Source organism: Stenotrophomonas sp. NPDC077420 (assembly GCF_044543385.1).
GTDB lineage: Bacteria > Pseudomonadota > Gammaproteobacteria > Xanthomonadales > Xanthomonadaceae > Stenotrophomonas.
The window spans coordinates 1-57,671 of the sequence record NZ_JBITVZ010000017.1 but is presented as its reverse complement, the minus strand read 5'-3'; the positions used below and the strand labels follow the sequence as shown (position 1 = coordinate 57,671).

General features: G+C 66.7%; 41 protein-coding genes and 1 pseudogene (1 of these 42 running past the window's edge). 18 read left to right on the top strand and 24 right to left on the bottom strand.

Features of this window, described 5'->3' with window-relative positions; genetic code table 11:
- Both ACIGII_RS15610 and ACIGII_RS15605 read right to left on the bottom strand, forming a co-directional pair.
- Window positions 1–358: the 5' portion of a glutaredoxin family protein gene (locus ACIGII_RS15610; RefSeq protein ID WP_399639579.1), read on the bottom strand. It extends 53 nt beyond the left edge of the window; 358 of the gene's 411 nt are visible here — the first part of the coding sequence; the start codon lies at window positions 356–358; its stop codon lies off the left edge, out of view.
- A 56-nt stretch (window positions 359–414) separates the two neighbouring features.
- The gene (locus tag ACIGII_RS15605) at window positions 415–1,305 is read right to left on the bottom strand and encodes a LysR family transcriptional regulator (protein ID WP_399639576.1); all 891 of its coding nucleotides are present in this window, start codon (window positions 1,303–1,305) and stop codon (window positions 415–417) included.
- Window positions 1,306–1,409: 104 nt separating this feature from the next.
- On the opposite strand from ACIGII_RS15605, the gene ACIGII_RS15600 reads away from it, so the two are divergent.
- Window positions 1,410–2,462, top strand: coding sequence for an NAD(P)-dependent alcohol dehydrogenase (locus tag ACIGII_RS15600; RefSeq protein WP_399639574.1), 1,053 nt, complete (start codon window positions 1,410–1,412; stop codon window positions 2,460–2,462).
- 45 nt (window positions 2,463–2,507) lie between these two features.
- Here ACIGII_RS15600 and ACIGII_RS15595 read toward each other — a convergent pair whose 3' ends face one another.
- The gene (locus ACIGII_RS15595; protein ID WP_399639571.1) at window positions 2,508–3,872 is read right to left on the bottom strand and encodes a glutamate--cysteine ligase; all 1,365 of its coding nucleotides are present in this window, start codon (window positions 3,870–3,872) and stop codon (window positions 2,508–2,510) included.
- On the opposite strand from ACIGII_RS15595, the gene ACIGII_RS15590 reads away from it, so the two are divergent.
- Window positions 3,855–3,917: a hypothetical protein gene (locus ACIGII_RS15590; RefSeq protein WP_399639686.1), complete on the top strand. Its 63-nt coding sequence runs from the start codon at window positions 3,855–3,857 to the stop codon at window positions 3,915–3,917. The two genes, ACIGII_RS15595 and ACIGII_RS15590, sit on opposite strands and share 18 nt — an antisense overlap.
- Before the next feature lie 178 nt (window positions 3,918–4,095).
- On the opposite strand, the gene yihA is transcribed toward ACIGII_RS15590, so the two are convergent.
- Window positions 4,096–4,719 (bottom strand): ribosome biogenesis GTP-binding protein YihA/YsxC, encoded by a 624-nt coding sequence (gene yihA, locus ACIGII_RS15585; RefSeq protein ID WP_399639569.1) that lies wholly within the window; start codon window positions 4,717–4,719, stop codon window positions 4,096–4,098.
- A 131-nt stretch (window positions 4,720–4,850) separates the two neighbouring features.
- Between yihA and ACIGII_RS15580 the strand changes: the two genes are divergently transcribed.
- From ACIGII_RS15580 to betA, 7 genes are all read left to right on the top strand, one after another.
- A complete protein-coding gene (locus ACIGII_RS15580; RefSeq protein WP_399639566.1) occupies window positions 4,851–5,651 on the top strand; it encodes a c-type cytochrome in 801 nt (266 codons plus the stop codon).
- Window positions 5,652–5,764: 113 nt separating this feature from the next.
- Window positions 5,765–6,409, top strand: a complete 645-nt coding sequence (locus ACIGII_RS15575; protein ID WP_399639563.1) for a thiol:disulfide interchange protein DsbA/DsbL — start codon at window positions 5,765–5,767, stop codon at window positions 6,407–6,409.
- A gap of 106 nt (window positions 6,410–6,515) precedes the next feature.
- Window positions 6,516–7,346: a thiol:disulfide interchange protein DsbA/DsbL gene (locus tag ACIGII_RS15570; protein ID WP_399639561.1), complete on the top strand. Its 831-nt coding sequence runs from the start codon at window positions 6,516–6,518 to the stop codon at window positions 7,344–7,346.
- Between the two features lie 53 nt (window positions 7,347–7,399).
- A complete protein-coding gene (locus tag ACIGII_RS15565) occupies window positions 7,400–8,137 on the top strand; it encodes an endonuclease/exonuclease/phosphatase family protein (RefSeq protein WP_399639683.1) in 738 nt (245 codons plus the stop codon).
- Window positions 8,138–8,218: 81 nt separating this feature from the next.
- Window positions 8,219–10,198, top strand: a complete 1,980-nt coding sequence (gene betT, locus ACIGII_RS15560) for a choline BCCT transporter BetT (RefSeq protein WP_399639558.1) — start codon at window positions 8,219–8,221, stop codon at window positions 10,196–10,198.
- A gap of 34 nt (window positions 10,199–10,232) precedes the next feature.
- A complete protein-coding gene (gene betB / locus ACIGII_RS15555) occupies window positions 10,233–11,705 on the top strand; it encodes a betaine-aldehyde dehydrogenase (RefSeq protein WP_399639556.1) in 1,473 nt (490 codons plus the stop codon).
- 2 nt (window positions 11,706–11,707) lie between these two features.
- Entirely contained in the window at window positions 11,708–13,378 is a 1,671-nt protein-coding gene (gene betA / locus ACIGII_RS15550) for a choline dehydrogenase (RefSeq protein ID WP_399639554.1), read from the top strand.
- Window positions 13,379–13,524: 146 nt separating this feature from the next.
- Here the strand turns inward: betA and ACIGII_RS15545 are convergent, their stop codons facing one another.
- Together ACIGII_RS15545 and ACIGII_RS15540 are read right to left on the bottom strand one after the other, a co-directional pair.
- Entirely contained in the window at window positions 13,525–14,403 is an 879-nt protein-coding gene (locus ACIGII_RS15545; protein ID WP_399639551.1) for an EamA family transporter, read from the bottom strand.
- A 48-nt stretch (window positions 14,404–14,451) separates the two neighbouring features.
- Complete coding sequence (locus ACIGII_RS15540; protein ID WP_399639681.1) at window positions 14,452–14,913, bottom strand: VOC family protein; 462 nt, start codon at window positions 14,911–14,913, stop codon at window positions 14,452–14,454.
- Between ACIGII_RS15540 and ACIGII_RS15535 the strand changes: the two are divergent.
- Window positions 14,913–16,298 (top strand): annotated as a pseudogene (locus tag ACIGII_RS15535) (TonB-dependent receptor domain-containing protein); the annotation flags it as partial. The gene ACIGII_RS15540 and the pseudogene ACIGII_RS15535 sit on opposite strands and share 1 nt — an antisense overlap.
- Before the next feature lie 97 nt (window positions 16,299–16,395).
- Here the strand turns inward: ACIGII_RS15535 and ACIGII_RS15530 are convergent.
- Together ACIGII_RS15530 and ACIGII_RS15525 are read right to left on the bottom strand one after the other, a co-directional pair.
- Window positions 16,396–19,266, bottom strand: a complete 2,871-nt coding sequence (locus ACIGII_RS15530; protein WP_399639548.1) for a TonB-dependent receptor — start codon at window positions 19,264–19,266, stop codon at window positions 16,396–16,398.
- A 1,005-nt stretch (window positions 19,267–20,271) separates the two neighbouring features.
- The gene (locus ACIGII_RS15525) at window positions 20,272–24,897 is read right to left on the bottom strand and encodes an RHS repeat-associated core domain-containing protein (RefSeq protein WP_399639546.1); all 4,626 of its coding nucleotides are present in this window, start codon (window positions 24,895–24,897) and stop codon (window positions 20,272–20,274) included.
- Window positions 24,898–25,371: 474 nt separating this feature from the next.
- On the opposite strand from ACIGII_RS15525, the gene ACIGII_RS15520 reads away from it, so the two are divergent.
- Together ACIGII_RS15520 and ACIGII_RS15515 are read left to right on the top strand one after the other, a co-directional pair.
- Complete coding sequence (locus ACIGII_RS15520; RefSeq protein ID WP_399639544.1) at window positions 25,372–27,351, top strand: transglycosylase SLT domain-containing protein; 1,980 nt, start codon at window positions 25,372–25,374, stop codon at window positions 27,349–27,351.
- A gap of 52 nt (window positions 27,352–27,403) precedes the next feature.
- Entirely contained in the window at window positions 27,404–28,624 is a 1,221-nt protein-coding gene (locus ACIGII_RS15515; protein WP_399639541.1) for a multifunctional CCA addition/repair protein, read from the top strand.
- A gap of 177 nt (window positions 28,625–28,801) precedes the next feature.
- Here ACIGII_RS15515 and ACIGII_RS15510 read toward each other — a convergent pair whose 3' ends face one another.
- The 7 genes from ACIGII_RS15510 to ACIGII_RS15480 form a co-directional block, all read right to left on the bottom strand.
- Window positions 28,802–31,207 (bottom strand): autotransporter domain-containing protein, encoded by a 2,406-nt coding sequence (locus ACIGII_RS15510; protein WP_399639538.1) that lies wholly within the window; start codon window positions 31,205–31,207, stop codon window positions 28,802–28,804.
- Window positions 31,162–31,788 (bottom strand): hypothetical protein, encoded by a 627-nt coding sequence (locus ACIGII_RS15505; protein WP_399639535.1) that lies wholly within the window; start codon window positions 31,786–31,788, stop codon window positions 31,162–31,164. Before ACIGII_RS15505 ends, ACIGII_RS15510 begins: the two co-directional genes overlap by 46 nt.
- Window positions 31,789–31,941: 153 nt before the next feature.
- On the bottom strand, window positions 31,942–33,009 hold the full coding sequence (locus tag ACIGII_RS15500; RefSeq protein ID WP_399639532.1) for an acyltransferase family protein: 1,068 nt from the start codon (window positions 33,007–33,009) through the stop codon (window positions 31,942–31,944).
- Window positions 33,006–34,154, bottom strand: a complete 1,149-nt coding sequence (gene nagA / locus ACIGII_RS15495) for an N-acetylglucosamine-6-phosphate deacetylase (RefSeq protein WP_399639529.1) — start codon at window positions 34,152–34,154, stop codon at window positions 33,006–33,008. Before nagA ends, ACIGII_RS15500 begins: the two co-directional genes overlap by 4 nt.
- Complete coding sequence (locus tag ACIGII_RS15490) at window positions 34,154–35,182, bottom strand: SIS domain-containing protein (protein WP_399639527.1); 1,029 nt, start codon at window positions 35,180–35,182, stop codon at window positions 34,154–34,156. The genes nagA and ACIGII_RS15490 overlap by 1 nt, the downstream gene beginning before the upstream one ends.
- A gap of 7 nt (window positions 35,183–35,189) precedes the next feature.
- A complete protein-coding gene (locus ACIGII_RS15485; protein WP_399639525.1) occupies window positions 35,190–36,257 on the bottom strand; it encodes a LacI family DNA-binding transcriptional regulator in 1,068 nt (355 codons plus the stop codon).
- Between the two features lie 42 nt (window positions 36,258–36,299).
- On the bottom strand, window positions 36,300–37,592 hold the full coding sequence (locus tag ACIGII_RS15480; RefSeq protein WP_399639524.1) for a sugar MFS transporter: 1,293 nt from the start codon (window positions 37,590–37,592) through the stop codon (window positions 36,300–36,302).
- A gap of 368 nt (window positions 37,593–37,960) precedes the next feature.
- Here ACIGII_RS15480 and ACIGII_RS15475 point away from each other — a divergent pair, with 368 nt between their 5' ends.
- From ACIGII_RS15475 to ACIGII_RS15465, 3 genes are all read left to right on the top strand, one after another.
- On the top strand, window positions 37,961–38,968 hold the full coding sequence (locus ACIGII_RS15475; protein WP_399639521.1) for a glucokinase family protein: 1,008 nt from the start codon (window positions 37,961–37,963) through the stop codon (window positions 38,966–38,968).
- A gap of 101 nt (window positions 38,969–39,069) precedes the next feature.
- Entirely contained in the window at window positions 39,070–41,706 is a 2,637-nt protein-coding gene (locus tag ACIGII_RS15470; RefSeq protein WP_399639519.1) for a TonB-dependent receptor, read from the top strand.
- A 111-nt stretch (window positions 41,707–41,817) separates the two neighbouring features.
- Window positions 41,818–44,154, top strand: coding sequence for a family 20 glycosylhydrolase (locus tag ACIGII_RS15465; RefSeq protein ID WP_399639516.1), 2,337 nt, complete (start codon window positions 41,818–41,820; stop codon window positions 44,152–44,154).
- 284 nt (window positions 44,155–44,438) lie between these two features.
- Here ACIGII_RS15465 and ACIGII_RS15460 read toward each other — a convergent pair whose 3' ends face one another.
- Together ACIGII_RS15460 and ACIGII_RS15455 are read right to left on the bottom strand one after the other, a co-directional pair.
- Window positions 44,439–44,828: a VanZ family protein gene (locus ACIGII_RS15460; protein WP_399639514.1), complete on the bottom strand. Its 390-nt coding sequence runs from the start codon at window positions 44,826–44,828 to the stop codon at window positions 44,439–44,441.
- A gap of 1 nt (window position 44,829) precedes the next feature.
- A complete protein-coding gene (locus ACIGII_RS15455) occupies window positions 44,830–46,014 on the bottom strand; it encodes a class I SAM-dependent methyltransferase (protein WP_399639511.1) in 1,185 nt (394 codons plus the stop codon).
- A 55-nt stretch (window positions 46,015–46,069) separates the two neighbouring features.
- Here ACIGII_RS15455 and ACIGII_RS15450 point away from each other — a divergent pair, with 55 nt between their 5' ends.
- Window positions 46,070–46,807 carry a pteridine reductase gene (locus tag ACIGII_RS15450; protein WP_399639509.1) on the top strand — a complete coding sequence of 246 codons (738 nt, stop codon included), beginning with the start codon at window positions 46,070–46,072 and terminating at the stop codon, window positions 46,805–46,807.
- A gap of 75 nt (window positions 46,808–46,882) precedes the next feature.
- Here ACIGII_RS15450 and folK read toward each other — a convergent pair whose 3' ends face one another.
- Entirely contained in the window at window positions 46,883–47,365 is a 483-nt protein-coding gene (folK, locus tag ACIGII_RS15445) for a 2-amino-4-hydroxy-6-hydroxymethyldihydropteridine diphosphokinase (RefSeq protein WP_399639506.1), read from the bottom strand.
- Between the two features lie 84 nt (window positions 47,366–47,449).
- Between folK and ACIGII_RS15440 the strand changes: the two genes are divergently transcribed.
- A complete protein-coding gene (locus tag ACIGII_RS15440; RefSeq protein ID WP_399639503.1) occupies window positions 47,450–48,187 on the top strand; it encodes a 20S proteasome subunit A/B in 738 nt (245 codons plus the stop codon).
- Between the two features lie 82 nt (window positions 48,188–48,269).
- Here the strand turns inward: ACIGII_RS15440 and ACIGII_RS15435 are convergent, their stop codons facing one another.
- Together ACIGII_RS15435 and ACIGII_RS15430 are read right to left on the bottom strand one after the other, a co-directional pair.
- Complete coding sequence (locus ACIGII_RS15435; RefSeq protein ID WP_399639501.1) at window positions 48,270–49,781, bottom strand: ATP-binding protein; 1,512 nt, start codon at window positions 49,779–49,781, stop codon at window positions 48,270–48,272.
- A 146-nt stretch (window positions 49,782–49,927) separates the two neighbouring features.
- Window positions 49,928–50,305, bottom strand: coding sequence for a BON domain-containing protein (locus tag ACIGII_RS15430; RefSeq protein ID WP_399639498.1), 378 nt, complete (start codon window positions 50,303–50,305; stop codon window positions 49,928–49,930).
- Window positions 50,306–50,473: 168 nt separating this feature from the next.
- Between ACIGII_RS15430 and ACIGII_RS15425 the strand changes: the two genes are divergently transcribed.
- A complete protein-coding gene (locus ACIGII_RS15425) occupies window positions 50,474–51,517 on the top strand; it encodes an oxidoreductase (RefSeq protein WP_399639495.1) in 1,044 nt (347 codons plus the stop codon).
- 33 nt (window positions 51,518–51,550) lie between these two features.
- Here the strand turns inward: ACIGII_RS15425 and gnd are convergent, their stop codons facing one another.
- The 4 genes from gnd to ACIGII_RS15405 all read right to left on the bottom strand — a co-directional run bounded on the left by gnd (window position 51,551) and on the right by ACIGII_RS15405 (window position 57,180).
- A complete protein-coding gene (gene gnd, locus ACIGII_RS15420) occupies window positions 51,551–52,456 on the bottom strand; it encodes a phosphogluconate dehydrogenase (NAD(+)-dependent, decarboxylating) (RefSeq protein ID WP_399639492.1) in 906 nt (301 codons plus the stop codon).
- Window positions 52,457–52,459: 3 nt separating this feature from the next.
- Window positions 52,460–53,698 (bottom strand): hypothetical protein, encoded by a 1,239-nt coding sequence (locus ACIGII_RS15415; RefSeq protein ID WP_399639489.1) that lies wholly within the window; start codon window positions 53,696–53,698, stop codon window positions 52,460–52,462.
- Between the two features lie 59 nt (window positions 53,699–53,757).
- Window positions 53,758–54,507: a DUF2242 domain-containing protein gene (locus tag ACIGII_RS15410; protein ID WP_399639486.1), complete on the bottom strand. Its 750-nt coding sequence runs from the start codon at window positions 54,505–54,507 to the stop codon at window positions 53,758–53,760.
- Between the two features lie 495 nt (window positions 54,508–55,002).
- Window positions 55,003–57,180 (bottom strand): carboxy terminal-processing peptidase, encoded by a 2,178-nt coding sequence (locus ACIGII_RS15405; RefSeq protein ID WP_399639483.1) that lies wholly within the window; start codon window positions 57,178–57,180, stop codon window positions 55,003–55,005.
- Window positions 57,181–57,671 lie beyond the last annotated feature (491 nt).

Below are 57,671 nucleotides of genomic sequence, written 5' to 3'. Positions count from 1 at the left end.
ACTGGCCGGCCACCGCCACGATCGGCAGCTCATAGGCGCCATTGCGCATCACCCCCTCATGCTGGAAACGCGCATGGAACTGCGCTTCCACGGACGGGACGTCGATGTCGTGGTAGCGCACCGGCACGCCGGCCGCCTGCAGGTCGGCTAGCATCCCCCGCGTGTAGCCGCAGCCATCGCGACCGTAGACATCCACCGCGGGGCCACGCACGGTGTGGGCCGGCGGCACCAGCGCCGACACCGGCAGTGTCGCCGCCTCGCGTGCCAGTTGCGCGCGCGAGGGGAAAAACGTGCGCTTGGCGTGCAGCAACCCGCCCGCCAGTCCCAGAATGATCAGCAGTACGATCGTGCGGTTCATCGACATCCGTGTCCCCGTGCAGTGGCGGCGACGCTACCACGCCACGCGCGCTGCGCTCAATCGTCGTCGCGCAGCATGTCCACGAACGCGCGCAAGGCCGAAGACATCTGCCGCTGGCGCGGGTAGTACAGCACCCAGCCAGCGAAGGGCTCGCTCCAGTCCTCCAGCACCGCCACCAGGCGGCCATCGTCCAGGTAGGGGCGCGCGGCGTCTTCAAGCACGTAGGCAAAGCCCAGGCCGTCCAGCACCGCCTGCAGGATGGTGTGCTGGTCGCCCAGCGTGAGCCGTCCCGGCACGTCGATGTCCAGGGTCTGCCCATCGCGTTCGAACTGCCATTTGTAAAGATGCCCGCTGGCGAAGCGGAAGCGCACGCACTCGTGCTCGACCAGCTCGCGCGGATGCCGCGGAACGCCGCGCCCGCGCAGATAGGCCGGTGACGCCACGATCAGGCCCCGCAACGACGGGCCCAGCGGCACCGCCACCATGTCTTCGGGCACGAACTCGTGCAGGCGGACCCCCGCGTCGTAGCCGTTGGCCACGATGTCCACCAGCCCATCGTCCTGCGCCACCTCCAGCCGCACGTCCGGGTGCGCGCGCAGGAAGTGGGCCAGGCGTGGGCCCAGCTGGGTATGCACCGCCGCGCGGGTGGCATTGATCCGCAGCAGCCCGGCCGGCGCCGCGCGGAAATGATTCATTTCTTCCAGCGCGTCATGCACCTGGCCCAGCGCCGGCTGCAGGCGATCCAGCAGGCGCTGCCCGGCTTCAGTGAGGGCCACGCTGCGGGTGGTGCGGTGGAACAGCCCCACCCCCAGCCGCTCTTCCAGCGCGCGGATCGCATAGCTCACCGCCGAGGTGGACAAGGCCAGCTCCGCCCCGGCGCGGCGGAAGCTGCGGTGGCGCGCGACCGCCGCGAACGCAGCCAGATGGGTAAGGTTGTCAGTGGCCATGATTGTGCAGTCTGCCTTGATGAATCATGCCGATATATTGACTGTATACGGCCGGGTCACGGGCGTATTGTAAAGCGCCTTTCCATAAAACCCAGGATATCCCCATGTCCCTCGCCCATGGCTATGCCGTGCACGACCAGACCGCGCCGCTGGTGCCGTTCTCGTTTGAACGCCGCGCGGTCGGTGCCGACGACGTCCGCATCCAGATCCTCTACAGCGGCATCTGCCACTCCGACCTGCATCAGGCCCGCGACGACTGGGGCGGCGCCCAGTTCCCGATGGTGCCGGGCCACGAAATCATCGGCCGGGTCACCGAAGTCGGCGCCAACGTCACCCGCTTCAAGGTCGGCGACTTCGCCGGCGTCGGCTGCATGGTCGACTCCTGCCGCCATTGCGACGCCTGCGACCACGACCTGGAGCAGTACTGCGAAAAGGGCCCGACCTACACCTACAACAGCACCGAGCGCGGCAGCGACCAGCTCACCTTCGGCGGCTACTCCGACCACATCGTGGTCGAACAGCGCTTCGTGGTGAAGGTGTCTGAAACGCTGGACCTCAAGGCCGCCGCGCCGCTGCTGTGCGCCGGCATCACCACCTACTCTCCCCTGCGCCACTGGAAGGTCGGCCCCGGCCAGAAGGTCGGCGTGATCGGCCTGGGTGGCCTCGGCCACATGGGCGTGAAGTTCGCCAAGGCGATGGGCGCCACCGTGGTGATGATCACCACCACCCCGGAAAAGGGTGCCGATGCCAAGCGCCTGGGCGCCGACGAAGTGCTGGTCTCGCGTGACCCGGCGCAGATGAAGGCCCACGCCAACAGCTTCGACTTCCTGCTCAACACCATTCCGGTCAGCCACGACACCAACCCGTACATGTCGCTGCTCAAGCGTGACGCCACCATGTGCCTGGTCGGCGTGATCACCGAACTGGACCCGCCGTTGAACGGCTCCAGCGTCATCTTCGGCCGCAAGCACGTCACCGGCTCGGCGATCGGCGGCATGGCCGAAACCCAGGAAATGATGGACTTCTGCGCCGAGCACAACATCGTCAGCGACGTCGAAGTGATCGACATCAAGACGGTCAACGACGCGTGGGCGCGCATGGCGAAGAACGACGTGCGGTACCGGTTCGTGATCGACATGGCCACATTGGCGGCCTGATGCAACAGAAAAACCCCGGCCTGGCCGGGGTTTTTTTTGGCGGTTTCAGTACGCGAACTGCTTGAACACCGGGTCCACGCTCTGGTTCCACTCGCCATGGAACAGCGCCAGCTTGCGCTCGGCGGGGGTGATGCCCGAATCAACGATCTCCTGCAGCACATCCAGGAAGTGGCTCTCGTCCTGGCCGTCGGCGTTGCGCGCGGCGCGGCGCTGCAGGCCGGCCACCGCGATCTTCAATGCCTCGCGCGCCAAGTCACGCACCGTGCCACCGCGGAACGGCAGGTTCAGCGCATGCTTGGGCACCCCGTCGCGCAGCGCATGGCGCTCGACCAGGCTGAAGTCGCGGACCAGGTCCCACGCCGCATCCAGCGCCGCATCGTCATACAACAGGCCCACCCAGAACGCCGGCAACGCACACAGCCGCGCCCACGGGCCACCATCGGCCCCGCGCATTTCCAGGTACTTCTTCAACCGCACTTCCGGGAACGCCGTGGTCATGTGGTCCGACCAGTCACGCAGCGTCGGCAGCTGGCCCGGCAGCACCGGCAGCTTGCCCACCATGAAATCGCGGAAGCTCTGCCCGCTGGCGTCGTGGTACACGCCATCGCGGTAGGAGAAGTACATCGGCACATCGAGCAGGTAATCCACGTAACGCTCGTAACCGAAGCCATCCTCGAACACGAAATCGAGCATGCCGGTCCGGTCGGCATCGGTGTCGGTCCAGATGTGCGAGCGGTAGCTCAGGTAGCCGTTCGGCTTGCCTTCGGTAAACGGTGAGTCGGCAAACAGCGCCGTGGCGATCGGCTGCAGCGCCAGCGACACCCGGAACTTCTTCACCATGTCCGCTTCGGTGGCGTAATCCAGGTTGACCTGCACCGTGCAGGTGCGGGTCATCATGTCCAGGCCCAGCGAGCCGACCTTGGGCATGTAATCGCGCATGATGCGGTAGCGGCCCTTGGGCATCCACGGCATTTCATCACGCCGCCACTTGGGCTGGAATCCCATGCCCAGGAAGCCCAGCTTCAGCTCCGCTGCCACCTGCGCCACCTCATTGAGGTGGGTACCGGTCTCCACGCAGGTCTGGTGGATGCTTTCCAGTGCGGCACCGGACAGCTCCAGCTGGCCGGCCGGCTCCAGCGTCACCGACGCGTTGTCGCGCAGCAGCGCGATGGTGCGGCCTTTCTCCTGCACCGGCGTCCAGCCGAAGCGGGTCAGCCCGGTCAGCAGCGCCTCGATGCCGCGCTCGCCATCGAAGGTGGGCGGGCGCAGGTCGTCCAGCTGGAAGCCGAATTTCTCGTGTTCGGTGCCGATGCGCCACTGCGCCTTGGGCTTTTCGCCGGAGGCCAATGTGGCGACCAGTTCGTTGCGGTCGGTGATCGGCGTCTCGGCGACGTGGCTGGGGCTCGACAAGGGGGGCTCGCAGGGATTCTGGTCTGGACGGGGATGTGGGGCTGATCGACCCGCATCGCAAGGGCGCAGTATAGGGTGGCGGTTCCGGCCGTCATGCCACCGTGACGGTTTTCTGCATCCTATTGGATGGGACTTGACCGCGGGCCTGTCCACGGGCCGCGCGTGTACCGACCAACGGTCGGTACCTGCCGGTAGCACCCGACCGTTGGTCGGGTGTCAGCAATCAGGGCGCGTCGGGTGCCGGCGGATTCAGGCCCAGCCAGCCGCCGATGATGCCGCGCGCCTCGTCCACGCCCTGGCGGGCCGGGCCGGAGAAGGTCTGCACGCTGACGGTGTCGCCGAAGGACGACTGCAGTTCCTTGCGCACTTTCTGCAGGGCAATGCCCTGCTGGCCCCGGCCCAGCTTGTCGGCCTTGGTCAGCAGCGCGTGCGCCGGCAGGCCACGCTGCACGGCGTAGGCCAGCATCTGCCGGTCGTAGTCCTTGAGCGGGTGGCGGATGTCCATCACCACCACCAGGCCGCGCAGGGCCTCGCGGGTGCGGAAGTACTGGTCGATGAAGGCCTGCCAGTGGGCCTGCAGGTCCAGCGGCACCTTGGCGTAGCCATACCCGGGCAGGTCGACCAGCTTGGCCTCCGGGGTGACTTCGAAGAACACCAGCTGCTGGGTGCGGCCGGGGGTCTTGGACACCCGGGCCAGGCTGTTCTGGCGGGTCAGGGCGTTGAGGGCACTGGATTTGCCGGCGTTGGAGCGGCCGGCAAAGGCCACCTCGGCCCCCACGTCGTCCGGCAGTTGCCGGGTATTGTGGGCCGAGAGCAGGTAATGGGCGCGTTCGAGGAGCAATGACATGCCCATAGGATCGCACGCCACCGGTTTTGCCGCACTGCCGCGTTGACCCTGGCGTGAAACCGCATGGATAATCGGGCGATCCCCGCGTGTGCATCCTGCACATGCCAGGCCGGTCCACACGGAGCTTCCGCATGCGCCATGCTCGCGTTCTTGCCGTTTCCGCTGTTGCTGTATCGCTGTTGGCCGCCGTCGCGGTCGCCCAGACCGCGGTGACCCCGCTGCCGGACAACGCGCCGGTCAGGACGGCGTCGCTTGAAGTCGATTTCAGCAAGACCACCTGGGGCGACCCGAAAGCCGGCCAGACCAAGGCGGCCGCCTGCGCGGCCTGCCATTCGGCCGATGGCAATTCCACGGTGGAGATGTACCCCAGCATCGCCGGCCAGAGCGAGCGCTACAGCGCCCTGCAGATGGCGCTCATCGCCAACGGCCAGCGCACCTCCGGGGCCGCGGCGGCGATGGTGCCGTTCGTGCAGGACCTCACGCCGCAGGACATGCGCGACATCGGCGCCTACTTCGCGACGCAGAAGGCCAATGCGGGGCTGGCCGACGACAGCGTGGTCACCGAAGGTCCCTACAAGGACAGGAAGTTCTTCGAGATCGGCCAGCAGCTCTATCGCGGCGGCGATGCCCAGCGCGGCATTCCGGCGTGCATGGCCTGCCACGGCCCCACCGGCGCCGGCAATCCGGGCCCGGCCTATCCGCACATCGGCGGCCAGCATGCGTCCTACGTGGCGCGCCGGCTGCAGGAGTACCAGGCCGGGGTGACCCAGGAAGCCGACAAGGCCCACTTCCAGATCATGGCAAGTATCGCCAAGTCACTGACCGAGCAGGAAATCCAGGCGCTGGGCAGCTACCTGCAGGGCCTGCACAACCGCGCCGATGACGTGGCGGCCGCCGCAGCCGCACCGCGACCCGGCGCTGCACGACAGTAAGGCCGGGGGCGCACCGCGACCGATGACAGATGCACCCTGCCCTCGCGGCGGGGTATGTTCACCCCACGCCGGCACTGGGCCGGCGTTGTTTTTTCCGATGGAGAGCGATGTAGATGATGCGGATGCCCCGTTTGTTGTTGCTGCTGCTGGCCCTGAGCCCCCTGACGGCGCTGGCCGCGCCGGCCGCCCCGCTGGTGGAAGGCGAAGATTACGAGGTGATCGCGTCACCAGGCCCGTTCGCGCCGCTGGCCGGCAAGATCGAAGTGGTGGAAATGTTCGGCTACACCTGCCCGCATTGCGCGCATTTCGAACCCACCCTGGAGGCCTGGGCGAGCAAGCTCCCCAAGGACGTCCGCTTCACCCCGGTGCCGGCCGCGTTCGGCGGTTATTGGGATTCCTACGCCCGTGCCTACTACGCGGCCGAGCAGCTGGGGGTGGCCAAGCGCAGCCATGCCGCCATGTTCAAGGCGTTGCATGAAGAAAAAGCGCTTCCCATGCAGAACGTGTCGCCCGAGGAACTGGCAGGCTTCTACACGGCATACGGGGTGAGCACGGACGCCTACACCACCGCGCTGAAGAGCCTGGCAGTGGACCACAAGGTCAAGGCTGCGCGGGAATTCGCACAGCGCACCCGGGTGCCCGGCACCCCGGCGTTGATCGTCAACGGCAAGTACCTGGTCAAGGGCGACTCCTTCGACGACATGCTGCGCAATACCGATGCCCTGATCGCGCGCGAGCGCGCTGACAAGGCTCGCTGAACCATCACGCACCCTGCACGCGGCGCCCCGGCGGCCGCGTGTCATCATTCCCCCCTGGCCGGCGCCCGATGCGCCGGCCCCAACATGCTCTGCTGGAGACGCTTCGATGAAGACCCGTTTCGCCCTCATGCTCATGGCCCTGCTGCCTCTCCTGGCTGCCTGCAAGGCCCAGGACGGCACCGCCAACACCACCACGCCGACCGAACCGGCTGCGCCGACCAGCACCCCGGCCACTGACACCGCCCCGGCACCGACCGAAGCCGCCCCGGCTGCCAGTGGCGAAACCGCCGCTGCCGAGACCGCCGCCGCCGAAGCCACCACCCCGGCCCCGGCCCCCGCCTCCTCGCAGCCGGTGGGTCCGGCCCCGGTCGAAGGCACCGACTACGTCGTTATCGCCAATGGCAAGCCGTTCCAGCCAGCCACCGGCAAGATCGAAGTGGCGGAAGTATTCGGCTTCGTCTGCCCGGCCTGCGCCGCGTTCCAGCCGCTGATCGGGCCGTGGAAGGCAGGCCTGCCGAGCGATGTGAACTTCGTCTACGTGCCGGCCATGTTCGGCGGTACCTGGGACAACTACGGCAAGGCCTTCTACGCCGCGCAGTCGCTGGGCCTGGAAGACAAGACCCATGAAGCGCTGTACAAGGCCATCCACGTCGACCAGAGCCTGAAGGGCGAGCGCGGCCGGGATTCGGTCGAAGACATCGCCGCCTTCTACGCCAAGCACGGCGCCGACCAGAAGCAGTTCCTCGCGGCCATGTCCAGCTTCAGCGTGACCGGCCAGACCAACAAGGCCAAGAAGTTCGCGCAGGACTCGGAGATCCAGGGCACCCCGTCGGTGATCGTCAACGGCAAGTACCTGGTCAAGGGCAAGAGCTTCCCGGACATGCTGCGCATCGCCGATCACCTGATCGCCCGCGAACGCGCCGCCAAGGGCAACTGAGCCTCCAAGAGCCCGCAACTGTCGTGACTTCCCCCCACACGCGGACCCTGCGCCTGCTGACGGCCAACATCCAGGCCGGCTCGAGCACCCGCCGGTACAGCGACTATGTGACCCGCAGCTGGTCGCATGCGTTGCCGGCGGGCCGCAAGCGGACCAGCCTGGATGCCATCGCCCAGCTGGCCCGGGGCCATGACATCGTCGGCCTGCAGGAGGCCGACCCCGGCAGCCTGCGCTCGGGCTTCACCAACCAGACCCATTACCTGGCCCAGCGCGCCGGGTTCAACTATTGGAGCCACCAGCCCAACCGCCGCATGGGCGGGGTGGCCTCCAGCGCCAACGGCCTGTTGAGCCGGCTGGAGCCGGTGGAAGTCCAGGACCACGCCCTGCCCGGCCGGATCGGCGGGCGCGGCGTGCTGCTGGCCAGATTCGGCGACGGCGCCGAAGGGCTGACCGTGGCCGTGGCCCATCTGTCGCTGGGCACCAACTCGCGCATGTCGCAGCTGGCCTTCATTGCCGACCTGCTGTCCGGTCATTCCAACGCGGTGCTGATGGGCGATTTCAACTGCCTGGCCGAGCGCCCCGAAATGCAGGTGCTGTACCAGAAGACCACGCTGCAGCCGCCCGGCTGTGCGGTGCCTACCTTCCCGAGCTGGCGCCCGGACCGGGCCATCGACCACATCCTGCTCAGCAGCGGCCTGCAGCAGCGCAGCGCCGAAGCCGTACCGGCCGCGTTCTCCGATCACCTGGCGTTGGCGATGGAGATCGACGTCCCCGCCGATGCGTTGCGCTGATCGCGTAAACGGGATGTCCACAGCGCGTATGCGCTAATCGGCGGGGTCTGCCGGCAACGGCACTGTGTGAGCCCCTCATCCATGAGCACCGTGGAGACGCCTCCCAGCGAGGTGCGCACGCTTCGACCGGTCTTCCTGCTTGCCGCCACCCTCGTGGCGGCATTCGCCATTCTGGTCACCGCGTTTCCCAGCTCGTCCGGCGTGCTGCTGCTGGAAGCGCAGACCTGGGCGTCCCGCAATGTCGGCTGGTACTACCTGCTGGCCATGACCGTGTACCTGGTCTTCGTGGTCGGGGTGGCCTTGTCCGGCTACGGCCAGGTGAAGCTCGGCGCGGACCACGACGAACCGGAGTTCAGCTATCTGTCGTGGGCCGGCATGCTGTTCGCCGCCGGCATCAGCATCACCCTGTTCTTCTTCTGCGTGTCCGAACCGCTCACCCATTACCTGCAACCGCCGCAGGGCGGCGTGGGCGGCGGCGAAGCCGGCGCGCGCCAGGCCATGCAGCTGCTGTTCCTGCACTGGGGCCTGCACGGCTGGGGGGTGTTCGCGCTGGCGGCCATGGCCCTGGCCTACTTCGCCTACCGCCACAACCTGCCGCTTGCATTGCGCTCGGCGCTGTACCCGCTGATCGGCAAACGCATCAACGGCCCGATCGGCTACACCGTGGATGCGCTGGGCATCGTCGCCACCGTGTTCGGCATCGGCGCGGACATGGGCTTTGGCGTGCTGCACCTCAACGCCGGCCTCAATGTGCTGCTGCCGATCCCGCATGCGCCGTGGGTACAGGTGGCGCTGATCGCGCTGATGATGGGCGCGGCGATCACCGTGGCCGTGTCCGGAGTGGAAAAGGGCGTGCGCTGGATGTCGGACATCAACATGCTGCTGGCCATCGCGCTGTTGCTGTTCATGCTGTTCGCCGGCCCCACCCAGTACCTGCTCAGCACCCTCATGCAGAACCTGGGCGATTACCTCGGGAATGTGGTGGGCAAGAGCTTCGACGTGTATGCCTACGGCGGCCGCGCCGACTGGCTGGGCAACTGGACGGTGTTCTACTGGGCCTGGTGGATCGGCTGGGCGCCGTTCGTGGGGCTGTTCATCGCGCGGATCTCGCGCGGGCGCACCATCCGCGAATTCGTGCTGGGCGTCCTGCTGATCCCGCTGGGCTTCACCCTGGCGTGGCTGTCGATCTTCGGCAACAGCGCGCTCGACCAGGTCCTGCACCACGGCCAGGAACACCTGGCGCAGATGGCTGTGGACAATCCGCCCACCGTGCTCTACGCGCTGCTGGAAAGCTACCCGTGGAGCCGTGCGGTCATCACCGTGACGGTGATCGTCAGCTTCGTCTTCTTCGTCACCTCGGCCGATTCCGGCACCGTGGTGCTGTCCACCCTGTCCTCGCACGGTGGCGTCCCTGAAGACGATGGCCCGCGCTGGCTGCGCGTCTTCTGGGGCGTCATGACCGCCCTGGTCACCGCCGGGCTGCTGCTGGCCGGCAGCATGGACGCGCTCAAATCGGCGGTGGTGCTGGCGTCGCTGCCATTCTCTGTAGTACTGCTGTTGATGCTGTGGGGCCTGACCCGTGCATTGGGCGAGGAGTCGCAGCGGAAGAAGGCCTCGCAATACTCGCCCATTCCCGTGGTGGGGCAATCGCGGCATCAGCGTGGCTGGCGCCAGCGCATCACCCAGGCCGTGCACTTCCCGGCACGCGATGAGGTGTACCGCTTCATGGATGAAGAAGTGCGCCCGGCACTCGAGGCGGTGGCCGCGCAGCTGCGCGAGAAGGGCCTGGACGTGGAAACCCGCTTCGAGCCGGGTGACATGCAGCTCACCGTGGACCATGGCGAGCAGCAGGTGTTCACCTACCAGGTGGTGATGAAGGGCTACCTCACCCCCTCCTTCGCCGCGCAGCGCTTCCGCAACCAGCGCTACTACCGTGCCGAGGTGCACCTCTATGAAGGTGGACAGGATTACGAGCTGGTCGGCTACAGCCGCCAGCAGATCATCAACGACATCATCGACCAGTACGAGCGCCACCTGCAGTTCCTGCATCTGACCCGTTGACCCGCTGGTCTCCCGACGCAAAGGAGTCATCGCCATGCCCACCCTTCCCGACCAGCTGCTGTACATCGGCGGCCGACCTGTGCCCTCGCAGGGCAAACGCACCTTCGAGGTGGTCAACCCCGCCAATGGCGAGGTGCTGGCCAATGTGCACAGCGCCAACAGCGATGACCTGGACGCCGCCGTGGAAAGCGCGCAGGCCGGCCAGAAGGCCTGGGCCGCGCTGACCACCGTGGAGCGCTCACGCATCCTGCTGCGCGCGGTAGCACTGCTGCGCGAACGCAACGATGACCTGGCCGAACTGGAAAGCCTCAACACCGGCAAGCCGCTGAGCGAGACGCGCAGCGTGGACATCGTGACCGGTGCGGACGTGCTGGAGTACTACGCCGGGGTGATGCATGGGCTGGAAGGCAGCCAGGTGCCGCTGCGCGAAGGCAGCTTCTTCTATACGCGACAGGAACCGCTGGGCGTGGTCGGCGCGATCGGGGCCTGGAACTACCCGATCCAGATCGCGCTGTGGAAAGCCGCGCCAGCGCTGGCGGCCGGCAATGCGATGATCTTCAAACCCAGCGAAGTCACCCCGCTGACGGCGCTGAAGCTGGCGGAACTGTTCACCGAAGCCGGGCTGCCGGACGGCGTGTTCAACGTGCTGCCCGGCGACGGCGCCGGCGTGGGCACGGCCCTGACCGAGCACCCGGGCATCGAGAAAATTTCGTTCACCGGTGGCACGTCGACCGGGCGCAAGGTGATGGCCAGCGCCTCCAGCTCCACGCTGAAGGAGGTGACCATGGAACTGGGCGGCAAGTCGCCATTGATCATCTGCGCCGACGCCGACCTCGACCTGGCCGCCGACGTGGCGATGATGGCCAACTTCTACAGCGCCGGCCAGGTCTGCACCAACGGCACCCGCGTGTTCGTGCCCCAGGCCCTGCTGGCCGATATGGAGCAGGCGCTGCGCGAGCGCGTGGCGCGCATCCGGATCGGCGATCCGTTGGCACCGGACACCAACTTCGGGCCGCTGGTCAGTGCCGCGCACATGCGGCGGGTGCTGGCGCATATCGAGAGCGGCAAGGCCGAGGGTGCGCGCCTGGTCTGCGGCGGCGGGCGTCTCACCGACGGCGCGCTCGGCAAGGGCTGCTACGTCGCCCCGACCATTTTCAGCGACTGCCGCGACGGGATGACCATCGTGCGCGAAGAGATCTTCGGGCCGGTGCTGAGCCTGCTTGCCTACGACGATGAAGCCGAGGCCGTGCGCCGCGCCAACGCCACCGAGTACGGCCTGGCGGCGGGCGTGGTGACCGCTGACCTGAGCCGCGCGCACCGCCTGATCCACCAGCTGGAGGCCGGCATCTGCTGGGTCAACTGCTGGGGTGAATCGCCCGCGCCGATGCCGGTGGGCGGGTACAAACAATCCGGGGTGGGCCGCGAAAACGGCCTGGCCACGCTGCGTGCCTACACCCGCACCAAATCCGTCCAGATTGAACTGGACCGCTACGCATCGGTGTTCTGACCATGAAACGCGAATACGACTACATCATCATCGGCGCCGGTTCGGCCGGCAACACGCTGGCCGCACGCCTCACCGAAGACGCCGGCATCAGCGTGCTCCTGCTTGAAGCCGGCGGCCCGGACTATCGCCTGGATTTCCGCACGCAGATGCCGGCCGCACTGGCCTACCCGCTGCAGGGCCGGCGCTACAACTGGGCCTATGAAACCGAGCCGGAACCGCACATGGACAACCGGCGCATGGAGTGCGGGCGCGGCAAGGGCCTGGGCGGTTCGTCGCTGATCAACGGCATGTGCTACATCCGCGGCAACGCGTTGGACTTCGACCAGTGGGCCACGTTCGATGGGCTGGAAGACTGGAGCTACCTCGATGTGCTGCCTTACTTCCGCAAGGCCGAAACCCGCGACATCGGGCCCAACGATTACCACGGCGGCGATGGCCCGGTCAGCGTGGCCACGCCGAAGAACGACAACAACGTGCTGTTCCACGCCATGGTGGAGGCCGGCGTGCAGGCCGGCTACCCGCACACCGACGACCTCAACGGCTACCAGCAGGAAGGCTTCGGCCCGATGGATCGCACCGTGACCCCGCGCGGGCGCCGCTCCAGCACCGCGCGCGGCTACCTGGACATGGCCCGGGGCCGGCCCGGGCTGGAGATCGTCACCCACGCCACCACCGACCGCATCCTGTTCGACGGCAAGCGCGCGGTGGGCGTGCGCTACCTGGCCGGCGGCAGCGCGGAGCCCACCGACGTTTTCGCCGCCCGCGAAGTCCTGCTGTGCGCCGGCGCGATCGCTTCGCCGCAGATCCTGCAGCGCTCCGGGGTCGGCGCGCCGGCGCTGTTGGCCGCGCTGGGCGTGCCGTTGGTGCATGACCTGCCCGGCGTCGGCGAAAACCTGCAGGACCACCTGGAGGTGTACATGCAGTACGCCTGCACCAAGCCGGTGTCGCTGTACCCGGCGCTGCAGTGGTGGAACCAGCCGGCGATCGGCGCCGAATGGCTGTTCGCCGGCACCGGGATCGGGGCCAGCAACCAGTTCGAGGCCGGCGGCTTCATCCGCACGCGCGAGGAATTCGAGTGGCCCAATATCCAGTACCACTTCCTGCCGGTAGCGATCAATTACAACGGCACCAATGCGGTGAAGGAACACGGCTTCCAGGCGCATGTCGGGTCGATGCGCACCCCCAGCCGCGGCCGCGTGCACGCACGCTCGGCCGACCCGCACCAGCATCCGTCGATCCTGTTCAACTACCAGTCCACCGACCAGGACTGGCAGGAGTTCCGCGATGCGATCCGGATCACCCGCGAGATCATTGCCCAGCCGGCGCTCGATGCGTACCGCGGGCGCGAGATCAGCCCCAGCGCCGACTGCCGCACCGACGCCGAGCTGGATGCCTTCGTGCGTGCCCGTGCCGAAACCGCCTACCACCCGTCCTGCTCGTGCGCGATGGGCACCGATGCGATGAGCGTGGTGGACGGCCAGGGCCGCGTGCATGGCATGCAGGGCCTGCGCGTGGTGGACGCATCGATCATGCCGCGCATCATCACCGGCAACCTCAATGCGACCACCATCATGATCGCCGAGAAGATCGCCGACCGCATCCGCGGGCGGGCGCCGTTGCCGCGCAGCACCGCGACGTATTACGTGGCAGGCGACGCGCCGGTGCGCGGCTGATGCCCGAACGCGTGTCCCACGGGGTAGAGCCGACTGGGTAGAGCCGACTGGGTAGAGCCGACTGTTAGTCGGCTGCTCTCCATGGCGATATCAATACCATCGCGCTTCGCGCGATAGCCGACTAACAGTCGGCTCTACCCCCTCGGCTACCCCGCCGGGTCCGGCAGCGCCGGCGCCCGCCGGTTCGCCGTCAACGTGCTCCCCACCGACGCCAGCACCGTGCAGCCAATCGCCGCCCACTGCAGCAGCGTAAGGTGCTCGGCCAGCAACCCCATCGCCAACAACGCGGCCACCGCCGGCTCCATGCTGATCAGGATGCCGAAGGTTTCCTTCGGCAAGCGCTTCAACGCCGCCATCTCCAGCGACATCGGGATCGCGCTGGACACCACCGCTACGCCCAGCCCGAACAGCAGGATCGTCGGATCCAGCAACGCCATGCCGGCGTGCACCACGCCCACCGGCACCACCACCAGCGCCGCCGCGCACAGGCCCAGCGATACCGTGTGTCCCGCATGCAGGTGGCCGGCGCGCTTGCCGAAGATGATGTACAGCGCCCAGCACACCGCCGCGCCCAGCGCGTACAGCACACCAGTCAGGTCCAGCGGCTCGCCGTGGCCCAGCGGCAGCAACAGCAGCAGGCCGGCGGCCGCACACCCCACCCAGACGAAATCGATCGGGCGCCGCGAGGACCACATCGCCACCGCCAGCGGCCCGCAGAATTCGATGGCCACCGCGATGCCGAACGGAATAGTGCGCAGCGCCATGTAGAACAGCAGGTTCATCACCCCCAGGGTGATGCCGTAGCGGAAGATCGCGCCCGCATCGGCGCGCGTGGTGGTCCAGCGCCACGGCCGGAACACCGCCAGCAGCACCAGTGCGGAGAAGCCTACGCGCAGCGCACTGGTGCCCTGCGCACCGATCACCGGGAACAGATCCTTGGCGAACGAGGTACCCACGGCAAGCGAGGTGACCGAGCCGAGCACGGCCAGGACGGGGAACAAGCGGGAGAGGCGCGACGTAGTCATCGCGCGAGGATACGCCGGGGCACCCTTTGCGAGATACCTGCCGTGTCGTTACCCGCGTACTGCTGCCTCGATCCTGGCCACGTCGATCTTTTTCATGGTCATCATCGCTTCGAAGGCGCGTTTGGCCACGGCGGGGTCGGTGCTGTTGAACGCCTCGGTCAGCACGCGCGGGGTGATCTGCCACGACAGCCCCCACTTGTCCTTGCACCAGCCGCAATCGCTTTCCTGGCCACCGTTGCCGACGATGGCATTCCACAGGCGGTCGGTCTCGGCCTGGTCGTCGGTGGCGATCTGGAACGAGAACGCCTCGCTGTGCTTGAACGCCGGCCCGCCGTTCAAGCCGATGCAGGGAATGCCGACCACGGTGAACTCCACCGTCAGCACATCGCCCTTCTTGCCGGACGGGAAGTCGGACGGCGCGCGATGCACGGCCTGCACCGAGCTGTCCGGGAGGGTGGCAGCGTAAAACGCGGATGCCTCTTCGGCGGTGCCGTCATACCAGAGACACAGGGTGTTCTTACCAGCAGAAGCGCGCCAATGGCGCCACCTGGGGCGGCTTCCCGATGCTGTTCTCCGACGGTTCGCCGACCCCGTTCGACGAATCCTTCAGCGCCAATCCGGGCTGGACCTATTGGGATACCACCAGCAAGCGCCTGTTCGCCACGCTGGAGCACGGCTTCGCCAACGACTGGAAGGTCCGCCTCGGTGCCACGCATGACGAGACCAAGGCCGACGACAAGCTGTTCTACCCGGCCTACAACGACTGGACCTCGGGCGCTTCCCTGCTCGACCCGGTCACCGGCGCCGGCGTCACCCCCTCGGCCGGGTTCTACAACACCGAGCGCAAGGTCGATGCGGTAGATGGCTACGTGGAAGGCCCGTTCCAGCTGTTCGGCCGCGAACACCAGGTCATGGCCGGCCTGAGCTACAACAAGCGCGACTACGCCAACTACGGCGATTACCAGATGGGCTGGGCGCCCCTGGACAACTACCTGGCCGGCGTTGCCGACTTCCCGGAACCGAACTGGGTCGGAACGCTGCCGCTGCAGAGCGAAGGCACCATCACCCAGAAGGCGGGCTATGCCGCCGCCCGCCTGGCGCTGGCCGATCCGCTCAAGCTGATCCTCGGCGCGCGGTACACCGACTGGAAGAGCGAGGGCGAAGGCTCGGATCGCTCGCACAAGGAAACCACGCCTTACGCGGGCCTGGTCTACGACCTCAATGACACGTGGAGCACGTATGCCGCGTATACCGAGATCTTCCAGCCGCAGACGGCACGCGACCGCAACGACAGCTACCTCGATCCGGTCGATGGCAAGAGCTACGAAGTTGGCGTCAAGGCTGCCTGGTTCGACAACCGCCTGAATGCATCGCTGGCCGTGTTCCGAATCGAGCAGGACAACGTAGCCCAGATCACCAATGAACCGATTCCGTCGCGTCCGGGCGAATTCGCCTACATCGGCGCCCGCGGCACCGTCAGCCGTGGCTTCGAGCTGGAATTGAACGGTGAGCTGGCCACCGGCTGGAACGCCACCTTCGGTGCCTCGCGCTACGTGGCCAAGGACATCAACGGCGCGGACATCAACACCAACCTGCCGCAGACCACCATCAAGCTGTTCACCAGTTACACCCCGCAGTCGCTGAGCGACCTGACCGTCGGCGGCGGCGTGAACTGGCAGAACGGCATCTACTACCCGGTGCCGGCCTATGGCCGCATCGAGCAGGAAAGCTACGCGCTGGTCAGTGCGTTCGTGCGCTACCGCCTGGCCCCGCAGTTCAGCGTGCAGGCCAACCTCAACAATCTGCTGGACAAGGAATACTTCTCGCAGATCAATGGTTACGGTGCTTACGGCGACGGCCGCAACGGCTCGATCACCTTCACCTGGTCGTTCTGACCGCCATCCCCGGTAGCACCCGACCGTTGGTCGGGTGCACGGCACCAGACAGAAAGCCGGGCATCGCCCGGCTTTCTGCGTCATGGATCACCAGATCCTAGAACCGCAGGTCCGCGCGCACGTACCAGTAGCGCCCACGCGGGATGTCGTAGGTGGACGCGTCGTAGCCGTTGAGCGAGCACGACAGGCAGATCGGCGGATCCTTGTCGAAGGCGTTGTTCAACCCGGCACTGAGCTGCAGGCCTTTCATCCAGTCGAACTTGTAGCCCACCTGCATGTCGTTGTAGGTGGTGGCTGCCAGTTCGTTGGTGCCGGCAGCCTGGTCGCTGCACACCGGGAATGCCGCCGCATCGCCGCACTGCTCGGTGAGCTTGGAAATGTGGCGTACCGTCCACGACGCGTTCCAGTTGCCCAGCGTCCAGCTCAGCGTGGCGTTGCTGGTCCACTCCGGGATGGAGCTGTCGGTGACCTCCACGCCCGGCTCCTGCGGCTGGCGCTGGCCGGCTGCACCGACCGCCTCGTAACGACCGACGAAGGTGTTCTGCCACGCCAGCTTGAACTGGCCGACGTCGCTTTGCGGGAAGGTCCAGAACAGGTCCACGTCCCAGCCGTCGGTCTTGATCGAGCCCAGGTTGGTGAGGCGGTTGTTGAAGCCGCTGACCGCACCGGTGGAGGCGCGGGTGATGCCGCCGCAGTAGAGCGGATCCAGCGTGTCCACGCACAGGTCGAGCTGGGTCTGCGCGTTGATCGCCTGGATCGCGCCTTCGATGGTGTGGCGGTAGAACGTCACTTCCACGTCGAAGCGCTCCGACCACGCCGCATCACTGCCGAACCAAGGGCTCCAGACGAAGCCCGCGGTGAAGCTGCGCGAGGTTTCCGGGTCCAGCTGGTCGTTGCCACCGGTCGTCACCGAAATCTGCGAATTGGCCTGCTGGAAGCCCGCCGGGACGCCCAGTGCGGCGCAATTGGCCGCACTGCCACGCGGCGGCGTGCCGCCCAGGCCGACCGAGCAGGGATCGAACAACTGCAGGTCGGCACGCGCGGCCGAACCGTACAACTCGCCGATCGACGGCGCGCGGAATCCTTCGGCGTAACTGGTACGCAGCACGAAGTCGTTGCTCAGCTGCCAGCGCAGGCCGTACTTGGGCACGAACTCGCCACCGAAGGTGGAGTAGTCCGAGTACCGGCCGGCCACGCTCAGGTCCAGCCGCTCATTGCGCTCGGCGCGGGCGTAGATCGGCACGGCCAGTTCCAGGTAGGCCTCGTTGACGTCGTAGGAACCGGAGGTCGGCAGCGACGGCACGCCGTTGTAATGCCCGCGAACGGTGATCGGGTCCGGCTGGTACTCGCCTTCGTACTTGCGGTATTCGTAACCGGTGGCGAACGACAGCGGACCGGCCGGCAGGGTGAACAGGTCGCTGCTCAGGTTGGCGGTGAACAGGGTCAGTTCGTTCTGGCTGCGGTCGTGCACCACCGGCTGGATCCAGTCCAGCATCGGCTGGGTGATGGTGCCGGGGCCACCAAAGATGTTCAATGGCACGCAGCCCGGGGTGGCCGCGCAGATGGCCGGGTCACCGAGGGCGATGTTGGCGTTGTAGATGTTGTAACTGCCGTAGTTGGTTTGTTCGGCCTTGTTCTTGCTGTAGGCGCCATTGATGTCCCACGACCAGCTGCGATCGGCGGCCTGGAACAGGCCGGTAAGGCCGGTGGCGAAATAGGTGGTGTTTACTTCCTGCTCGAAGATGCGCGGCCCGCCTTCGACCGGCCGGCGGCCGATCATGCTCAGGTTGCTCGACGAATCCAGGTCGAAACCGAACGGGTTATAGGGGTTGAGCGCGGAAATCACGATGTTGTCGGCCAGCGGGTTGCCGGTAGCGCCGTCCGGGCCAAAGAACAGCGGCTCGGGACCGGCCTGGTTGGTCGACTCGCGGCGGTTGGCCAGGGCCTTGATGTACCACTGCACGTCGTCGCTGATATCGAAGCGGAACTGCCCGAAAATCCCTTTCCGTTCGGACGGGGTCAGCAGCAGGTTGTACTCGGCGAAGTTGAAGCGGTCCGCCGTGGCGAAGCAGTGGTAGTCGTCGGTGCGGTCGCAGCCCCCCACTCCGTTGAAGGTGGGATTGGTCACCCCGGAATTGGGCGTGATGTTGTAGGCGATGCCGGTGTTCGGATCGGTGAACATGAAGCGCCCGGTCGGCGTCGCCGAGCTGCCGAACGACAGCCCGGTACCCGGAATCGGGAAGCGCGACTGTTCGCGGGTGCTGGCCTTCACATCGTCCTGCTTGGTCCAGCTCGCGCCCAGGAACAGGGTGTAGCGGTCGCCGCTGGTGCCCCAGGCCAGGTCCACGCCCTTCTGGGTGCCGTCGCCCTTGGTGTACTCACCATAGTTCAGGGTGACCTGGCCGCCGTCGAATTCGCGGCGGGTGATGATGTTGACCACGCCCGCGATCGCGTCCGAACCGTACAGCGAAGACGCGCCGTCTTCGAGGACTTCGATGCGTTCGACGATGGCCAGCGGAATGGTATTGAGGTCGGTGGCGGCGCCCACGCCCGAGGCGGAGGACTCATTGACCCAGCGGATGCCGTCGACCAGCACCAGCACGCGCTTGGCGCCCAGGTGGCGCAGGTCGACCTGCGCCGAACCGGCGCCGACACCGCTGCCGTCGGGCGGGAAGCCGAAGTTGCCGGACGAATTGAACTTGGCATTTAGCGCAGAGCCGGACCCGGTCAGCTGCTGCAGCACTTCACCGATGGAGGTCAGGCCGGTGCGCTCGATCTCGCTGCGGGTGAGGGTCTGGATCGGCACTTGGCCTTCGACCTCGGCCCGCTTGATGCGGGTACCGGTGACTTCGACCCGGTCGAGGTCGGTGGTGCTACGGGGGGTGTCCTGCGCGGTGGCAAGGGCGGGGACGGACAGCAGGCACAGCGCTACGGCAGCCGCCAAGGGGCGGTAATGCAGGTTGTTCATTCGCTCTCTCTCCAAAGGAATGGCTAGCTGGGACCGCCGTCGCCTCCCCCTCGAAGCGCGGCAGCGTCTCCTTTGTAAACAACCTGTAAAGATGAAGGCGTGATGAAATCGGCGGTTTCACGCAGACTTTACGAACGCGACCGTCGACGGCGCTTTCGACTGCATAAACGGTTGGCTCATTACCGAGGCCTCCAAACGCGGAGAGGCGATTTAGTACGGACCGGGCTTCTTGGCCGGGGCAGCGTAGACAGCGTGGGACAACAAGAAGGAGCAAGCAGTCCCGCCACTTCATCGAAATGCCGAGGTAGGGTCGCGCCCCTGCCGACCGAACGTAGAAGAGATCGGCGCGATAACGGCATTGTCTTAAACGCGAGCCCCTGCCTGCGCTCGCGCCTGCATTTGGCGTTACCCCTCACTTCGTGCCGCACTTTTCCTGCACCCGGCGTAACACACGGGCATGGGCTTCGTATCTCTTCAGTTTATCAGCGAGCCCCTCGCACTGAAGCCCGACACTGTCCCCGCCGGGGTACATCAGCAGTGCCCCTTTCGGATCAACGCCATCCAGGTAGAGAACTGCACACCCACCCCCTTCGACTGCAATGCGGACCGACCTGGATCGAAGGTTGCTCAGTTCCTGTCTTCCGGAGTGACACATCGCGCCATAGTACAGGCTGCTCATGTCTCCATAGATCGGCTTCGCATCCAATTCCCCCCGGGTACCATCATCGCAAGCACTGAGCAGCAGGACGACCAATGCCGAGGCAATAACCAGCCGAATACATTCCATTGAACATCTCATTATGCGTCGCACCTGTTCGCAGCGTCCGTCGAGCTGCGCAGGAGAGGGAGTTTAGCTGTTCTCACACTGAGACATGACGTAGTTCCAGCTTCCGCCTTGATCCAGACAACTGTCAATTGACAACTGCCTGCGCAGCCAGACTCCAATCGACAACAGCAACGCAACGATAAGCAATACCATGATCAGCTTCGACCTTCGCTTCATCTTCAGTAGCTGGGCGGAAGGCCGTTCGGCCGAAGATCGGAGCATACTTCCGAGCAGGCGCCCTCACCAGCGTTATCTCTACCAATTCTGTTCGCGATCTGATCCTCCAAAGATGACTGAGCGCTGTCGCCCTTTACTCGCTGATCAAATATCTCGCGAGCGTTACTGACATTGCAAGCAGCTGCCCGCCCTCCTCTACCTCGCTGAGTAGCCTCGCAGTTCGCCTTGCAGTGGAAGTACTTATCAGACATCTTTGTATTTGACTGGCGCATATCGACGTAGTTCCAGATGAAGTCGACAACTCCATCCCTGTATTCTCTGAAGTAAGGGCTCGTTGGCGGGGGCGTAGCGCCAGAGTACTTGTAGATGTACTCAAGGTCGCGGGACATCAGGCCTAGTGGATCAACAAGCCCCAACGGCTTTCCGTTGACGTATAGATATGTGCCGGGCCCTCCGGTCAGTCCAGCTGGGTCAGTCTGCGTGTATCGGCCGACACTCGGATCATATTCTCGGTGATAGTTGTAGTACATCTCGCTCATCTGGGTAGCCTGCTGCCCAGGAAAGCGCAGCGCCAGTTCGAACAGCTCGCCGTTTCCGTCCAAGTCATTGTTCGGTGGCTGATTGCCAAAGACCTCACTTTTGCTGCTCCACTCCCAAACGGCTAGATCCCTCACCGAGTCAATGACGACCCGCGGAGTTCCCAGATGATCAGGTTGAATGTAGGCAAGCTTAGGCATGTCCTGTGCTGGGGCGTAAGTCAGCGCAACCGGATAATTTTCCAGCCAGAGCGTCTGTTGCAGCGGTAAGCCTGTCTCGGCATAGTTGCCCAGCCACTGGCCCTCTTCGTCGTACAACGAAATATGGGCTTGGCCAGAGGTTGGCGCGCTAAGTACACGCTCTCCAAGATGGTTATAACTGTAGGCTTCGACAATCGCCCCAGCCTGCTTTACCTGGCCCATCCGATTGGCATCTGTGTATTTCAGCTCCTTGCCTTTCAGGGTCAGCGTATTTCCTGCTTCATCGTAGTTCCGCACGGCATTGCCCACCGCCGCGAGGCGATGGCTGTCGGCAAGATAGGTGTAGATTTCGGTTCCAGATGACGTTGTGAGAGAAGTGCGGTTTCCGGTGGCGTCGTACGTGTACGTTTCAATCGGAGTGCTTGTAGCACCGTCCTGCGTCTGGGCCAATCGGCCCAGCGTGTCGTAGCTATACTTGGCTAAGACATTACTGCCGGTGCCGCTCTTCAACTCGGTGATGCTGCCCAGCGCGTCGTATCCGAAGCTAAGCGAGAGGCCGCCAGGGCCCGCGTCATGGACCGCTTCCGGACGGTAATCAGTATCCACGGGGCGCAGCAACTGGCGGCCGTTGCCGTAAGTCCACCCTGTGGGAGGACCAAATGGCGCGTGTGTGACATTGGTGACTACGACCTGCCGCGCTTGGCTGGGGGGAGTAAAGCCGATCTCCGTAATGCGACCGAGTTTGTCACGTACATAGTCGACCACACTGCCGTCGGGATACGTCAGTTGGGACAGACGACCTCCAGCTGTGTACGCGTAGCGCACGGTGCTGCTGATGCCGTTGACGGTCTGCACTTTGCGGGTTACCTGGCCGAAGCGGTCATGGCAATACGCGGTGCTTCCTGCTGCATGCTGCACCTGGCCCAGTCGCCCCTTGGCGAAGCGCTCGCTGTCATCACAGGCAGCGGGCGCAATGTCGTAGCTGTAGCCCACGTCCAGGTTCGGGTCGGGATAGGCGATTCCGGTCAGGCGATTCAGCGCATCATAATGATAGGTGGCGGTGATGCCGCGTGCATCGGTGCGGGTCTTGCGGTTGCCGGAAGCATCGACAGTGAAGTCCGTGGCACCACTGTCCGGGCTTACCTGCCCGATGAGGTCTCCGAAGCCGTTGTAGGCGTAGGTAGTGTGTAGACCCTTGGGGTCGGTGACCTGGGTGACCTGGTCCAGCGCGTTGTACACGGAGGTGATCTCGGCTCCGATGCCGCCCACGTCCTGCAGGGTTCGCGTCAGGCGGTTGAGCGGATCGTGCAGTTGGGTGGTCACGCGCTGCAACGCGTCGGTCAGGCTGGCGGGATTGCCTTCTGGGTCGTAGGTGAGAACTGTGGCGTGATTACCGGCGTCCTTCAGCGTCGTCAGCTCGCCCAAGGTGTTGTAGATGCGGGAAAGGGTTCGACGCAGCGCGCCGGCGTCGTCGACCGTGTCTTCCCTGAGACGGTTGCCAGCGTCATCCAAGGTGTAGTGGAGGGTGTTGCCGGCATTGTCGGCAATATCGGTCAGGCGTTGGGCGGCGTCGTAGACATAGGTGACTGCGCCGCCATCCGGTTCGACCACCTCCTGCACCTGGCCGGTCGGCCAGTAGCTGATACTGGTGGTGCGGTGGGTGGCGGTACCATCGCCTCGTACGGTCACCGAGGTAGGCCAGCCGCGCGGATGGTAGGTGAACTCGGTGATGACGCCGTTGCTGTCCACGACCGAAAGCGGTCTGCCGTGGGTGTCGTAGGCCAGCGTCTGCGCGGTGTTCCCTGCTGCATTGGTCACGCTCAGCAGATCGCCCTTGCGGAACCTGCATGTACCGGGTCCGTCGGGCACGCAACCGGCGTCATCGGCCGCATGGTACGCGTAGGTGACAATGTCGCTCACGTCAGTGCGTGGCCCATCTACCTGCTTGAGCAGGCCCGGCACCGGACAGGTACCACCCGCGGCCACATCTGCATCCTCGCAGTAGCTCAAGGCGGTAGTACGCACGTCGTTTGTAACAATGTCGCGTACCGCAATGGTGACCGGTTGCAGGCGCGCGTTTCGGGTGATGCGGGTTTCGCGGTTGCCCACCCGGCTGAATACCACGCGGTTGGTGCTTGCCTCAGTGTGGGTCTCGATGACGCGCTGCTCGGGCAGTCCGACAGCTTCGGTCGTGGCCTGCAGCCGGACCGGTTGACCTCCAAGCGGGTCTGTACCGGTGCTGTAGTCATACCTGGTCTGGGTGCCACGGCGGTCGATGACTGTGTTCAGCCGGCGACGGAAGTCCTGCGCTGCCGGGTAGTACGAGCGACTGGCGGTGCCCTGGCTGTCCGTGAGCCCGGTCACCTTGCGCGGATGGCCCTCGATCGCAACGCCGGTGAGTCCGTAAGTGGTGACGCGGCCAAGGGCATCGGTAACAACGGTGGTTCCGTCACCGGTATAGACCAGGCGCGTGCCATCGACCCCGACATCGGCCTGGCTGCAATCGCCGGAATGACGACTACAGGTTACCCGGCCCTTCTCATCGTAGCCGTACCAGCCGAACCGGCGGTTGTCCTCGCCGGTGATGCCGGTGAGATACTCCGGGAAGCGGGTGTCTTCGTAGTGGTATGTGCGCGTACTGCCGTCTGCGTGGGTGACGGCGGCCACCTGCGCGGTGGCGCCATACGCGTAGGACGCTACCACCTGTCCTGCTACAGACAGTGAGGTTATAAGCTCTCCACGTTCAGGGGCGTCGTAGTGCAGGAGCAGCTGCCGACCACTCGAATGGGTAATGGAAAGCAAGCGGTCAAGCGCGTCGTACTGGTAGACTAGCGCTGTCCCATCCTCGCGGTTACGCTGTCGGATGCGGCCGTCGGCGCCGAACGCCAGTACTTCCGTGCTTCGATGGAGCTGCCAACCGTCGCCCTGTGGCGAAAGCCTGTCGCCCGATCCATTGATGGCTTCGTATGCACCCGCCTCGCGACGAAACGCGAGATGGGTGCCGTCCTCCTCGATCAGGCCAAACTCGGCCGCGTCGTCGCTGTCGGCATGCAGCGATAGTGATACGTTGTGTGAATGCGTCCAGTTGGATCCAAATCCACCTCTGGCAACCGAAGTCATGGAGTTGAAGTGCCGTACGAACCGCATCCAGCCGAGGTCCAGGTCAAGCTCTGACTGGGACTTGTTGCCCGTGGTGGGCTCACAAGGGTTGCCTATTGGACATTGGCTGGTGAGCGGTATGCTCGCATACGTCATCAACGTCTCGGCGTAATTCTCATAGTCTGGTCGTATTTCGCAGGCCTGCGCATCCGGCCGCCATTCCAGGAGACGCGGGTTCGGACACCTCACTTCGCGAATCTGATAGACGTTGCTGCTTGATGTGTACGCGGAGCATCGCCCGTTTGCAATAAATCCCTGAACCACCTTGTATTTGGCGGACATGCGCTTCGGACTTCCGTCAGGCCCCGTGGAACTTACACGCCACTCCCCGGGGGTGATCTGGGTTTCAGGGCAGTTTGCCGGTGAAGCGTGGCGCTGCTTGATCGCATCGAGCATCGCATCGTGACTATCGTAGTCCGTGTTGACGAATTGGAACTTCCAAGCCGTGGTGAGCAGGCTCGTGGGCCTCACCCGGTAGTAGTACGTCACCGCTTGGCTGGAAACCTTGTTGTCCGCGATGTACCACTCAAACGGCGCGTCGGTTTCAAAGGACGAAGCGACGTGGTCCTCAATGGCACGCTGCGCCTGGCGTTCGGTAGTCCACAGCTGCTCGTCCAGGCGCGTACTCCATGTCTTTTCCACCTCCTGCGCGTGTGCGAGTGGAGCGGTAGCGAGTGCGATGGCAACGGTCAGTGCGCGGCGACGCGCACCACGCGGATATGAAACAAACATCCCTTTACTCCTCCCAAGCCCAAGCGGCAGGGAGGTTTATGGGCGACAGAAGCTTTTCCGCCAAGGCCAGGAACTGTGACCGGTAGCGCCGATGTTGGGCGAATTGGCATGGATTCGCCCAAATTGGGGTGTTCCCCTACCGAGGTGAGCGGAACTTCCGGACACCAACTGAGTTGGTAAACGAAGAGATCGAGGGAGGGTGGATGCCGCTAACGGCACAGTTTGCGTGGCTGACGCGTGACCGGCCCGCCGCTGGCGGGCCGGGCTTTCCTGCCGCGGTGAAGGCCATGAGTTGCTCCTTGATCGAGCGTGGACGGTTCAGGGGCAGCCGGGCAGAGCCCGGCTCTACTCGCCTTGCGGCGGCTTCGGCATTACGCCCGCTTTTGCTGCCTGTTCAGGGGAGCGCTACGATCCGTTCAGGATCGAGTGGGCTTGCCGACACCGGCGTTCACTGGCGCCCGCTATCCTTTCGGCATGAACCGATTCCCCCTGCATATCCTGAGTGCCACCACCCTGCTTGCCGGTCTGGGACTGGGTGCCACGGCGGGCGCCCAGAACCTCGACGCGCAGCGCGCGCAGATCAAGGCCGCCATCGACAATGCCGAGCGCGGTCAGTTCGACCCCGCCCAGGCATCCGCGCTTTCGCGCCACCCGCTGTATGGATGGCTGGAATACGCCAACCTGCGCCGCAACATCGATACGGTGACCACCGCGCAGGCACAGGATTTCCTGAAGCAGTACAACGGCCAGGCGGTGGCCAGCAGTTTCCGCAGCGTGTGGCTGCCGGCGGTAGCGCGCCGCGAGGACTGGCCGACCCTGCTGGCGAACTGGGCACCTACCGACAATGTCGGCCTGCGCTGCGCGCAGCTCAACGCGCGCCAGGCCACCGGCAAGGCCGATGCGCAATGGACCATAGACGCCCAGGCGATCTGGCGCAGCACCGGCAAGTCCCTGCCCGACGCCTGCGACCCGGTCTTTGCGATACTGGACGCCAAGGGTGGGCTGAGCGCGGCGCTGCGTTGGGAACGCATCGACGCCGCTGCCGACGCGCAGGAGCCCGCAGTGATGCGCAGTGCAGCCCGCGGGCTGCCAGCCGCCGACCTGGCCCTGGCCAATACCTATGCAGCATTCGTGGACAGGCCCAATGCCAGCGCACTGAACTGGCCGCGCAATGAACGCAGTCGGCGGATCGCTACCGACGGCCTGGCCAAGCTGGCCAAGGCCGACCCGGATGCGACCGAGCAGCAATTGCCGCAGTACGTCAATGCGCTGCAGCTGAGCGCCGCCCAGCAAGCGGCGGTGAAGTACCAGATCGCGTTGTGGACGGTAGCCTCCTATGGTCCCGAGTCGGCACGCCGCCTCAACGCGGTCCCGGATTCCGCCTATGACGAGCGCCTGCACGAATGGCGCGCGCGCGAGGCGATGTCGCGCGGCGACTGGCCGGCCACCCTGGCCGCGATCCGCAAGATGGGCCCGACCCAGCGCGCGGATTCGCGCTGGCGCTATTTCGAAGCGCGCATGCTGGAAAAGACCGGCAAGCGCACCGAGGCACAGCCGCTGTATAAGGAAGCGGCGCGTTCGGCCACCTTCCACGGCTTCCTCGCTGCCGACCAGCTGGGCCAGAGCACGTACACGCTGTGCCCCATCGAGCCGACCGACAGCAAACAGGCGCAGGCTGCGGTGGCGCGCGACCCCGCCATCGTACGCGCGATGGAGCTGTTCAAGATCGAGCGCGCCGGCTGGGCCGTGGCGGAATGGAACGATGCCCTGACCCGCTTCGACACCTCACAGCGCCGCATCGCGGTGGAGGTGGCGCGCGACAACGGCTGGTTCGACCGGGCGGTGTTCTCGCTCGGCAAGACCCCGGACGAGCAGCGCCTGTACAGCCTGCGCTTCCCGCTGCACCACGATGATGCGATCCGCCGCGAATCCGCGCGCAATGCCATCGACCCGGCCTGGGTGGCCGCCGAGATCCGTGCAGAGAGCATCTTCAATCCGAAGGCGCGTTCGCCGGCCAATGCCATGGGCCTCATGCAGGTGCTGCCAGCCACCGGCGCCAGCGTGGCGAAGTCCATTGGGCTGTCCAACTATGGCGGCGCGGCCAGCCTGTATGACCCGGATACCAACATCGCGTTGGGCACCGCTTACCTGCGACAGCTGATGAACAAGTACGAGGGCCTCCCCTACGTGACCATCGCCGCCTACAACGCCGGGCCGACGCCGACTGCGCGTTGGCAGTCGCAGCGGCCGGGCTTCGATCCGGATATCTGGATTGAAACCATCAGCTACAAGGAAACCCGCGAGTACGTTGCACGCATTCTTGCGTTCAGCGTGATCTACGACTGGCGTCTGAACGGCGACGCGCTGCCGGTCACCGACCGCATGAACGGCCGCCTGCAGGCCAAGCGCAAGGCGTTCGCCTGCCCAACCGACGCAGACAAGGGCGGCGATTGAGCCGAGGTTCTGCGGGGGATCGGTGGCAGGCCGGTCGTGGCATCATTCGGCCATGAAGATCTATCTCGTTGGCGGCGCGGTTCGCGACCGCCTGATCGACCTCCCGCCTGGCGACCGCGACTGGGTCGTCGTGGGCGCCACCCAGCCGGAAATGGAAGCGCTGGGCTACAAGGCCGTGGGCAAGGATTTCCCCGTATTCCTGCACCCCGACTCGGGTGAGGAATACGCATTGGCGCGTACCGAGCGCAAATCCGGCCGCGGCTACCGGGGCTTCGTGGTCGATGCGGACCCGTCGGTCACGCTGGAAGAAGATCTGCAGCGCCGCGATTTCACCCTCAATGCCATCGCCTGCGATGAAGCCACCGGCGCGCTGGTGGACCCGTACGGCGGCGTGCGCGATATCGAGCGGCGGGTACTGCGGCATGTAGGACCCGCCTTCGTGGAAGATCCGTTGCGGGTGCTGCGCGCTGCCCGCTTCATGGCGCGCTTCGCGCCGCTGGGGTTCACCGTCGCCCCGGAGACGATGCAGCTGATGCGGCAGATCGCCGAGAGTGGCGAGCTGGATGCGCTGGTGCCCGAGCGCGTCTGGCAGGAACTGCGCCGCGTGCTGGGCTCGGCGCAACCGTCGGCGTTCCTGCGCACGCTGCACGAAGCGGGTGCGCTGGGTGCGGTACTGCCGGAACTGGAGGCGCTGTACGGGGTGCCGCAGCGTGCCGAGTACCACCCCGAAGTCGACACCGGCGTACACCAGGAGATGGTCAGCGACATGGCCGCCCGGCTCGCGCCCGGCGATGACCAGGTCGGCTTTGCCGCTCTCACCCATGACCTGGGCAAGGCGCTGACCCCGGACGAGGAGTGGCCGCGCCATGTGATGCATGAGCAGCGCGGGCTGGCGCCGTTGCGGGGGCTGTGCGAACGATTGAAGGTGCCGCTGGACCACCGGCAACTGGCCGAGGCGGTCTGCCGCGATCATCTCAACGTGCACCGCATCGACGAACTGCGCGATGGCACGGTGCTGGAGCTGCTGGGCCGCTGCGATGGCTTCCGCCGTCCCGAACGCATCGCGAAGATCGCACTGTGCTGCGAAGCCGACGCGCGCGGCCGCCTGGGGTTCGAGGATCGCGCTTACCCGCAGGGCGAAACACTCAAGCGCCTGCACCAGGCCGCGCTGTCGGTGCAGGCACGCGACCTCGACGTGGCCCATCTGCAGGGACCGGCGGTGGGTGAAGCACTTGCGCAGGCCCGCATCAAGGCGATCGCCGCAGCGCGCTAAACGCGCCTGCGCGCCGGACCCAGGTTGTTGATTCCACATCCGGTAATGCATGACAGGCGGTGAAACCAGGCGCCCAGCTTCACCGCAGGTCATGCCACTGTCGGGCGCGGAAGATTTCATGGCGGTAGATCAGGATGTGACCCGACCGTTGCCGGCCGCCATGGCGAGGCCTGCCGGCTAGAAGTCGAAGCGCAGCCCGATGTTGCCCTCGATCACTTTGCGCTCCTTCTGCCGGCTGCTTTCCAGATCGCGGGTGTAGTCGGCGACCACGAACGCGCTGACGTTGCCGTTGAAACGCGCCACCACGCCGAACCCGACCTCCAGTGCCCGTGAATCCTGCTGGTTGATGATGCGGTTGGTATCGAAGTCGATGCGGTCTTCCCCATCGAGCGTCTGCCAGTAGTTGAGCTTGAAGTACGGTTGCCAGCCGTTGCCGGCGATCTCGTAGTCCGCGGCCAAGCGTACGCCGGCGCGCCCGATCCAGGCGTTGTCGGCGTTGAAGCGAAGCTGCGCGATGCGGTCGGCGGCATCGTCCACCGAGGTGCGCTGCCAGATCACCTGCAGTTGCGGCTCCAGCCACCAGGCCGACCGGCCGAAACGCAGCAGCGGCTTGCCCACTTCCACCGACGCAGTGGTGCCATCGCCGTCCACGTCGATCCCGATGCCGCGCGCGGACGTTGCCTCGCCGTCGTAGCGGCTCTGCATCACCACCACATCAAGGTATCCGGCGGCGCTGCCGGCACGTGTCCAATACAGGCCCACGTGCTTGTCGTCCAGGCGGGTGCGCCCCACCGCGACATTTTCCCAGCCGATCGCGAAGCCGTTGACGTTTCCCTGCGCGCGGGTACGGCCGAAGAACACGCCGAACTGGTCGCGGTGCACATTGCCTGCGTTCGCATACAGATCCAGGCCGGCCTGCACCCCTTGGATGTCGCCATCGAATCCGGGCTGGGCATCGCCCTCCCAGTACTGCTCGTGGCTCTGCCCGACCAGGCGCGCCCATGCCGCCCGCACGCCGCCCTGGCCGGCGAGGATGCGCTGCTCCCCTTGGCGCTCGTGGAAGGTACCCAGGCTGGCCAAGCTGGTTTCGCGCAGCAGTGGCGGCACCACCGAATAAAGGCCGGTTTCCAGCCGGTACAACGGCACCATGGCCTCCTCCGACGGGCGTGCGTCAGGCGTGGGCGGCTCCGCCAACGGCCCGGGAACGGCGGCCACGTCGGTGGGCACCGGCGGCGGCACGTCGTCCTGCGGCGGCGCGGCCGGCGGTGGCGGGGCCGGCTCCGGCGGCGGCGCGGGCTCGGCCGCCACCGGGTCGGGGTTTTCGGGAACGTCCGGTGAGGGAGGCGGCGGCAGCGCAGGCGGCGGCGTCCCCAACGCCTCCGGCGGCGGTGGCTCAGGTGTCACCGAGCCCAGACCGATGGGCGGTGGGGCCGGCGCGGCGACCACACCGTTGACTACGGTCGAACGCAGATACCAGTTCTCGCTGCTCCCTGCGCTGACGCCACCCTTGAACAGGAAATACTCGTACGCACCGGCGGCAACCGGTGCATACAGCGCGAAGGCGCCCGGGCTGGTGCTGGCACCGTTGATCGCCTGCACCACGAGGATGCCGTCGGCCACGGTTTCGGCACCGGCACCGCCCGCGTTGAGGATGCCCACGCCCGTGGTCCCGCTGGCCACGCCATTGGAGATCACCAGCCGGTCCGATGCGGCGTCGTCGGCACCCAGCACGGTGTCCAAGTACAGCGCACCACCATTGCCGGTGTAATTGCCGGCGATGGTGAACGCATCGCCAGCGCCGCCACCACCGTTGGTCAGGTCGATGCGGCCGGCATTGGTGACGTTGACCGGCAGTGCTGCGTTGAAGGCGACAATGCTGGCGTTGACGCCCCCGCCGAACAGCGTGCTGGTCGCGTCCACGTCGAGCGCACCGGTACCGCTTCCGGGATCGCCCAGGCGCAGGTCGCCGTCGAAGGTGAGCTGGCTGTCATTGGCCAGCGCCATCGATTCCCAGCCGGTGAAGCGGGCCACGCCATCGGTCTTGACGTTGTCCATGTCGAGCGTGTCAGTGCCCAGGCCGCCGTCGAAGCCCGGCAGCGCGCCAAGGTAGGAGACGTTGAGGTCGGCCAGCGTGGCCGTGTCGTTGCCTTCCCCGAAATCGACCAGGCCGTGCACCACCCCGCCACCGCGCCAGTCGAAGCGGTCGTCGCCGAAGCTGAGGCGGATCTCGCCGCGCACGGTGCCGCCGGTGATGGTGACCGAATCGTTGCCGCCGCTGACGCTGATGTTGCCGCCGATGTAACCATCGGAGAGCACGATAGTGTCGTTGCCGAAGCCGGTAACCAGGTTGCCGTCGATGGTGCCACCGGACATCAGGAAGGTGTTGTCTTCCAGCTTCATGTTGACCCGGCCGATGCGGCCGCCGGTCATTTCGCCGTAATCGCCATCATCGAACGCGCCGACGATGCGCCCGTCGGTGATGCGGAAACGGTCCAGTCCATCGCCCTGCAGCAGCGCGCCGATGCTGCCGCCGGTCATCAGGAAGGTATCGATGCCCGAGCCCTGCTGCACGGTGCCGGACACGGTGCCGCCCGAGACCTCCAAGCTGTCCGCGTCGGCGCCCTGGTCGATGCTGCCGACGGTGCCGCCACTGAGGGTGATGGCATCGTTGCCCGCGCCCTGCAGACGCTGCTGCTGATGCTGCCGGCCAGCATGTCCAGGCGGTCGGCGCCGGCGCCGGCGCCGAAGATGATGCCGGCGGTGCTGCCGCTGATGACGCCGCGGTTCACCACCGTGGTCGCCGCGTTGGTGAGGATGCCCACGCCGCTGGCGCTGGTGATGCTGCCACTGTTGTCGATGCGGTGACCGCTGCCGCCGTCCAGCGCGATCGCGGCGCCACTGGCGATGCCGAGCTGGGCGCCGGTCTGCACGTTGACGGTGACGTTGCTTGAGCCGGGCACGCTGGCGATGGGCGTGGCCTGCGGGCTCGGTGCCTGTGCCGTGCAGGTAACGGTCTGCCCGGTTGTGGGTGCCGTGGTATCGCAGCCGGCCCACGCCGGCGCGGTGGTGGTGGCAAGGAGGAGGCTGCCGCAGGCCACGCGCAGGCTGCGCGCGATGCCTGCCGCCAGACGGGAACGTGGCGGAGTCGCATTCATGGGACGCATGGACCGTTCCTTTTCCAGAAAAGGGGAATTACGGCGTGCCGATGCGTCCCCCGTGACCTAACGCAGCCCGGCGAGAGTACTTTTACTGTCCGGATGTGAGGCGGAAGTAAATTTCGGGCGGCTTTCGGATAGTTATTGCGGCCCAAAGCGCATTCATATTTTCAGGTGAATCCGACGGCGGTCCAGCGCCCACGCGATTATCCACCAGAACGCCAAGAGCCCCACCGCGCACAGCAGCGACGCCAGTGCCGACTGGTCCGGCACCGCCCTGGCAAGCATCGTGTAACACGCCGCCCATGCCCCGCTGGCGATCAGCACCAGCGCCATCACCGAGGAGCCCAGATAGGCGGCGATGGCATTGACGCCGAAGCGTCGGCCCAGTGCAGGCCAGCGCCAGCGGTCGACCAGCAGGTGGGCCAGCAGCAGGGCGGCGATCGACAGGCCGCCGGTCAACAGCACGTAGCTGGGCGTCCACAGGTTCTTGTTGAACGGCAGCAGCGGTGCCAGCAACAGCCCGGCTCCCAGCAGCATCAGCGCCACGCCGCCGAGCGCCCCCAACCGCCCCGCGCGCAGCCAGCGGCCGGCGATCAGGCCCAACAGGGTGGTGGCCAACGCCCCGGCGGTGCTGAGCAGGCCTTCGGGGTCGTGCCCGAGTCGGGTCACGGCGTCGTATTTGTACAGGAACGGTGCGAACAGCGCGGTATCCACCCGACTGACCGGATTGAGCCACGGCGCCAGCGTATCGGCACCCAGCAGCAGTGCCGTGTACCCGAGCAGCAGGCCGCCGAGCACCGCCCACTGCGTACGCGCGCGGGTGTGGATGGCCAGCAGCCCCACCACCGCCACGCACACCGCAATGCGCTGCAGCACGCCCCACAGCCGGTACGCCGGCAGCTCGAACAGCCACCATGCCAACACGTGCAGCAACGCGCCGGCGAGCAGGATGCGCAGTGCGCGCTTCAGCAGGGTACGGGCCAGCAGCGGGCGCGCGGCTGCGTCGACAGCGCGCGGCGCCAGGCTGAAGGCCATCGACACGCCCGCGATGAACAGGAACAGCGGGAAAATCAGGTCGGTCGGGGTGAAACCGTGCCAGTCCGCGTGCAGCAGCGGGGCATACACATGGCCCCAGTCGCCGGGATTGTTGACCAGCAGCATCGCCGCCACGGTCAAACCGCGCAGGGCATCGATGGAGCCCATGCGCGCAGCGGAGGATGCGCTCATGCGTCCTCGCGCTGCCCGGAGATCCAGGTCGCACGCACCTGCAGCGCCTCGTCCAGCAGCACCAGATCGGCCTGATAGCCTTCGGCGATCTCGCCCAGGCGGTCGTCCACGTTGAGGAACTGCGCCGGGTAACGCGACGCCATGCGCGCGGCTTCTTCAAGCGGCAGTCCGAGCAGGTGCACTGCGTTGCGCACGGCGGTGGCCATGTCCAGCGCCGAGCCGGCCAGCGACCCGGCAGCGTTGCGGACCACGCCGTCGACCACGGTGATCACTTCGCCGTACAGCTCGAAACTGGGACTGTCGGCACCCACCGGCGACATCGCGTCGGTGACCAGCATGACCTTGCCGGTCGGCTTGGCCGCCAACGCAACACGCAGGCTGCCCGGATGCACGTGCACGCCGTCGGCGATGATGCCGATCCAGCTGTCGCGATCTTCCAGCGCGGCGCCGACCGCGCCGGGTTCGCGCCCGGTCAGCGGCGACATCGCGTTGTACAGGTGGGTGAAGCCGCGAATGCCCGCGTCCAGCCCGGCGCGCGCTTCCTCATAGGTGGCCGCGGTATGCCCGGCGGCCACGATCACCCCACGCTCCACCAGCGCGCGGATGCTCTCCAGCGGCACCCTTTCCGGGGCCAGGGTCAGCAGGGTCACGCCGTTGTCGAGCGAAGCCGCCATCGCGATCTCGTCGGCGTCGGGCACGCGGAACTTGTTGGCGTCATGGGTGCCCTTGCGCGCCGGTGCGATGTACGGACCTTCCAGATGGATGCCGATCACCCCGGGCACGCCTGCGGCGATCGCTTCGCGGGTAGCGTCGATGGCCGTACGCATCACCTGCACGTCGTCGCTGATCAGCGTGGGCAGCAGCGCGGTGGTGCCGAAACGACGATGCGCGGCCGCCAGCGTGCGCAGGCTCTCCACATCGGGCGCGTTGTTGAACAGCACGCCGCCGCCGCCGTTGACCTGCGCGTCGATGAACCCGGGCAGCAGCCAGCCGCCGCCCAGGTCGACCTGTTCGGCCGCACTGCCCAGCTGGGGCGCGGCGTCGGACACCAGCGCGGTGATGCGCCCCTCCTCGATCACCAGCGCGAGGTCATCGCGGAAGCCGTCGGCGGTGAGGATGCGGGCGTTGCGCAGGACGGTCTTCATCAGACGGTCTCCGTGACCTTGTTCAAGTGCGGCGGCAGGTCCGGGTTGTGACCGCGGCGCAGGGCCAGCGCATTGATGGCCTTGTAGAACGCCTGCACGGTGAGCAGCGGCGCGCACGCAGGATGGGGGGCCTGCGGCAACGGCAGGTCGCCGTCCGGTGCGGCCAGCCATACCTGCGCGTCGCGCGCGGCAAACTCGGCGGCCACCGCGCGGGTGCCTGCGCCGGTTTCATCGGGCTGGGCGAAGGCCAGGACCGGGAAGCCCGGACCGACCAGGGCCATCGGCCCATGCTTGACCTCGGCCGAGCTGTAGGCCTCGGCGTGCAGGCCACAGGTTTCCTTGAACTTCAGCGCCGCCTCCTGGGCCGCGCCCAGGCCAAGGCCGCGGCCGACCACGAACAGGTTGTGCGCAGGGACCAGCCCATCTGTCAGCGCGGACCAGTCGCTGTTCCAGGCTTGCCGCAGTGCATCGGGCAGGGTGCGCAGCGAGGCGATCAGGCCGGCGTCCTGGCTCCAGTACGCCACCAGCTGCAGGATCGCCGACAGCGAGGCCAGGTAGCTCTTGGTCGCCGCCACGCTGCGCTCGGCGCCGGCACCGAGCGGAATGACCGTTTCGGCCAGCTGTGCCAGCGGCGAGTCTTCCACGTTCACCAGCGCGACCACGCGTGCGCCTGCCGCGCGCGCGGCCTCGGCATTGCGCAGCAGGTCCGGGCTCTTCCCCGACTGCGAAATCACGATGTACAGCGCGCCACGCAGCTGCAGCGGCGATTCATACACCGAGCCCACCGACGGCGACGCCGACGCGGTGACCAGGCCCAGCGTGGTCTCCAGCAGGTACTTGGCATAGGTGGCGGCATGGTCGGAACTGCCCCGCGCGCAGGTCACCACGAACGGCGGCGGCGCCGCGCGCAGCGTCGCGGCCAGCGTCTGCACGGTCGCTTCGTTGCGCGCGAACTGCGCAGCGATCACGTCGGCCGCTTCGGCGGCTTCGCGGAACATCAGGGTGTCGTGCGGGGCTGGCAGGGACATGCGGGGCTCAGGTGGTTTCAGGAGTGGGAGGGCGGGCAGCGAGCGGCCGCATCGGGGCGGTGGAACCGCGCACGATCAGCTGCGGCACGAAGCCCTGGTTCTGCAGCTGCAGCGGCGCATCGTCGTAGGCATCGCTGCGCAGCTGCGCGATCAACAGCCGCGCGGCGTGCCGGGCGATGTCTTCGGTGGCCTGCTTGGCGGTGGTCAACGGCGGCCACGACTGGCGCGAGAACGGGCTGTCCTCGAAGCCGGCGATGGACAGGTCGTACGGAACGTTCATGCCCGCCGATTTCGCCGCCGCCAGCACACCCGCGGCGATCTCGTCGTTGGAGCCGAAGATCGCCGTGGGCGGCTCGCGCAGCGCCAGCAGCCGACGCGCGCCACGGAAGCCGTCGTCGAAGGTGTAGTCACCCTGCACCACCAGATGCTTGTCGTGCGGAATGCCATAGTCGCGCAGCGCCGCCTCGTAGCCGGCGTGGCGCTCGCCACTGGAGCGGTGTGAGGTACCGCCCCAGAGGAAGCCGATGCGCTGGTGGCCGAGCTGGATGAGGTGTTCGGTGATCTCGTAAGCGGCCTCGCGGTCGTCCACGAACACGCAGGCACCGTCCTGAGGATCGGCGGTGGCGGCAATGATGCGTACCAGTTTGATCCCACGCGCGGTCAACGCGGCGACCAGGTCGCCACGCTCGGACATCGGCGCGGTGAGCACCAGCCCGGCCAGGCGCGAACGCTGCACCCAGTCGGCCAGTTCCTCGGCCAGCATCGGCGAGCTGGAATCGCAGGGATGGATCTGCAGCCCGAAGCCGGTTTCGCGGCAGGCGGCAAGCACGCCGTTCTGCACGCCGATGATGTGGTACGGATTCGGGTTGTCGTACACCAGCCCGATCACCAGCGTGGTACCGGTGCGCAGGTTGCGCGCGGCCGGATCGGGCTCGTAATCGAGCTCGGCGATGGCGCGCAGCACGCGCGCGCGCGTGGCCTGCATCACCGACGGTTCGTTGTTGATGACCCGCGACACGGTCTTCAACGACACCTTGGCCCGTTCGGCGACATCCTTGATGGTCGCTCTACGCATGCTCTTTTCCTGGCTCACCGGTTGGGCGTCCATGATCGCCGATCACTGCCCGTCGCGGGGCAGGCCGATCCGGTGGCCGCGCAGGGAGTAAAACAGGATGTAGAGGTAGCACGGCACCATCAGGCCCGCGAACACCCACTGGAAATCGACGTGCTGCTTCAGCACCGCGAATGCCTGCGGGATGATCGCGCCACCGGCGATGGCCATCACCAGCAGCGCCGACCCGGTTTCGGTGAACCGGCCCAGGCCACGGATGGCCAGCGGGAAGATCGCCGGCCACATCATGGCGTTGGCAAAGCCCAGCGCGGCGACGAAGCCCACCGACACATAGCCGTGGGTGAACAGCGCGCCGATGCAGAACAGTACGCCCAGGCTGGCCGAAATGCTCAGGTAGCGCTGCTGCGAGACCAGGTGCGGAATCAGCGCCAGGCCGGCCACGTAGCCCACCAGCATCGCGCCCAGGGTGATGGAGGTGAACAGCTTGGTCTGGTCCAGCGGCAGGTTGAAGCCGTGTCCATAGGTGCCGATGGCGTCGCCGGCCATTACCTCAACCCCCACGTAGACGAACAGGCACAGTACGCCCAGCCACAGGTGCGGGAACTGGAAGATGCTGGTGCGCTCGGCCAGGCCGGGTGCACGCGCCGGCGTTGCATTGGCTTCGGCGGTCTTCAGCTCGGGCAGCGGCGAGAACAGCACGCCCACCGCCAGCACCACCAGCAGCCCGGCCATGGCCATGTACGGCATCTGGATCTTGGCGGCGAAGGTGTCCAGAAGCGCGTTGCGGGCCACCGGGTCGGCGGCGGCGACCTGCTCGGAGAGGTCGCCGATGCCGTGCAGCACCAGCGTACCGATCAGCAGCGGGGCCAGGATGCCGGCGATCTTGTTGCAGATACCCATCAGCGCGATGCGACGCGCGGCGGTCTCGATCGGGCCAAGGATGCTGATGTACGGATTCACCGCCGTCTGCAGCAGGGCCAGGCCGCTGCCGATGATGAACAGGCCACTGAGCGCGCCGGGGTACCAGCGCTGCTGGGCAAAGTGCGCGAACACCACCGCACCGGCCGCCATCACCAGCAGGCTCAGGCTCAGGCCCTTCTTCATGCCGGTGCGCTTGAGGATCCACGAGGCCGGCAGGGCCAGGAAGAAGTAGGACAGGTAGAACACCATCAACACCAGGAACGCGCCGACCTCGTCCAGCTCGAAGGCCAGTTTGACGAAGGTGATCAACGGGCCGTTGAGCCAGGTGAAGAAGCCGATCAGGAAGAACAGCACCCCGATGATCAGGATCGAGGTGGCCACGCGCGAACGCGCGGTAGCAGCAGGCACGACAGACATCTGGAAGGCTCCTGCATCGACGGCACGCGGGCGGCGTCGGAAGAGTGGCTGGGAACAACGTTGTCACATTTATTCGATGGGCTACCCGGCTTTGTCAACAACTGGTTTCTACCGCTGCGGCGGAAAACCCCGTGCTGCACCTGCGCAGAAACGCCGCCAGCCCCCGTCGCGCCTTCACGCGACCAGTGATTGCAACGGCTTTACGAAATCTTGACGGTGCAGGGCTGAAAACGTTTTCTTGTGACGCAGGTCGCTGCGGCGCAGCATCGAAAGTGTGAGGTTATCGTTGACATCGTTGTCAGAACGATTACAGACTCCGCTCAATCGCCGGGGCCAGACCTGGCCGTACGTATCCCAAGGGAGCCCGTGTGACCGCAGCCGCCCACGCCGTATCGCCCCTCGCGCCGCCGCCGTTCCTGGCGGCCGACGTGGGCGGCACGCATGTCCGCGTGGCCCGTGTGCAGGCCAGCCCGGACCCGGCCCATCCGGTCCAGCTGCTCGAGTACCGCAAGTTCCGCAACGCCGACTACGCCGGGCTGAGCGCGATCCTGCAGGCCTTCATCGCCGACGGCGAGCGTCCTGCGCACTGCGTGGTGGCCACCGCCGGGTATGCCCGCGAAGACGGCACGGTGATCACCGCCAACGTGCCATGGCCGCTGTCGGCGCGCCAGATCGAAGCCGACCTGGGCCTGGAAGCGGTCTACATCGTCAACGACTTCGAGGCGGTGGCCTATGCCGCTGCGCAGGTGGACGCCAGCGGCGTGCTGCAGCTGACCGGCCCGGCCACCGCGCCGCGTGGCCCGACCCTGGTGGTCGGCCCGGGCACCGGGCTGGGTGCGGCATTGTGGATTCCCACCGCGCAGGGCGCTGTGGTGCTGGCCACCGAAGCCGGCCAGCCGACCCTGGCAGTCAGCACCGAACTGGAAATGGCGATCGTGCGGCAGATGCAGCGCGAACACGCGCATGTGTCGGTCGAACACGCGCTGTCCGGTCCGGGCCTGATGAACCTCTACCGCGCGCTGTGCGCGATCGAAGACCAGCCGGCCGTGCTGGCAACGCCCGATGCGATCACCGCCGCGGCGATGAACAACCAGGACGTGCTGGCGCGGCAGAGCCTGGACGTGTTCTGCGGCCTGCTCGGCAGCACCATCGGCGACATGGCCCTGCAGTACGGCGCCCACGGCGGGGTCTACCTGGCCGGCGGGATCCTGCCGCAGATCCGCGAATTCCTGTTGAACAGCACCTTCGTCGCCCGCTACCTCAACAAGGGGCCGATGCGCGAGGCGCTGGAACGCATTCCCGTGAAGGTGGTCGAGCACGGGCAGTTGGGCGTCATCGGCGCCGCAAGCTGGTATCTCGGCCGAACCGACGTTTGAAAAAGCAAGGCGCGTTCCGGCAACGGGCGCTGGGCAAAGGTCGCACGCATCGCAAACCGCACGCCGTCGCTGGCGCACAACGATTGATGAGGAGAGACATCATGAACCACCGCAAGAGCCTGCTTTCGGCAGCCATTTTCAGCTGTATCGCCTTCGGCGCCCACGCGCAGGACGCACAGCCCACCGCCACCGACCTGGACACGGTAACCGTTACCGGTATCCGCGCCAGTCTCGAGCGCTCGCTGGATACCAAGCGCAACAATGTCGGGGTATCTGAAGCGATCACCGCCGAGGACATCGGCAAGTTCCCCAGCACCAACGTGGCCGAGGCGCTCTCGCAGATTCCGGGTGTGACGCTCGACCGTCGCTTCGGCCAGGGCGAGCGCGTCAGCATCGACGGTACCGACCCCAGCCTCAATCTGACCTTCCTGGACAACCACCCGGTGGCGCAGGCCATCTGGCTGTACGGCGAACAGCCCAATCGCGGCTTCGACTACACCCTGCTGGCGCCGCAGATCCTGGGCCGTGCCGAGATCCTCAAGTCCTCCGAAGCCCGCCTCACCGAAGGCAGCCTCGGCGGCACAGTGCTCATGCACACCCGTCAGCCGCTCGACCTGAAGCAGAACGAAGTGGCCGCCTCCATTGGTTACAGCTACAGCCAGCAGGCCAGCGAAGGCAAGCCCAATGCCTCTGCGCTTTACAGCTGGAAGAACGACGACGAGACCTTCGGCATCGCGGTGTCGGCGCAGCACTATGAAGAGGCCGTGGACCGCCAGGGCATCGAGGTGTTCGGCTACGCCAAGGCGTCGACCTTCGCCAACGCCACCGGCGTGGCCGGAGATGTCGATGTGCCAAACTCGATCAATGCCGCGTGGTTCCAGCAGGAGCGCAAGCGCGACAGCGCCGTGGTGAACCTGCAGTTCAAGCCGACCGACGAACTGGAATTCAACCTCAGCGGCCTGTACATCAAGGAAAACTTCGACAACTACAACCAGTCGATGTATTCCTTCCTGACCTGGAACCCGGGCACTGTCGGGGCCGTGGACCAGCTCGGCAACGTACGCAACGGCGTGGCAACCAGCGGCCATTCCAATGCCAGCGCGACCGCCAACAGCGGCACGGTCATCTACGACAACAACGTGCGCGAATCGGAAGTCACCACGAAGGGTCTGGACCTGCGCGGTGCCTGGCGTGGTGACACCTGGGGCGTCAGTGGCCAGGTTGGCCAGAGCAAGTCCGAGAACAAGGACCTGGCCCAGTACTTCATCGAGCCGTTCTACAACGGTGCCTACAGCTGGAGCATCGACAAGGGCCTGTCCTTCGACAACCCGGACGCGGCGCGCAATCCGGCCAACTGGAACTCCGCGGGCGGCTGGTTCGGCAACAACGGCATCTTCTCCACCGAGAGCAAGGACACCTACGCCCAGCTGGACTTCAACGTCCAGTTCGACAGCGTGTTCAACCAGCTGCAGTTCGGCGTGCGCCACGGCAAGCATGATGAAGACTTCCAGCTCAACGTCTATGGTGGCGTGCGCCCGGGCAGCCTGGCCGACGTGGGCACCATCGGCCTGACCGATATCGACGGCTACGGCTTTGGCGACAGCCAGGCCCACCACGTCCAGGCTGGACGCGACAACGTGCTGAACTGGGTCAAGGGCAGCCCGCTGGACTACGCGAATCCGGATCCGTCCAGCTACCTCAACAACAGCTGGGCGCTGCAGCAGACCAACAACGCCGCCTACGCCCAGCTGAACTTCTCCAACGGCCCGTTGCGCGGCAACGTCGGCGTGCGCTACGTGGACTCCAAGACGAAGGGCAGCGGTTTCGTCTACGGCGGCACCCCGACCCTGGATGACCTGGACAGCAAATGGCAGACCCAGACCAAGTCGGAGGACTTCGTCCTGCCGTCGCTGAGCTTGGCATGGGACACCGACAATGACTGGGTGTTCCGTTTCGCGGCAGCGAAGGTAATCGCCTGGGCTCCATACAACCAGATGGTCAACAACACCTTCCTCAACGACACCCAGCTGACCGGCAGTGGTGGTAATGCGGCGCTGTCGCCGTATGAGTCGTGGAACTACAACGCCTCGGCCGAATACTACTTCCAGCCGCAGTCGGTCGTGGCCTGGTCGGTGTTCTACAAGAAGATCGACAACTACATCGACACCTCGGCCACGATCGAGCGTCAGTACAACTCGATCCGTGATACCTCGCCGGCCACCTGGCAGAACATCGTGGGCACCAACGGCTGCACCGCTGACGGATACTGCGATTACAGCATCCAGCGTCCGCGCAATGCCGGCAGCGGCCACGTGAAGGGCTTCAACCTGAGCTTCCAGCAGGCCTTTGGTGAAAGCGGCCTCGGCCTGACTGCCAACTACACGTATGCCAACGGCGAGAACAACAGTGGCGATCCCCTGCCCTACCAGTCCCGCAATTCGGTTGCCATCAGCCCGTACTACGAAAAGGGGCCGATCAACGCGCGTCTGACCTACAACTGGCGCGACAGCTACCTGGCCGGTGGCTACGTCGCCGGTGCAGCACCGGCCAGCGTGGATGACTATGCCGAACTGGGTGCGAGCTTCGGTTACACCTTCAACGAGAACTGGTCGCTGAGCCTGGACGCACAGAACCTGCTGGACGAGACCTACTTCCAGTACCTGGGCGACAAGGAACATATTGCCGGCAAGTACAAGAGCGGCCGTCGTTACATGGCCACCCTGCACTTCAAGTTCTGATTCCAACGTCACACGCGTAACCTGTAGAACGGGCCCGGACTTCCGGGCCCGTTTTTGCTTCGCTGCCAGGCAGACGCCGGCACAACGAATCCGCAACAAAGGAATGACCCGATGCCCATCCGCACCCGTCGTACCTCGCCGTCGCTGCTGTCACTGGCACTGGCACTTTCCCTCGCGCCGCTGGCCCATGCCACCGACGCCCAGGCACCGGACGGCCCGCGCGCCCTGCCCGGCTCGCTGCCGCTCATACCCGCGCCGGCCCAGCTGCAACGCCTGGAGGGCGCCGGCTACACCGTCACCGCCGCAACCGCACTGCGTGCGCAGGGCGCTGCCGCCCAGCGCGTGGCCGCCCTGTTCGCTACCCAGGTGCAGCACAGCGGTGGCCCGGCACTGTCCCTGTCCACCGCGCGTGGCAGCGACGGCATCCGCTTCGTGATCGACAGCGCGCTGAAGACCGGCGCCGAGGGGTACCAGCTGCGCAGCGATGCGCGCGGCGTGACCGTGCACGCTGCCACCGAAGCGGGCCTGTTCTACGGCGCGGCCACCCTGTCGCAGCTGGTCACCGGCGGCAGCAACGGCGTGGTGCCGGCACTGAAGATTGACGACGCGCCGCGTTTCAGCTGGCGCGGCCTGATGCTGGATTCGGCCCGCCACTTCCAGAGCCTGGACGAGATCAAGCGCGTGCTCGACGCGATGGCCGAACAGAAGCTCAACACCTTCCACTGGCACCTTACCGACGACCAGGGCTGGCGCATGGAGATCAAGCGCTACCCGAAGCTCACCGGGGTGGGCAGCTGCCGCATTCCGGCCGGCGATGGCGGCCGCGACCCGGCCACCGGCGCCCCGCGCCCGTATTGCGGCTTCTATACCCAGGACCAGATCCGCGACGTGATCGCCTACGCTGCTGCACGGCATATCCAGGTGATTCCGGAAGTCGACGTGCCCGGCCACGCCACCGCCGCCATTGCCGCCTACCCCGAGCTGGGCACGATCGATACGCCGCTGCAGCCGCTGAGCGAATGGGGCGTGTTCCCGAACCTGTTCAACACCGAGGAAAGCACCTTCGAGTTCCTGGAGAACGTGCTGGAGGAAGTGATCGCGCTGTTCCCCGCCAAGTACGTGCACGTTGGCGGCGATGAAGCGGTCAAGGACCAGTGGGAAGCCTCCGCGCGCGTGCAGGAACGCATGCGCGAGGTGGGCGCCGGCACCGAAAACGAGATGCAGGCGCACCTGATCAAGCGGCTGGAAACCTTCCTCGAACAGCACGATCGCCGCCTGATCGGCTGGGACGAAATCCTGGAAGGCGGGCTGCCGCCGGAAGCCACCGTGATGTCCTGGCGCGGTACCGAGGGCGGCCTGAAGGCCGCCAGCGAAGGCCATGACGTGGTGATGTCGCCGGTCACCGACCTGTACATGGATTACCTGCAGACCCATTCGGAAAACGAGCCGCCGGGCCGCCCGCTGACCACCCCGCTGGGCCGCGTGTACGGGTTCGAGCCGGTGCCCGACAGCCTGGCACGCGACAAGCAGCAGCACATCCTGGGCCTGCAGGCCAACATGTTCACCGAGCACACCCGCAGTGTTGCGCGCCTGCACCACAACGTGTTCCCGCGACTGGCCGCGGTCGCCGAAACCGGCTGGTCGCCGCGCGAGCGCCGCGATTTCGCCGACTTCCTGGCCCGCCTGCCGTCACAGTTGCAGCGCTGGCAGGCGATGGGCATCGCGTATGCGCAGACGCCGTTCGACGTGGAAGCGGATGTGAGCGACGACCGCAAGGCCGGCACCGCGACGTTGGCGCTTCGCAACCCGCTGAACTACGAGATCCGCTACAGCGTGGACGGCAGCCCGGTCACCGCGGCGTCGCCGCGCTACACCGCGCCGCTGACCCGGCCGCTGCCGGTGGGGGTGCAGGCCGCCACGTTCTTCGACGGGCAGGCGCTGGCCAAGGCGGCCAGCCGTTTCGACATCACCGCGCAGTCGCTGCTGAGCCGCACCGACGAGCACCTGGCGATGTGCCCGGGCGAAGGCAAGCTGCTGCTGCGGCTGGAAGACGACGGCCCGGCCGATGGCGCGCGCGCGATCTTCAACGTGAACATCTTCAACCCGTGCTGGTTGTGGGAAGGCGCGGACGTCGACGGCATCGGCAGGCTGCGGGTGCGTGCCGGTCAGATTCCGTACTACTTCCAGCTGGCCCATGACGAGCCGCAGCGTCGCTTCGTGCCGGCGCGCAGCGCGCACGGTGAGATGGACATCCTCAACGCGCAGTGCGATGGCAAGCCGCTGGCCAGCGTGCCGCTGCCGGCCGCGCCGGGCGCCGATGGCTTCATCACGCTGGAAGCAGCGCTGCCGCGTTCGCTGAAGGGCCGGCAGGATCTGTGCGTACGTTTCACCGGCGACACCCGCCCGACGATGTGGGTGCTGGATACGCTGGAGTTGGTGCCGCGTTGAGTGCGTGCCGACCAACGGTCGGCACCTACCGGTTCAATGCGTGCCGACCAACGGTCGGCACCTGCCGGTTCGATGCGTGCCGACCAACGGTCGGCACCTACCGGTCCGATGCGTGCCGACCAACGGTCGGCACCTACCGGTTCGATGGGTGCCGACCAACGGTCGTCACCAGCCGGTTCAATGCGTGCCGGCCAACGGTCGTCACCTGCCGGTTCAATGCGTGCCGACCAACGGTCGGCACCTACCGGTTCGTCCGGGTGAGGGTAGGTGACGACCGTTGGTCGTCACCCGCGCAGCCGCAGCAACACATCGCGCAACGGCGTCAGCGCGATGGCCATGCCGGCCACCACGCCGATGCTGTTGGCCAGCGCATCCATCGGGTCGGCCATGCGGGTGGTGGTCAGCGCGCCCTGCAGGAACTCGATGCCCACCCCCAGCACCACCAGCCCGGCGCCGGCGCACAGCAGCGCCGCACGCGTGCGGTAGATCTGCACCGCCGCCGAGGCCAGCAGGAAGTACGCCAGGAAGTGCTCGACCTTGTCGCTGTTCTGCGGCAATGCCAGCGGCGGTGGCGGGATCAGGCAGACCACGATCGTGACCGCGATCGCCAACCACCACAGCCCCAGCCACACGCGCGGGAAGCGCAGCGGCTTCAACATCCCGGTCGCGGTCATCTCAGAGCCGCCAGGTCAGATCGCCGAGCGCGAACGCCGGTTCCAGATCCACGTCGCGCTGGAAACCCATCACCTGGAATCGCTCGCCCATTTCACTGGGCAGGGTCAGTTTCTTGACCTGGTCGCGCAGGCGGACCTTGCCGATCTCATCGGCACGGCCTTCGGCCAGCGCCAACAATCCATCCAGCCCGTTGCCGAGCAGGAAGCTGGACTGACTGCAGTAACCGGCCAGCTCGAACCCGGCATGGGTACCCGCTTCCGCCAAGGCGGTGAAATCCACCGAGGCGGTCAGGTCCTGCAGCCCCGGCCACAGGAACACATCGTTGTGCACATGGTGGCGGTAGAACGCCCGCACGGTGCCGTCATCGCGGTCGTCGCGGTAGAACTCGTTACGGGGATATCCGTAATCGACGAACAGCATCGCCCCCCGCTTCAACCCGCCGGCCACGGCCTGGATCCAGTACGGCAGGTGCGGCAGCAGCTCGGAGCGATAGCCATCGGCGAAGGGCTTTTCGCGATAGCGCTCCAGGTGGCGCACGGCGGCGGTCAGCATGGCGTCGGCGGGCTGCGCGCCGCGCATGAAGGCGCCGTCTGCATCCAGCTCCACGGTTTCCTCATAGACCATGCCGTCGCGCGCCACGAACCGTGGCGTTGGCAAGGCGTCGATCACTTCATTGGCGAATACCACGCCGTCCCAGTCATCATCGAACGGCCGGTCCAGCCATTCCACCAGTGCGAACAGCGGCGGCACCAGCGCCCGCTGCAGGCGTTCGCGCTGGCGTTCGCGCAGGTCGGCACTGGGCTCCAGGATCGCGTAGCGCTCGGGCAGCGCGTCCAGTTCCAGCATGCGCTTGAGCAGGATCTCGGCGAATGCGCCACTGCCGCCGCCCAGCTCCAGGAACCGCGCCTGCGGGCCGAGCTGCTGCATGACCGGGGCGATCGCATTGGCCAGGGTGGCGGTGAACAGCGGCCCCATTTCCGGTGCGGTGGTGAAATCGCCTGCTTCGCCGAACTTGCTGGCACCGGCGCTGTAGTAACCCAGTCCGGGGGCATACAGGCTCAGCTCCATGAACCGGGAAAACGGCATGGCGCCGCCAAGGGCAAGGATCTCCGCGCGCAGGGCGGCGGCCAGTTCATCGCTGTGGGCCAGGGCGTCGGTATCGGGCGTGGGCAGTGAGGAATGCATGGTGCAGGCGATTGCGGTGACAATGCACAGCATAGCCGAGCAGCAAGGAGCCCCGATGACCGCCACCACACCCGTCGTGCTGATCACTGGCAGCGCGCGCCGGATCGGCGCGGCCATCGCCCGCCAGTTCCACGCCTGCGGCTGGTCGGTGGTGCTGCACGCCCACACCTCCACCACCGAACTGCAGCAGATGGCCTTCGACCTGGACATGCTGCGCCCGGGCAGCGTGCTGGCCCTCCAGGCCGACCTGCGCGATGCCGAGGCCCTGCCCGACCTGGTCGAGCAGACGGTGGCCCAGTTCGGCCGCCTCGACGCGCTGGTCAACAACGCCTCCAACTTCTACCCCACCCTGCTCGGCCAGATCACCACCGCGCAGTGGGACGACCTGTTCGCGGTCAATGCCCGCGCCCCGCTGCTGCTGGCCCAGGCCGCGGCCGCCCAGCTGCGCCGTCACCAGGGCTGCATCGTCAACCTGACCGACCTGCACGGCACCCAGCCAATGCGCGACCACCCGGTGTACGCCGCGGCCAAGGCGGCGCTGGAAATGGTGACCCGCTCGCTGGCGCTGGAGCTGGCGCCCAAGGTGCGGGTCAATGCCGTCGCGCCCGGCGCGATCCTGTGGCCCGAGCAGGGCAAGGACGACTATGCCCAGCAGGCGCTGCTGGCGCGCACCCCGCTCGGCCGCACCGGCACGGTGGAGGAGATCGCAGAGGCCGTGTATTGGCTGGTCAACGATGCGCCGTTCGTGACCGGGCATACGCTGCGGGTGGACGGGGGGCGGATGTTGACGTGATGCCGACCGCGTATCGACCAACGGTCGATACCTACCGGGTGATGCCTCCTGCCGGTAGGTGACGACCGTTGGTCGTCACAAGGCGACAACCTCGAACGGGTCGGCGAACTGGGGGTGCGCCCGCCACAGGGCGGCCAGGGTCAGGCCGCTGACCGGGTCGATGAAGTCCGGGGCGATGTCGGCCAGCGGCTTCAGCACGAAGGCATGTTTCAGCTCCGGGCGCGGAATGCGCAGGTGGCCGGGGCCCTCAACGATCAGGTCGCCATAGAACACCACGTCGATGTCCAGGGTCCGGTCGCTGAAGCGCGGACCGCTGCGGTCGCGGCCGTGGGCGTCTTCCAGCGCGTGCAGCCAGGCGTCCAACGCCGGCAGCGGCACCTCGGTGTCCAGCGCCACCGCGTTGTTGAGGAAGGCCGGGCCGTCGAAACCCACCGCCGCGGTGCGGTAGGCCGGGGACACCCGGATGTCGCCGAAACGCTGGCGCAGCGCGGCCACCGCGGCGTGAAGATGCGCTTGCGGCTGCAGGTTGCTGCCCAGGCTGAGGAGCACAGTGGTCATGGTATTCAGCGTACGTGGGGCGAATCCACACGGGACCCACAGGGTCACCGCATAGAATCGGGGTGCACATCATAGGACACCGACATGACCTATTGCGTCGGCATTGCGGTGGACGAGGGCCTGGTCTTCGCCGCCGATACCCGTACCAACGCGTCGCTGGACGACGTTCGCGTGCATCGCAAGCTGCACGAATTCGAGTTCCCCGGCCAGGCCAGCTTCGTGGTGATGGCCGCCGGCAACCTGGCCACCACCCAGCTGCTGATCTCGCGCCTGCACCGCGACGTGGAAGAACAACGGCCGGAAAACCTGCTGGCCTATCGGCATCTGTTCGAGGTGGCCGAGTATGTCGGGCGGGTGCTGGTGGACAGCCAGGTCAAGTGCAGCACGCCGGAACACGGCCATGACGGGGTCAACACCCAGGCCACGCTGATCCTGGGCGGCCAGGTGGGCGGCGAGCATCCCGGGCTGTACATGATCTACCCGCTCGGCAACGCCATAGCCGCCTCACCGGAAACCCCGTTCCTGCAGATCGGCGAAAGCAAGTACGGCAAGCCGATCCTGGACCGCATCATCCGCCCGCAGACCCATCTGGACGACGCCGCGCGCACCGCGATCGTGTCGCTGGATTCGACCATCCGTTCCAACCTGTCGGTGGGCCTGCCGGTGGACCTGGTGCTGCTGCGCACCGGCGACCTGCGCATCAGCCACCGCATGCGGCTGGCCGGGGACAGCCCGCTGTATGCGGAAATCCACGGCAACTGGTCGCGGCGACTGGAGCAGGCGGTGGCGAGCCTGCCCCGGTTTCCCTGGGAAACCGGGTAGAAAAGGTGCCCGCCAGCAGGGTGGGCATACGGTTGGCCGGTCGTCCGTGGCGTCACGACCAACGGCCGTGACCTACCTTCGCTTACGACAGCGCCTCGGCCACCGAGCGGAACACCTGCTGCATCTCCAGCGGCTTGTACAGCACATGGACGTCCACGCCTGCAGGGAAGCCCTGCAGCGGCGCCGGTTCGTCCGCGTCCTCCAGCACCAGTACCGGGCCGCGGTAACCCAATGCGGCCATTTCATCCAGCAGGTGGCTGGCAGAGAGCAGCTTGTCCCCCGCATCGGCGATCACCAGCGCCGGCATCGCCTCCTGCTGCAGCCAGCGCAGCGCGGCGCCACCGTCGGAGGCCAACTGCAGGTGGTAGCCCTGGCTGGACAGCGCGTTGCCCAGCAGCGACAGCCGTGTCGCCTCGCCATCCACCACCAGGATCGACTGCCCGGTACCGGCGGCCACCGGCTGCAACGGCGGTGCCTCCTCAAGGCCCTCGGCGCGTATCGGCAACAGCAGCACGAAGCAACTGCCCTGCCCCGGCGTGCTGGTCACCTGGATGCTGCCCTGCGCGCCTTCGATGATGCGCTTGCAGGAAATCAGCCCCAGGCCGGTGCCGTTGGCTTTGGTGGTGAAGAAGGGATTGAACAAGTGCGCCAGCACCTCCGCGCTCATGCCGACGCCCTCGTCGGTCACCGACAGGCGCAACCGCTCCTGACCGTGCGGATCGGCATCGGGCTCGGCGCGCAGGGTCAGGCGCCCGCCATCGGGCATCGCCTGGATCGCGTTGAGCGCCAGGTTCAGCAGCACCTGCTGCAGCTCGGTGTAATTGGCGTCCACCGCCAGGCCAGGGTCGGCCACGTCCAGGTGCAGGCTGACCCGCGAGGGCAAGGTACTGCGCAGCAGCAGTTCGATCGCCTCGAACAGGTGGGTGACCAGGATGCGTTCGCTGGCATTGCGCGAACCGCGCACGAACGACAGCATCGACTCGGCCATCTCGTGCCCGCGCCGCCCACATTCGGCGATCACGTCGGCGAGGTGGTGCAGCTGCGGGTCCTGGGTGCGGGCCTTCAGCAGCTCGGGCATGATCAACAGCGGCTGCAGGATGTTGCGCAGGTCGTGGCTGAGCCCGGCAGCCAGGAGAGACAGGCTTTCCAGCCGCTGCGCGCGCATCAGTTCGGCCTCCACCCGCTCGCGGTCGACCGAGCCGCGCGCGTCGCGCACGGCGCGCGCCACGGCCGACGGCAGGCGTGCCGGCTGGTGCTTGATGATGTAGTCGTTGGCGCCCTGGTGCAGGGCCGCCACCGCGTACTCTTCGCCCAACGTTCCGGAGACGAAGATGAAGGGCACATCCGCGTGCCAGCCGCGCACGATCTCCAGCGCCTGGCTGCCGGCGAACCCGGGCATGCTCAACTCCGACAACACCACGTCCGGGGCGAAGCGCAGCAGCGCCTCGCGCAGTTCGGCCGCGCTTTCGACCCGCTCGAAGCTGGCCTGCAGCCCGGCCTCGAGCATCTGCCGACTCATCGCCGCGGCATCTTCAGGCGAATCTTCCACCAGCAGGACACGCAGGTGTCCCAACGACGACCCGATCGACGGCATGGCTTACTCGGCCTCCCCGGCCGGGTTCATCAATGGCGTGAATATACCCCACACCAACGTGAATACGGGACGGAAACGGACACCTCCCCGCCCAGCAAAAAGGGCGCGCCCTGCGGCGCGCCCCGGCGTCCAGCGTGCTGCGAAACTCAGCGCGTGGCAGCGGCGGTGGCTACCTTCAGCTCCTTGGCATCGACGCTCTTCACGCCCTTGATGCCCTTGGCGGTGGTGATCGCCTTGTCATGCTCGGCCTTGGTGGCCACGGTGCCCGACAGCGACACCACGCCATTGACCGTTTCCACCTCTACCTTGGTGCCCGGAACGTTGCTGCTGGCCAGCAGATCGCTCTTCACCTTGGTGGTGATCCAGGTGTCGGTGACCGGCTCAGCCGAGTCGTGCATGTCGGCGTGGGTCATGGCGGTTTTGTCGGTGGTCTTCGGCGGATCCTTGGCCATGGCCGCGGAGGTGCCGAGCAGCATGCCGAAGGCGAGCGAAGCAGCAAGCAGGTTACGCGTAGTGGTGGTCATGTGCGGTGTCTCCTGGTGTGTGTGCCCAGTGTCGGCGCGGCTGCGTACACGAGGCGTCGCAATGACATCAAATCGCCGTGAACCAGTCAGCTTCACCCCGTGGGATTCATGTTTCCGCAGTGCATCAATTGCAATTATTCTTATCCCACGCCACCGGAAGACGACACCATGACCACGACCCTGCAGGTGGGACTGATCGGCTACGGCCTGGCCGGAAGCGTGTTCCATGCGCCGCTGTTGCAGCACACGCCCGGGCTGGCCCTGCACAGCATCGTGAGTTCGCAACGCGACCGACTGCTGCGCACGTTTACCGACGTGCACGTTCACGCGGCGGTTGAAGCGCTGCTGGCCGACCCGGCCATCGACGCCGTGGTGATCGCCACGCCCAACCAACAGCATGCGCCGCTCGCACTTACCGCGTTGCAGGCCGGCAAGCATGTACTGGTGGACAAGCCGTTTGCATTGGACATGACCGAAGCGCGCAGCGTGGTGGACGCCGCGCGCAGCGCCGAGCGCGTGGTCAGTGTGTTCCAGAACCGCCGTTACGATGCCGACTACCTGACCCTGCGCGGCGTGCTTGCCTCCGGTGTGTTGGGCCGCATCGCCGAATGCCATTCGCACTTCGACCGTTTCCGCCCGCAGGTGCGCGACCGCTGGCGCGAGAGCGACGCACCCGGCAGCGGGCTGTGGATGGACCTGGGCCCGCACCTGCTCGACCAGATGCTGCAGCTGTTCGGCTGGCCGGAAGCGATCAGCGCCGATATCGACGCACAACGCGATGGCGCGCGCAGCGATGACTATTTCCATGCGGTCCTGCACTACCCCGGCCTGCGCGCGATCGTGCATGCCGGTTCGCTGGTCGCCGCATCGACGCCGCGCTTCGCGGTGCATGGCAGCCACGGCAGTTTCCTGAAGGACGGTCGCGATGTGCAGGAAGACCAGCTGCGCCAGGGCATCGCCCCGGGTGCACCGGGGTGGGGACTGGATCCGGTGCACGGGCAGCACCTCTGGATCGACGATGGCGGCAAGCTGCAGCGCCGCAGCGTGGACAACGTGCTGGGCGACTACCGGCAGTTCTACACCGCGTTCCGCGACGCGGTGCTGGGCGGACAGGAGCCACCGGTGAGCGCCGAGCAGGCGCTGCAGCTGATGCGACTGCTGGAGGCAGGCCGCGAAAGCGCCGACCGTGGTCGGCGCGTGGATCTGCGCTGACCTGCCCGAGGTAGCGCCACGCCCTGCGCGGCGCTAGTCCTTCATCATGGCGTGGCCGCCGAACTGGTTGCGCAGCGCCGACAGCATGCGGTCGCTGAAGGAATTTTTCTCGCGCGACCGCAGCCGTTCCAGCAACGACAGGGTGATCACCGGTGCGGAGACATCCAGGTCGATGGCTTCGGCAACCGTCCAGCGCCCTTCGCCCGAGTCCGATACGAACGGCGCAATGCCGTCCAGCTGCGGATTACGCTGCAACGCGTCGGCACTCAGATCGAGCAGCCAGGAACGCACCACGCTGCCGTGCTGCCAGGCCCGGGCCACCTCACCCAGGTCCAGGTTGAACTCGGTCTTGCGCTGCATCAGCGCGAAGCCTTCGGCATAGGCCTGCATCATCCCGTACTCGATGCCGTTGTGGACCATCTTGCAGAAGTGGCCTGCCCCGCTCGGTCCCACATGCGCCCAGCCGCGGTCCTGTGCCGGCGCCAGGGTACGGAAGATCGCCTCGACCCGCTTCACGGCGTCGGTATCACCGCCGATCATCAGGCTGTAGCCTTCCTGCAGGCCCCACACGCCCCCGCTGGTGCCGCAGTCCAGGTAGGTTACCTCCTCTTCCTGCAGCTGGGCGGCACGGCGCATCGAGTCCTTGTAGTAGGAGTTGCCGCCGTCGATGACGACATCGCCTTCGGACAGGTGCGGCGACAGCGCGGCCAAGGTCTGGTCGACGACCTCGCCGGCCGGCACCATCAGCCACACCACGCGCGGCACGGAAAGCTGCGCCAGCGCCTCGGCTGCCGACGCACTGACCTCGACACCGCGCTCGGCAGCACTGGCGCGCGCTGCGTCGCCCGGGTCCACGCCGATCACGCGGTGACCGCCGCGATGCAGCCGCTCGGCCATGTTGGCGCCCATGCGCCCCAGTCCAATCATTGCAATTTCCATGACTCACCTTTGCTCGGGTTGCGAATATGTCGACGCTGCCGCGCACTGCTGCAGTCGGGTATCGACCCAGCGGTGGTACAGCGTGGTGTGCAGGTTGTGCAGGCCCAGCTCGAACGCGAATGGCGTGCGCGGATTGCGGTCGAGCAGGCGTGCCACGTGATAGCCCACCGCACGTATACCGCGCGGGTGCACATAAATCACGAAGCCCTGGTAGAACGGATCGTCCAGCAGCGCGTCCAGTTCAGCCAGGACCGGTTGCTGCCGCGGCGGCAGCGCCGCGCGCAGGGTCGGGTCGCGCTCGAACAGCAGCCGCTCGAAGCGGCGTGGGCCGGGCCCGGGAATCTGGCTGGCCAGTTCCCAGATGCGGCGGTTGAGGCGGTCGTAGTGGGCGAAACCGCCGTGCGTACGCAGGGCCTCGGCTGCGGCCGCGCTGACCGACACGATCACGAAGTTTTCGGCCTGGTTGTTGATGTCGTCCAGGAACTGGCGATCGAACACGTGCTCGATGAAGCCCGGCGCACCGACGAAGGCCTGGCGGCCGAGGCGCGAGGTGCGCACGGCCTTGCCGTCGGCGAACATCTCGCCGGCGTGCCTGCCCAGCAGGATGCTGTCCGTGTCGTGGAGGGTCAGGAAGGTGCCGATGGAGAGTTCGCCAGGGCTGAACGCGGCATTGAAAGCGGCGTCCCCGAACAGCTCTCGCTGGGTCGCCAGCTGCGCGACCTGGCGGCCCACGCCGCACTCGCCGCGTACGCGGCCGTCGTAGAACGCCTGCAGGGCATCGCTGTTGCGCCCGGCCGGCTGGAATCCACGCCCCAGGCTGCGGAACCCCTGCCAGCCCTGCGCCTGGGCACCGCCCCTGCCGAAACCGATCCAACCCAGCTGCAGCCCGGAAAACCGGAATCCCGGATTGTCCTGCAACCGGGTGGTCGCGCGCGCGGTCGCCTTGCCCAGCTCGAACGCATGGGCGCAGCGGGTTGCCGGATCGTCGAGCAGGCTGCGCAGGAAGCGCTCGCGTTGCGCAGGCGGCCAGGCGCGCGGCCACTGGGCGCGCAGATCACCCGCAGCCTGCGCCTGTTGCAGGGTGTCGCGGTCGCAGACGGGGCCGCCGTGCACCTGTGGGGCGTCGATGTCGGCCGCGTCCAGGGTCCAGCCCAGCTGCTGCAGCAGCGACTGCACGCAGCCGGGCGGCGTTGCGGCCACGCCGGACGCCGGGAGTGCCAGCAGGGCGGCCAGGACCGTCACCGCGGCACGCGACCGGGCGCGAAGGCAGGAGCGCGCACGTGGCACGGGGGAATACCCGCTCAGTGGGTGGGGACCGGCGTGTCCCGGACGGGCGTAGGCGGCAGCGGGCTGGCGGTGGTGGGGGCCGACGTGGACGGTGCGGGTGCCGCCGCCGCGGGATCGGGCATGGGGGACCCGGCCGGTGGCGGCGCGGCGGCGGGCTCGCGCGCCGGCTCCGGCGCGGGCGCCTGCGGTGCGGGCACCGGTGGCACGGGCGGCACGGGCGGCACGGGCGCAGGTTCGGGCGTGCTGGCCTTGGCGGCCGGCAGATACTGCTGCAGGCGCGCGAAGAAGCGGCGGTAGAAATCCGCATCCTGCACGGTGCTGCTGGCGACCTTCACCAGCGAGTCGTCGTTGCTGCCGAACGGGAGCGACACCGAGCCCAGTGCACCCACGCCGACGCTGGCGGAGGTGGGACTCTTCTTCAACGCATACCGGTCCTGGACGGCGCTGATGAACACCAGCGCTTCCTCGCCGCGCGCCGCACAGGAGATGCGCAGCACCAGCTGTTCGTGCGAGTCCTCGCTGGGCTGGAAGTTCTTGTTCGCTTCCACCGTATCGGCGTCGGCACGTGCGATGGCATAGCCCTGGCCGAGCAGGGTGCGCCGCGCGGCCTCACAGGCCTGCGCCGGGGTCCCGGGCACGGTGCGCGAGTAGGTGTCGCCCGAATCGAAGGATTCGCGCAGCAGCGTGCTGTCGGCGGCCTTGCCGCCGCAGGCGGACAGGGAAAGGGCCAGCAGGCCGGCCGGGAGTGCATGGGACAGCCGCATGGGGGCTCCTGCAGGAGGATGATCACCCAAGCATAGGCGCGGCGACGTATGCGTGGGGTCTAGAACGGAAAAGGCCGGCGTCTCCGCCGGCCTTCCGTTTTTCCAGGGTTCACCGGGTCACGACCAACGGTCGTGACCTACCGGAGGGGTCCGGCGACCGAGATCAACGAGCGAGGTCCAGGGACCGTGACGTACCGGCGGGGTCCGGGGACCGTGACGTACCGGCGAGGTCCGGCGACCGTGACGTGCCGGCGGGGTCCGGGGACCGTGACGTACCGGCGGGGTCCGGCGACCGTGACGTACCGGCGGGGTCCGGGGACCGTGACGTACCGGCGGGGTCCGGCGACCGTGACGTACCGGCGGGGTCCGGGGACCGTGACGTACCGGCGGTGTCCGGCGACCGTGACGTGCCGGCGGGGTCCGGCGATCGGGACCGGCGCAACGCAATCCGGTAGCGCACGACCGTTGGTCGTGCGCCGGCTACCCGCGAAGCAATCAATCCGCCCAGCGGCCCACCGCGGTCGACTGCGGCAGCACCTGCGCCGACAGCGGACGGTCTTCGGCCAGCAGGTTCACCGCGTCGGCCAGGATCGCCGCCGACTCGCGCAGAAGCGGGTCCGGACGCTTCTCGGCCGCCTTCTCGCGCGCCGCGTCCTTGACGATGTCACGCTCGTTGCCGGTCAGGCCATCGTCGTTGCTGTCGTCGGCCAGCGGATCCAGGTCCAGGCCAAGTTCCTTGCGGGTGGCCTGGCGCTGCTTGCGCTGGGTTTCCTGGCGCTCGCGCTCGGCGCGACGCTCGCCCTCATTGAGCGAGATGTACTTCTTGGCTGCTTCGGTACGGAACTGCTCCACGTCCTCGTTCCACCACTGGAATTCCTTGTCGGTGGCGATGCGCGAGGCGTGACGGCTTTCCAGCTTGGGCAGCAGCGGACCGAAGTTGCCGTACTGGGTGTGCGGCACGGCGGCGATGCGGGTCCACGGCAGTGCATTGTCGTAAGTGCTCTCGCCGTACTCGGTGGCATCGACGCTGGCCGGGAATGCCAGGTCGGGCACCACGCCCTTGTGCTGGGTGCTGCTGCCGCTGACGCGGAAGAACTGCGCGATGGTCAGCTTGACCTGCCCGAAGCGCTGCGCTTCGCCACTCGGCCAGCGATCCAGGTCGACGATGTTCTGCACGGTGCCCTTGCCGAAGGTGGTTTCACCGATGACCAGGCCGCGACCGTAGTCCTGGATCGCGCCGGCGAAAATTTCCGACGCCGAGGCCGAACCGCGGTTGATCAGCACGGCCAGCGGACCGTCCCACGCCACCGCTTCGCTGCGGTCGTTGTTGACCGTCACCCGGCCACCGGATTCACGCACCTGCACCACCGGGCCCTGCTCGATGAACAGGCCGGTGAGCTCGATCGCCTCGTCCAGCGAACCGCCGCCGTTGTTGCGCAGGTCGAGCACGACGCCGTCCAGCTTGTCGGTCTTGAAGCCGGCCAGCAGCTTGGCCACGTCGCGGGTAGCCGAGGCGTAGTCGGCGGCATTGCGACGACGCCCTTCGAAATCCTGGTAGAAGGTCGGCAGCTTGATCACGCCCACGCGGCGCTCGGGCTGGCCGTCCTTTGCAGGAATGGTCAGGGTTTCGCCCTTGGCGGCCTGCTCGGCCAGGCGCACCTTCTGCCGGGTCAGCACGAGCATGTGCGGCTTGCCGTCCACGCCTTCTTCGGCCGGAATGAATTCCAGCCGCACCTGGGTGTCCTTGTTGCCGCGGATCTTGGCGACCACGTCATCGATGCGCCACCCGATCACGTCTTCGACCGGACCCGACTTGCCCTGCCCGACGCCGACGATGCGGTCGCCCGGCTTCAGCGTGCCGTTCACCGCGGCCGGGCCACCGGCGATGATCTCGCGGATCACCACCATGTCGTCCTGGCGCTGCAGCTGCGCGCCGATGCCTTCCAGCGACAGCGACATGGCCTGGTTGAAATTCTCGGCGGTGCGCGGGGTGAAGTAATCGGTATGCGGATCCACCGCGCTGGTATAGGCGTTGAGGAAGAACTGGAACACGTCCTCGCCCTTCAGCTCGTTGACCGATTTCTCCAGCTGCGCATAGCGCTTGTCCAGCGTCTTGCGGATCTCGGCGGGCTGCTTGCCGGCCAGCTTCAGCCGCAGCCAGTCGTTCTTCACCGACTTGCGCCACAGGTCATCCAGTTCGGCGCTGCTGGCGGCCCACGGCACGTCCTTGCGGTCGTACTCGAAGCGCTCGTCGCTGCTGAAGTCGAAGTCCTGCTTGAGCAGTTTGCGCGCATAGCCCACCCGCTCGCCCACGCGCTGCTTGTACACGGCAAAAACCTGGAACGCCGGCTCCAGCTCGCCGCCGCGGATGGCCGATGAGATGTTGGCCTCGAACGGGGCGAACGTGGTGATGTCGGCCTGGGTAAAGAACTGCTTGCTGCCGTCCAGCGACTCCAGGTAACGCTTGAACACGTCCTTGGAGGTGGCCGCATCCAGCGCGCGCGGCCGGTAGGCGTAGCGGCTGTCCGACAGCAGTCCGTAAACCAGCTTGGAGGTGGTGACCTGGTCGGCCGTGGCCGCCGACGGCAAGGCGGGCGAATCGGCATACGCCGCCAGCGCCAGGGGGGCGCTCAGCGCCAGGGCCATCAGGAATGCGGGGGCTTTGAATTTCATCAACTTGCTCATGGCACCTTGCCAGGGGAGAGACTGCGTGCGGATCAGACCACACGACAGTGCCGAAAGTTGCGGGGTTTGTCATCCGCCACTACAGAACGCGGATTTCCAGCCTAAACGCGGGGCTGTATCAAATTGTGAATGACGGGGTGTTGCCGCGGGGAATGCGGTTTACGGGCGAAGCCGCGCGGTGGCGTGGACCGATCTTCGGTCGGTAGGCATTCAGGCTGGAGCGGCTTGACGGTCTTCGGGCAGGGCCGTCGCGAGCGTTGGGGGCCCCGCCTCGGCCGGCAGGCCCCTATGCAAATGTCCCCCGGCGTCGGCCTGCGGCCGCCCCCTCCTCCTTTACTTTGCCAGGGACCTACCGGCCGCGACGGGGCTCGGCTTGCGGGTGGCGATGGAAAAGCCGAAGCCAGCGCGACGCCGGTGGGGCGAGCGCGGGGGGGGCCCCGCCGCCCCCCGCGGCACACGCACGCGCGCCCGCCGCCGGG

Coding starts and splice junctions, on each gene's coding strand:
- ACIGII_RS15515 (WP_399639541.1), top strand. CDS start 27,404: ATGAAGATCTATCTCGTTGGCGGCGCGGTTCGCGACCGCCTGATCGAC.
- nagA (WP_399639529.1), bottom strand. CDS start 34,154: ATGAAGACCGTCCTGCGCAACGCCCGCATCCTCACCGCCGACGGCTTC.
- folK (WP_399639506.1), bottom strand. CDS start 47,365: ATGACCACTGTGCTCCTCAGCCTGGGCAGCAACCTGCAGCCGCAAGCG.
- ACIGII_RS15500 (WP_399639532.1), bottom strand. CDS start 33,009: ATGAGCGCATCCTCCGCTGCGCGCATGGGCTCCATCGATGCCCTGCGC.
- ACIGII_RS15450 (WP_399639509.1), top strand. CDS start 46,070: ATGACCGCCACCACACCCGTCGTGCTGATCACTGGCAGCGCGCGCCGG.
- ACIGII_RS15525 (WP_399639546.1), bottom strand. CDS start 24,897: ATGTTTGTTTCATATCCGCGTGGTGCGCGTCGCCGCGCACTGACCGTT.
- yihA (WP_399639569.1), bottom strand. CDS start 4,719: ATGTCATTGCTCCTCGAACGCGCCCATTACCTGCTCTCGGCCCACAAT.
- gnd (WP_399639492.1), bottom strand. CDS start 52,456: ATGGAAATTGCAATGATTGGACTGGGGCGCATGGGCGCCAACATGGCC.
- ACIGII_RS15410 (WP_399639486.1), bottom strand. CDS start 54,507: ATGCGGCTGTCCCATGCACTCCCGGCCGGCCTGCTGGCCCTTTCCCTG.
- ACIGII_RS15545 (WP_399639551.1), bottom strand. CDS start 14,403: ATGACTACGTCGCGCCTCTCCCGCTTGTTCCCCGTCCTGGCCGTGCTC.
- ACIGII_RS15570 (WP_399639561.1), top strand. CDS start 6,516: ATGAAGACCCGTTTCGCCCTCATGCTCATGGCCCTGCTGCCTCTCCTG.
- ACIGII_RS15505 (WP_399639535.1), bottom strand. CDS start 31,788: ATGCGTCCCATGAATGCGACTCCGCCACGTTCCCGTCTGGCGGCAGGC.
- ACIGII_RS15430 (WP_399639498.1), bottom strand. CDS start 50,305: ATGACCACCACTACGCGTAACCTGCTTGCTGCTTCGCTCGCCTTCGGC.
- ACIGII_RS15455 (WP_399639511.1), bottom strand. CDS start 46,014: ATGCATTCCTCACTGCCCACGCCCGATACCGACGCCCTGGCCCACAGC.
- ACIGII_RS15575 (WP_399639563.1), top strand. CDS start 5,765: ATGATGCGGATGCCCCGTTTGTTGTTGCTGCTGCTGGCCCTGAGCCCC.
- betA (WP_399639554.1), top strand. CDS start 11,708: ATGAAACGCGAATACGACTACATCATCATCGGCGCCGGTTCGGCCGGC.
- ACIGII_RS15480 (WP_399639524.1), bottom strand. CDS start 37,592: ATGTCTGTCGTGCCTGCTGCTACCGCGCGTTCGCGCGTGGCCACCTCG.
- betB (WP_399639556.1), top strand. CDS start 10,233: ATGCCCACCCTTCCCGACCAGCTGCTGTACATCGGCGGCCGACCTGTG.
- ACIGII_RS15580 (WP_399639566.1), top strand. CDS start 4,851: ATGCGCCATGCTCGCGTTCTTGCCGTTTCCGCTGTTGCTGTATCGCTG.
- ACIGII_RS15465 (WP_399639516.1), top strand. CDS start 41,818: ATGCCCATCCGCACCCGTCGTACCTCGCCGTCGCTGCTGTCACTGGCA.
- ACIGII_RS15530 (WP_399639548.1), bottom strand. CDS start 19,266: ATGAACAACCTGCATTACCGCCCCTTGGCGGCTGCCGTAGCGCTGTGC.
- ACIGII_RS15440 (WP_399639503.1), top strand. CDS start 47,450: ATGACCTATTGCGTCGGCATTGCGGTGGACGAGGGCCTGGTCTTCGCC.
- ACIGII_RS15460 (WP_399639514.1), bottom strand. CDS start 44,828: ATGACCGCGACCGGGATGTTGAAGCCGCTGCGCTTCCCGCGCGTGTGG.
- ACIGII_RS15490 (WP_399639527.1), bottom strand. CDS start 35,182: ATGTCCCTGCCAGCCCCGCACGACACCCTGATGTTCCGCGAAGCCGCC.
- ACIGII_RS15470 (WP_399639519.1), top strand. CDS start 39,070: ATGAACCACCGCAAGAGCCTGCTTTCGGCAGCCATTTTCAGCTGTATC.
- ACIGII_RS15425 (WP_399639495.1), top strand. CDS start 50,474: ATGACCACGACCCTGCAGGTGGGACTGATCGGCTACGGCCTGGCCGGA.
- betT (WP_399639558.1), top strand. CDS start 8,219: ATGAGCACCGTGGAGACGCCTCCCAGCGAGGTGCGCACGCTTCGACCG.
- ACIGII_RS15605 (WP_399639576.1), bottom strand. CDS start 1,305: ATGGCCACTGACAACCTTACCCATCTGGCTGCGTTCGCGGCGGTCGCG.
- ACIGII_RS15600 (WP_399639574.1), top strand. CDS start 1,410: ATGTCCCTCGCCCATGGCTATGCCGTGCACGACCAGACCGCGCCGCTG.
- ACIGII_RS15405 (WP_399639483.1), bottom strand. CDS start 57,180: ATGAAATTCAAAGCCCCCGCATTCCTGATGGCCCTGGCGCTGAGCGCC.
- ACIGII_RS15520 (WP_399639544.1), top strand. CDS start 25,372: ATGAACCGATTCCCCCTGCATATCCTGAGTGCCACCACCCTGCTTGCC.
- ACIGII_RS15435 (WP_399639501.1), bottom strand. CDS start 49,781: ATGCCGTCGATCGGGTCGTCGTTGGGACACCTGCGTGTCCTGCTGGTG.
- ACIGII_RS15485 (WP_399639525.1), bottom strand. CDS start 36,257: ATGCGTAGAGCGACCATCAAGGATGTCGCCGAACGGGCCAAGGTGTCG.